This is a genomic window from Devosia yakushimensis, from assembly GCF_030159855.1.
In the GTDB taxonomy this organism is placed as follows: Bacteria; Pseudomonadota; Alphaproteobacteria; order Rhizobiales; family Devosiaceae; genus Devosia; species Devosia yakushimensis.
Genome location: NZ_BSNG01000001.1, coordinates 3,191,890 through 3,247,483, shown reverse-complemented (window position 1 = coordinate 3,247,483; position 55,594 = coordinate 3,191,890). Strand labels below are relative to the sequence as shown.

The 55,594-nt window shown below is 62.7% G+C and carries 58 protein-coding genes and 1 tRNA gene (2 of these 59 running past the window's edge); 29 read left to right on the top strand and 30 right to left on the bottom strand.

Translation table 11 applies throughout. The features are described 5' to 3' along the window. Positions 1–620, bottom strand: partial view of a potassium channel beta subunit family protein gene (locus tag QQL79_RS15720; RefSeq protein WP_284392491.1) — the 5' portion only. Its footprint begins 370 nt before the window's first position; only the first 620 of its 990 coding nucleotides appear in the window; the start codon lies at positions 618–620; its stop codon lies off the left edge, out of view. A gap of 133 nt (positions 621–753) precedes the next feature. Between QQL79_RS15720 and QQL79_RS15715 the strand changes: the two genes are divergently transcribed. Continuing rightward, positions 754–1,122: a VOC family protein gene (locus tag QQL79_RS15715; RefSeq protein WP_284392489.1), complete on the top strand. Its 369-nt coding sequence runs from the start codon at positions 754–756 to the stop codon at positions 1,120–1,122. Positions 1,123–1,136: 14 nt separating this feature from the next. Here QQL79_RS15715 and QQL79_RS15710 read toward each other — a convergent pair whose 3' ends face one another. From QQL79_RS15710 to ilvA, 3 genes are all read right to left on the bottom strand, one after another. Then, positions 1,137–1,838: a pyrimidine 5'-nucleotidase gene (locus QQL79_RS15710; protein ID WP_284392488.1), complete on the bottom strand. Its 702-nt coding sequence runs from the start codon at positions 1,836–1,838 to the stop codon at positions 1,137–1,139. A gap of 81 nt (positions 1,839–1,919) precedes the next feature. After that, positions 1,920–3,140 carry an aq_1923 C-terminal domain gene (locus QQL79_RS15705; protein ID WP_284392487.1) on the bottom strand — a complete coding sequence of 407 codons (1,221 nt, stop codon included), beginning with the start codon at positions 3,138–3,140 and terminating at the stop codon, positions 1,920–1,922. Between the two features lie 184 nt (positions 3,141–3,324). Continuing rightward, a complete protein-coding gene (ilvA, locus tag QQL79_RS15700; protein ID WP_284392486.1) occupies positions 3,325–4,848 on the bottom strand; it encodes a threonine ammonia-lyase, biosynthetic in 1,524 nt (507 codons plus the stop codon). Between the two features lie 195 nt (positions 4,849–5,043). Here ilvA and QQL79_RS15695 point away from each other — a divergent pair, with 195 nt between their 5' ends. Beyond that, positions 5,044–5,460: a hypothetical protein gene (locus tag QQL79_RS15695; protein ID WP_284392484.1), complete on the top strand. Its 417-nt coding sequence runs from the start codon at positions 5,044–5,046 to the stop codon at positions 5,458–5,460. 54 nt (positions 5,461–5,514) lie between these two features. Here QQL79_RS15695 and QQL79_RS15690 read toward each other — a convergent pair whose 3' ends face one another. The 3 genes from QQL79_RS15690 to QQL79_RS15680 form a co-directional block, all read right to left on the bottom strand. Then, positions 5,515–5,916 carry a YbaN family protein gene (locus tag QQL79_RS15690; RefSeq protein ID WP_284392482.1) on the bottom strand — a complete coding sequence of 134 codons (402 nt, stop codon included), beginning with the start codon at positions 5,914–5,916 and terminating at the stop codon, positions 5,515–5,517. A gap of 102 nt (positions 5,917–6,018) precedes the next feature. Then, positions 6,019–6,186 (bottom strand): hypothetical protein, encoded by a 168-nt coding sequence (locus QQL79_RS15685; RefSeq protein WP_284392480.1) that lies wholly within the window; start codon positions 6,184–6,186, stop codon positions 6,019–6,021. 92 nt (positions 6,187–6,278) lie between these two features. Then, positions 6,279–6,734, bottom strand: coding sequence for a hypothetical protein (locus QQL79_RS15680; protein ID WP_284392478.1), 456 nt, complete (start codon positions 6,732–6,734; stop codon positions 6,279–6,281). Positions 6,735–7,035: 301 nt separating this feature from the next. On the opposite strand from QQL79_RS15680, the gene QQL79_RS15675 reads away from it, so the two are divergent. Both QQL79_RS15675 and QQL79_RS15670 read left to right on the top strand, forming a co-directional pair. After that, positions 7,036–7,653: a TetR/AcrR family transcriptional regulator gene (locus tag QQL79_RS15675; protein ID WP_284392476.1), complete on the top strand. Its 618-nt coding sequence runs from the start codon at positions 7,036–7,038 to the stop codon at positions 7,651–7,653. Positions 7,654–7,655: 2 nt separating this feature from the next. After that, on the top strand, positions 7,656–9,143 hold the full coding sequence (locus tag QQL79_RS15670) for a DHA2 family efflux MFS transporter permease subunit (protein WP_284392474.1): 1,488 nt from the start codon (positions 7,656–7,658) through the stop codon (positions 9,141–9,143). A gap of 52 nt (positions 9,144–9,195) precedes the next feature. Here the strand turns inward: QQL79_RS15670 and argB are convergent, their stop codons facing one another. Together argB and QQL79_RS15660 are read right to left on the bottom strand one after the other, a co-directional pair. After that, positions 9,196–10,098, bottom strand: a complete 903-nt coding sequence (gene argB, locus QQL79_RS15665; RefSeq protein ID WP_284392472.1) for an acetylglutamate kinase — start codon at positions 10,096–10,098, stop codon at positions 9,196–9,198. A gap of 50 nt (positions 10,099–10,148) precedes the next feature. Further along, positions 10,149–10,298: a hypothetical protein gene (locus QQL79_RS15660; protein ID WP_284392470.1), complete on the bottom strand. Its 150-nt coding sequence runs from the start codon at positions 10,296–10,298 to the stop codon at positions 10,149–10,151. Between QQL79_RS15660 and QQL79_RS15655 the strand changes: the two genes are divergently transcribed. From QQL79_RS15655 to QQL79_RS15635, 5 genes are all read left to right on the top strand, one after another. Beyond that, positions 10,291–10,842 carry a sigma-70 family RNA polymerase sigma factor gene (locus tag QQL79_RS15655; RefSeq protein ID WP_284392468.1) on the top strand — a complete coding sequence of 184 codons (552 nt, stop codon included), beginning with the start codon at positions 10,291–10,293 and terminating at the stop codon, positions 10,840–10,842. The genes QQL79_RS15660 and QQL79_RS15655 overlap by 8 nt on opposite strands. After that, a complete protein-coding gene (locus QQL79_RS15650) occupies positions 10,839–11,555 on the top strand; it encodes an anti-sigma factor (RefSeq protein WP_284392466.1) in 717 nt (238 codons plus the stop codon). Before QQL79_RS15655 ends, QQL79_RS15650 begins: the two co-directional genes overlap by 4 nt. A 110-nt stretch (positions 11,556–11,665) precedes the next feature. After that, positions 11,666–12,232: a fasciclin domain-containing protein gene (locus QQL79_RS15645; protein WP_284392465.1), complete on the top strand. Its 567-nt coding sequence runs from the start codon at positions 11,666–11,668 to the stop codon at positions 12,230–12,232. Positions 12,233–12,389: 157 nt separating this feature from the next. Further along, positions 12,390–12,890 carry a peptide-methionine (R)-S-oxide reductase MsrB gene (msrB, locus tag QQL79_RS15640; RefSeq protein WP_284392464.1) on the top strand — a complete coding sequence of 167 codons (501 nt, stop codon included), beginning with the start codon at positions 12,390–12,392 and terminating at the stop codon, positions 12,888–12,890. Positions 12,891–13,041: 151 nt separating this feature from the next. Next, positions 13,042–13,749, top strand: a complete 708-nt coding sequence (locus QQL79_RS15635) for a glutamine amidotransferase-related protein (protein ID WP_284392463.1) — start codon at positions 13,042–13,044, stop codon at positions 13,747–13,749. A 107-nt stretch (positions 13,750–13,856) separates the two neighbouring features. Here QQL79_RS15635 and yihA read toward each other — a convergent pair whose 3' ends face one another. The 4 genes from yihA to rpmH all read right to left on the bottom strand — a co-directional run bounded on the left by yihA (position 13,857) and on the right by rpmH (position 16,967). Next, positions 13,857–14,501 (bottom strand): ribosome biogenesis GTP-binding protein YihA/YsxC, encoded by a 645-nt coding sequence (gene yihA / locus QQL79_RS15630; RefSeq protein WP_284392462.1) that lies wholly within the window; start codon positions 14,499–14,501, stop codon positions 13,857–13,859. 74 nt (positions 14,502–14,575) lie between these two features. Next, positions 14,576–16,414: a membrane protein insertase YidC gene (gene yidC, locus QQL79_RS15625; protein WP_284392461.1), complete on the bottom strand. Its 1,839-nt coding sequence runs from the start codon at positions 16,412–16,414 to the stop codon at positions 14,576–14,578. Further along, on the bottom strand, positions 16,411–16,809 hold the full coding sequence (gene rnpA / locus QQL79_RS15620) for a ribonuclease P protein component (RefSeq protein WP_284392459.1): 399 nt from the start codon (positions 16,807–16,809) through the stop codon (positions 16,411–16,413). Before rnpA ends, yidC begins: the two co-directional genes overlap by 4 nt. A 23-nt stretch (positions 16,810–16,832) precedes the next feature. Continuing rightward, positions 16,833–16,967, bottom strand: coding sequence for a 50S ribosomal protein L34 (gene rpmH / locus QQL79_RS15615; protein WP_056228810.1), 135 nt, complete (start codon positions 16,965–16,967; stop codon positions 16,833–16,835). Positions 16,968–17,223: 256 nt separating this feature from the next. On the opposite strand from rpmH, the gene QQL79_RS15610 reads away from it, so the two are divergent. From QQL79_RS15610 to QQL79_RS15570, 9 genes are all read left to right on the top strand, one after another. Continuing rightward, entirely contained in the window at positions 17,224–18,654 is a 1,431-nt protein-coding gene (locus QQL79_RS15610) for an FAD-dependent oxidoreductase (RefSeq protein WP_284392452.1), read from the top strand. Positions 18,655–18,707: 53 nt separating this feature from the next. Beyond that, positions 18,708–20,135: a sensor histidine kinase gene (locus tag QQL79_RS15605; RefSeq protein WP_284392449.1), complete on the top strand. Its 1,428-nt coding sequence runs from the start codon at positions 18,708–18,710 to the stop codon at positions 20,133–20,135. Positions 20,136–20,271: 136 nt separating this feature from the next. Further along, positions 20,272–20,348 (top strand) — tRNA-Arg (locus QQL79_RS15600). Positions 20,349–20,482: 134 nt separating this feature from the next. Beyond that, positions 20,483–20,875, top strand: a complete 393-nt coding sequence (locus QQL79_RS15595) for a GFA family protein (RefSeq protein ID WP_284392447.1) — start codon at positions 20,483–20,485, stop codon at positions 20,873–20,875. A gap of 70 nt (positions 20,876–20,945) precedes the next feature. Then, positions 20,946–21,542 (top strand): TetR/AcrR family transcriptional regulator, encoded by a 597-nt coding sequence (locus QQL79_RS15590; RefSeq protein ID WP_284392445.1) that lies wholly within the window; start codon positions 20,946–20,948, stop codon positions 21,540–21,542. Next, complete coding sequence (locus QQL79_RS15585; protein WP_284392444.1) at positions 21,539–22,627, top strand: efflux RND transporter periplasmic adaptor subunit; 1,089 nt, start codon at positions 21,539–21,541, stop codon at positions 22,625–22,627. The genes QQL79_RS15590 and QQL79_RS15585 overlap by 4 nt, the downstream gene beginning before the upstream one ends. Then, positions 22,624–23,712, top strand: coding sequence for an efflux RND transporter periplasmic adaptor subunit (locus tag QQL79_RS15580; RefSeq protein ID WP_284392442.1), 1,089 nt, complete (start codon positions 22,624–22,626; stop codon positions 23,710–23,712). Before QQL79_RS15585 ends, QQL79_RS15580 begins: the two co-directional genes overlap by 4 nt. Continuing rightward, the gene (locus tag QQL79_RS15575) at positions 23,709–26,786 is read left to right on the top strand and encodes an efflux RND transporter permease subunit (protein ID WP_284392440.1); all 3,078 of its coding nucleotides are present in this window, start codon (positions 23,709–23,711) and stop codon (positions 26,784–26,786) included. Before QQL79_RS15580 ends, QQL79_RS15575 begins: the two co-directional genes overlap by 4 nt. A 71-nt stretch (positions 26,787–26,857) precedes the next feature. After that, entirely contained in the window at positions 26,858–27,889 is a 1,032-nt protein-coding gene (locus QQL79_RS15570; RefSeq protein ID WP_284392436.1) for a MerR family transcriptional regulator, read from the top strand. A 41-nt stretch (positions 27,890–27,930) separates the two neighbouring features. Here the strand turns inward: QQL79_RS15570 and QQL79_RS15565 are convergent, their stop codons facing one another. The 8 genes from QQL79_RS15565 to QQL79_RS15530 form a co-directional block, all read right to left on the bottom strand. After that, positions 27,931–28,452, bottom strand: a complete 522-nt coding sequence (locus QQL79_RS15565; RefSeq protein WP_284392434.1) for a DUF3597 domain-containing protein — start codon at positions 28,450–28,452, stop codon at positions 27,931–27,933. A gap of 158 nt (positions 28,453–28,610) precedes the next feature. Then, positions 28,611–29,579: an acetylxylan esterase gene (locus QQL79_RS15560; protein WP_284392433.1), complete on the bottom strand. Its 969-nt coding sequence runs from the start codon at positions 29,577–29,579 to the stop codon at positions 28,611–28,613. 43 nt (positions 29,580–29,622) lie between these two features. Then, the gene (locus QQL79_RS15555; protein WP_284392431.1) at positions 29,623–30,666 is read right to left on the bottom strand and encodes an ABC transporter ATP-binding protein; all 1,044 of its coding nucleotides are present in this window, start codon (positions 30,664–30,666) and stop codon (positions 29,623–29,625) included. A gap of 15 nt (positions 30,667–30,681) precedes the next feature. Further along, on the bottom strand, positions 30,682–31,524 hold the full coding sequence (locus QQL79_RS15550) for a carbohydrate ABC transporter permease (RefSeq protein ID WP_284392429.1): 843 nt from the start codon (positions 31,522–31,524) through the stop codon (positions 30,682–30,684). After that, a complete protein-coding gene (locus tag QQL79_RS15545; RefSeq protein ID WP_284392427.1) occupies positions 31,514–32,440 on the bottom strand; it encodes a carbohydrate ABC transporter permease in 927 nt (308 codons plus the stop codon). Before QQL79_RS15545 ends, QQL79_RS15550 begins: the two co-directional genes overlap by 11 nt. Positions 32,441–32,495: 55 nt before the next feature. Further along, positions 32,496–33,755, bottom strand: a complete 1,260-nt coding sequence (locus QQL79_RS15540) for an ABC transporter substrate-binding protein (protein WP_284392425.1) — start codon at positions 33,753–33,755, stop codon at positions 32,496–32,498. A gap of 29 nt (positions 33,756–33,784) precedes the next feature. Next, positions 33,785–35,395 carry an FAD-dependent oxidoreductase gene (locus QQL79_RS15535; RefSeq protein ID WP_284392422.1) on the bottom strand — a complete coding sequence of 537 codons (1,611 nt, stop codon included), beginning with the start codon at positions 35,393–35,395 and terminating at the stop codon, positions 33,785–33,787. After that, on the bottom strand, positions 35,392–36,447 hold the full coding sequence (locus tag QQL79_RS15530) for a LacI family DNA-binding transcriptional regulator (RefSeq protein WP_284392420.1): 1,056 nt from the start codon (positions 36,445–36,447) through the stop codon (positions 35,392–35,394). The genes QQL79_RS15535 and QQL79_RS15530 overlap by 4 nt, the downstream gene beginning before the upstream one ends. A gap of 272 nt (positions 36,448–36,719) precedes the next feature. Here QQL79_RS15530 and QQL79_RS15525 point away from each other — a divergent pair, with 272 nt between their 5' ends. Continuing rightward, positions 36,720–37,727: an XdhC family protein gene (locus QQL79_RS15525; RefSeq protein WP_284392417.1), complete on the top strand. Its 1,008-nt coding sequence runs from the start codon at positions 36,720–36,722 to the stop codon at positions 37,725–37,727. Further along, positions 37,720–38,301 (top strand): nucleotidyltransferase family protein, encoded by a 582-nt coding sequence (locus QQL79_RS15520; RefSeq protein ID WP_284392414.1) that lies wholly within the window; start codon positions 37,720–37,722, stop codon positions 38,299–38,301. The genes QQL79_RS15525 and QQL79_RS15520 overlap by 8 nt, the downstream gene beginning before the upstream one ends. Here the strand turns inward: QQL79_RS15520 and soxA are convergent. Genes soxA through QQL79_RS15490 form a run of 6 tightly spaced genes read right to left on the bottom strand, consistent with a single transcriptional unit; the run spans position 38,291 to position 41,972 of the window. Beyond that, positions 38,291–39,070: a sulfur oxidation c-type cytochrome SoxA gene (soxA, locus tag QQL79_RS15515; RefSeq protein ID WP_284392412.1), complete on the bottom strand. Its 780-nt coding sequence runs from the start codon at positions 39,068–39,070 to the stop codon at positions 38,291–38,293. The genes QQL79_RS15520 and soxA overlap by 11 nt on opposite strands. Beyond that, positions 39,067–39,387 carry a thiosulfate oxidation carrier complex protein SoxZ gene (soxZ, locus tag QQL79_RS15510; RefSeq protein WP_284392410.1) on the bottom strand — a complete coding sequence of 107 codons (321 nt, stop codon included), beginning with the start codon at positions 39,385–39,387 and terminating at the stop codon, positions 39,067–39,069. Before soxZ ends, soxA begins: the two co-directional genes overlap by 4 nt. A 9-nt stretch (positions 39,388–39,396) precedes the next feature. Further along, on the bottom strand, positions 39,397–39,879 hold the full coding sequence (locus tag QQL79_RS15505; RefSeq protein ID WP_284392408.1) for a thiosulfate oxidation carrier protein SoxY: 483 nt from the start codon (positions 39,877–39,879) through the stop codon (positions 39,397–39,399). A gap of 7 nt (positions 39,880–39,886) precedes the next feature. Continuing rightward, positions 39,887–40,255 carry a sulfur oxidation c-type cytochrome SoxX gene (gene soxX / locus QQL79_RS15500; protein WP_284392405.1) on the bottom strand — a complete coding sequence of 123 codons (369 nt, stop codon included), beginning with the start codon at positions 40,253–40,255 and terminating at the stop codon, positions 39,887–39,889. Between the two features lie 35 nt (positions 40,256–40,290). Beyond that, a complete protein-coding gene (locus QQL79_RS15495; RefSeq protein WP_284392402.1) occupies positions 40,291–41,562 on the bottom strand; it encodes an NAD(P)/FAD-dependent oxidoreductase in 1,272 nt (423 codons plus the stop codon). Next, positions 41,559–41,972, bottom strand: a complete 414-nt coding sequence (locus tag QQL79_RS15490) for a c-type cytochrome (RefSeq protein ID WP_284392399.1) — start codon at positions 41,970–41,972, stop codon at positions 41,559–41,561. Before QQL79_RS15490 ends, QQL79_RS15495 begins: the two co-directional genes overlap by 4 nt. 137 nt (positions 41,973–42,109) lie before the next feature. Between QQL79_RS15490 and QQL79_RS15485 the strand changes: the two genes are divergently transcribed. From QQL79_RS15485 to QQL79_RS15475, 3 genes are all read left to right on the top strand, one after another. Next, positions 42,110–42,568, top strand: a complete 459-nt coding sequence (locus tag QQL79_RS15485; protein ID WP_284392397.1) for a (2Fe-2S)-binding protein — start codon at positions 42,110–42,112, stop codon at positions 42,566–42,568. A gap of 10 nt (positions 42,569–42,578) precedes the next feature. Beyond that, positions 42,579–44,837 (top strand): xanthine dehydrogenase family protein molybdopterin-binding subunit, encoded by a 2,259-nt coding sequence (locus QQL79_RS15480; RefSeq protein ID WP_284392393.1) that lies wholly within the window; start codon positions 42,579–42,581, stop codon positions 44,835–44,837. Positions 44,838–44,914: 77 nt separating this feature from the next. Continuing rightward, the gene (locus QQL79_RS15475; protein WP_284392390.1) at positions 44,915–46,258 is read left to right on the top strand and encodes a c-type cytochrome; all 1,344 of its coding nucleotides are present in this window, start codon (positions 44,915–44,917) and stop codon (positions 46,256–46,258) included. A 128-nt stretch (positions 46,259–46,386) separates the two neighbouring features. Here the strand turns inward: QQL79_RS15475 and QQL79_RS15470 are convergent, their stop codons facing one another. Together QQL79_RS15470 and motA are read right to left on the bottom strand one after the other, a co-directional pair. Beyond that, a complete protein-coding gene (locus QQL79_RS15470) occupies positions 46,387–47,313 on the bottom strand; it encodes a flagellar motor protein MotB (RefSeq protein ID WP_284392388.1) in 927 nt (308 codons plus the stop codon). Positions 47,314–47,326: 13 nt separating this feature from the next. Continuing rightward, positions 47,327–48,190 carry a flagellar motor stator protein MotA gene (motA, locus tag QQL79_RS15465; protein WP_284392386.1) on the bottom strand — a complete coding sequence of 288 codons (864 nt, stop codon included), beginning with the start codon at positions 48,188–48,190 and terminating at the stop codon, positions 47,327–47,329. A 489-nt stretch (positions 48,191–48,679) separates the two neighbouring features. Here motA and QQL79_RS15460 point away from each other — a divergent pair, with 489 nt between their 5' ends. The 6 genes from QQL79_RS15460 to mnhG are packed head-to-tail and all read left to right on the top strand — an operon-like array spanning position 48,680 to position 54,707. Next, entirely contained in the window at positions 48,680–51,619 is a 2,940-nt protein-coding gene (locus QQL79_RS15460; protein WP_284392384.1) for a monovalent cation/H+ antiporter subunit A, read from the top strand. After that, positions 51,619–51,954 (top strand): Na+/H+ antiporter subunit C, encoded by a 336-nt coding sequence (locus QQL79_RS15455; protein ID WP_284392382.1) that lies wholly within the window; start codon positions 51,619–51,621, stop codon positions 51,952–51,954. The genes QQL79_RS15460 and QQL79_RS15455 overlap by 1 nt, the downstream gene beginning before the upstream one ends. Continuing rightward, positions 51,954–53,588 (top strand): monovalent cation/H+ antiporter subunit D, encoded by a 1,635-nt coding sequence (locus QQL79_RS15450; RefSeq protein WP_284392380.1) that lies wholly within the window; start codon positions 51,954–51,956, stop codon positions 53,586–53,588. The genes QQL79_RS15455 and QQL79_RS15450 overlap by 1 nt, the downstream gene beginning before the upstream one ends. Continuing rightward, positions 53,585–54,073, top strand: coding sequence for a Na+/H+ antiporter subunit E (locus tag QQL79_RS15445; RefSeq protein WP_284392378.1), 489 nt, complete (start codon positions 53,585–53,587; stop codon positions 54,071–54,073). The genes QQL79_RS15450 and QQL79_RS15445 overlap by 4 nt, the downstream gene beginning before the upstream one ends. Continuing rightward, a complete protein-coding gene (locus tag QQL79_RS15440; protein WP_284392376.1) occupies positions 54,070–54,351 on the top strand; it encodes a K+/H+ antiporter subunit F in 282 nt (93 codons plus the stop codon). Before QQL79_RS15445 ends, QQL79_RS15440 begins: the two co-directional genes overlap by 4 nt. Beyond that, entirely contained in the window at positions 54,348–54,707 is a 360-nt protein-coding gene (gene mnhG / locus QQL79_RS15435) for a monovalent cation/H(+) antiporter subunit G (RefSeq protein WP_284392374.1), read from the top strand. The genes QQL79_RS15440 and mnhG overlap by 4 nt, the downstream gene beginning before the upstream one ends. Before the next feature lie 60 nt (positions 54,708–54,767). Here mnhG and QQL79_RS15430 read toward each other — a convergent pair whose 3' ends face one another. Next, a protein-coding gene (locus QQL79_RS15430) for an efflux RND transporter permease subunit (RefSeq protein ID WP_284392372.1) crosses the window boundary here: on the bottom strand, positions 54,768–55,594 show its 3' portion. Its footprint extends 2,302 nt past the window's final position; only the last 827 of its 3,129 coding nucleotides appear in the window; its start codon lies beyond the right edge, outside the window; the stop codon is at positions 54,768–54,770.

Sequence of the window (55,594 nt, the reverse complement as noted above, 5' to 3'; positions counted from 1 at the left end):
CAGATCGTGGTGCCCAGGCCCATCAGGTCATAGAGAGGGAGATAATCGCCCTCCACCTTCTGGCGGGTGAAGAGATTGTATTGCGGCTGCTCCATCACCGGCGGGGTGATCCGGAGATCCTTGGCCACGGCCCAGGCTTCGGTGAGCTGCTGGGCGCTCCATTCCGAAGTGCCCCAATAGAGCACCTTGCCCTGGGTGATGAGGTTATGCATGGCCCAGACCGTTTCCTCGATCGGGGTATCGATATCGGGGCGATGGCAGAAATAGAGGTCGAGATAATCCACCCGCAGGCGTTTGAGCGCAGCGTGGCAGGCCTCGGTCACATGCTTGCGCGAAAGACCTTTCTGGGTAGGCTTGCTGCCGCCCCAGAAGACTTTGGAGGAAACGGCATAGCTGTCGCGGCTCCAGCCCAGCTTTTCCAGCGCCGCGCCCATCAGGGCTTCCGATTCCCCCGCCTCATAGCCCTCGGCATTGTCGAAGAAATTGATGCCGGCATCATAGGCCAGCCCCATCAGCGCCATGGCCTCCTTCTCATCGACCTGCTTGCCGAAGGTGACCCAGCTGCCCAGCGAGACTTCGCTGACCTTGAGGCCCGATTTTCCAAGACGGCGATATTCCATGCTGCAGCTCCTCTGCGCGCCGCAACGCCGCGGCCGCGCCCTTCTCCGAATGTATCACTGGCTGATGCGCCGGGATTGAACCCAAGACCGGGCGGCGCGTTGGGTGAGCATAGCCAATCAAGGAGAGTTCGTCATGCTCAAGGATTTCGACTCTGCCGCGATCGTTGCGGTGACCGATATGGCCCGGGCCCGGCACTTCTACGAGCATGTGCTGGGACTGACCCTGATCCAGTCCGACGACATGGTCATGGAATTCAAGACCGGCCGCACCGGGTTGGTCGTCTACAAATCCGACTTTGCCGGCACCAATAAAGCCAATGCCGTGGTCTGGGGCGTGGGCGGGGAAATCGACTCCATCGTCGAATATCTCAGAAGCCGCGGCGTCACCTTCGAGCATTATGAAGGCATGGACCTGCGCGGCGATATCCACGTTGCCGGTGATTTCAAGATGGTCTGGTTCAAGGACCCCGACGGCAATATTCTGCATTTGAACAGCATGTAGGACGGGTCGTCCTTCTAAGGCCGCTCGCGCAGGAACCGGGCCAGATCATCGGTGATGTGGTGGACATGGGCGCTGCTGCCGCGGCCCAGTTCCCATTCGTCCACCTGCTCATGGGCGAAATCGGGGCCGGCCACCACCTGCACCGTGGCCATGCCCATTTCGTGCGGCACGACCAGGTTCTTTTCGAGATCGTCGAACATCACCGCCCGGGTCGGATCGACGCCATGGGTGGCGAAGAACCCGGCATAGGCCTCGCGATGCGGCTTGGGCACATAGGTCATGGCGCGGATGTCATAGACATGCTCGAACAAATCATCGCCACCCAGCCGGGCCAGCACCGAACGGGCATGGCCCACATCGCCATTGGTGAGGATGAATTTGCGCCCGGGCAATGCACCGATTGCCGCCACCAGGTCCGGATGCGCCTCAACCGGCGAATAGTCGATGGCATGGACACTGGAGAGGAAATGGTCGGGATCGACCTCATGCCGCTGCATGAGCCCGTTGAGCGTGGTGCCGAAATCCCGGTAATAGGTCTTCTGCAGCGCCCGTGCCGCCTCGAAATCGAGCTTGGTCAGGTCCATTACATAATGGGTGATGCGCACATCGATCTGCGCGAAGAGATTGCACTCCCGCGGATAAAGGGTGTTGTCGAGGTCGAACACCCAATCGGTAATGTGAGAGAGGCTGTGCAGGGGAGGCGTGAGATCGTTCATCGCCCCAATATAGTGCAAAACCGTGACGGTTTCACCTAACACTTCGGTGGGCGGCCCGCTCGGCGGACCGCCCGTTTGGTCTTACTGGTTGGCCGTAACGGCCAGGCCCAGCGCCGAGATCAGCCCGGCGGGATTGGCGGCGGCGGCCGTCAGCACCAGCAGGGTGGTCGGGTTTTCCGGCTTGACGGTGACTTCCAGGCTCTGCGGATCATCAAGGAAGGCCGAAACCGGCGGCACCACGACATCCTTGAGCGTGGGAATGCCGCTCTGGTCGAGCAGGGCGGGCAGCATGGACTTGAGACCTGCCGCAAAGGTCGCGCGATCGGCGCCGGACTGGCCGGCGAAGAAATCGAGCAGCTTGCCGGCCAGCGACGCATCGTCATAGCGCACCTTGGCCGAAACGATGGAAACCGCCTGCATCAGCTGCATGCCGGTCATCATCTGGGCCGATTGGGCCTCTTCGCTGGCGGCGTCGCCCGAGGCCATGGAAGCCTGCATCGCATAGATCTTGTCGAGCATTTCCGGGGTAACGCCGGTGACATCCAGATTGATATCGAGCGCGCCGACATCGGCGAAATCGAACAGGAACTGGTCCATCACCATATGCCCGTCGGCCATCGACCAGGTGAGGTTCTGCGTGATATCGCCCGAGACCGTATCAAGGCCCAGCTCATCGATGATCGCACCGGCGGCGGGATCTTCGTCCTTGACGCTGGTGAGATCGATCGTGATGCCGCTGACCGTCAGCTTGGAGGTGAGGTCGGTAATGGCCTCGCCCTGGGCCGGGGTAAAGGTCGAGCCGGCAACCACCGAATCGTAGGAGAGAACTTCCTTGCCGTCGCGCGTCAGCGAGAGCGGACCCGTGCTGATCGACTGCACCAATTGCAGCAAAGCGCCGGCCGGAACGGTCTCGCCGCCGGGCAGGTAGAGGCCTTCCATCTTGACGTCGGCAAGCGTGACATGGCCGCTCGGCTTCTTGGCGAATTCGGTATCGATGTCGGGAATGCTCACTTCGCGCACCATATAGCCGCCATCGGAGCGCTCGGTGACGCCCGAAAAGGTAATCTCGGTCGGGAAATCGAACGTATCGATGCCGGCAAGGCCAACCTTGACCCCATCGACAATGACGGTATCGCCCTCGACCCGGCCTTCGCCAAAGGCGAATTCATAGCCCATGGTCTTGTAGACCGTGGCCACCCGGTCCAGGAAAGCCTGGGCTTCCAGTGCCATGGAGGGCTGTACGACCCCGATCGTGGCGACGCTCGCCAGCAGCATCAGGCTTACTGTCTTGGTTATCCTCATCATTGTCTCCGGCTTGTTTGTCGATATTGTTGTATGGTTCCACAATGGAACGGCGGCCCCTGGGTTGCACATGGGTTCTAAGTGCTTCCATTGCAATCGATTATGGGCGGAAATGCGCCCGTAAATGCCGCTGCTGGTTTATCCGGGCATAATTGCAGCGACGCTTTCGTGACGAATTGGCCGATTATGCCCGTTCGTGATCGAGAAACTGCCGATAGGCCGGGTTGTCCGTTTCATCCCAATAGGGAAAGCCGATGGCATCGATATGGGCGATGAAATCGGTGCGCGTCTCGGCAGGAACCTGCACGCCCACCAGCACCCGGCCATAATCGGCGCCGTGATTGCGATAGTGGAAGAGCGAGATATTCCAGGCGTCGTGCAGCCCTTCGAGGAATTTGAGCAAGGCGCCGGGCCGCTCGGGAAACTGGAAACGAAAGACTGTCTCGTCCTCAAGGTCGTTGACCCGTCCGCCCACCATGTAGCGGACATGCAGCTTTGCCACCTCATTGTCGGTGAGGTCGATCACCTTGAGCCCGTGATTTTCCAGCAAGGTGATGATTTCGCGCTTTTCCGTGTCGCCCCGGCCGAGCTTGATGCCGACGAAAATCTTGGCCGTGCTGCCATGGGCGAAGCGATAGTTGAATTCGGTGATCGAGCGCTGGCCCAATAGGCGCATGAAGGCGCGATAGCTGCCGCGCTGCTCGGGAATTTCCACCGACAGCAGCGCCTCGGCCCGCTCGCCGATCTCGGCGCGTTCGGCCACATAGCGCAGCCGGTCGAAATTGACATTGGCGCCCGAATTGATGGCGATCAGCGCCCCGCGCGGCGCTTCGCCCCGCTCCACCTGCCGGCGCAGCCCGGCCAGCGCCAAAGCGCCCGCCGGCTCGGCAATGGCCCGCATATCGTCGAAAATATCCTTGATGGCGGCGCAGATTTCGTCGGCCGTGACGGTGACGATATCATCCAGCAGTTCCCGGCACAGCCGGAAGGTCTCCGTGCCCACCTGGCGCACGGCAACGCCATCGGCAAAGAGTCCGACCTGGTCGAGCGCCACCGGATGGCCCGCTTCTATGGCGGCCTTCATGCTGGCCGCTTCTTCCGGCTCGACGCCGATCACCTTGACCTCGGGGCGCAGGAATTTGACGAAGGCGGCGATGCCCCCGGCCAATCCCCCTCCGCCCACTGGCACATAGATGGCGCCCAGTTCGCCCGGATGCTGGCGCAGCAATTCCATGCCGATCGTGCCCTGGCCGGCAATCACATCGGGGTCGTCGAACGGGTGCACCACCACATAGCCATGCTGCTCGGCCAGTTCGGCCGCATGAGCCCGGGCCGCGTCGAACCCATCGCCGAACAGCACCACTTCCCCGCCCAGCCGGCGCACCGCCCCGATCTTGATCACCGGGGTTGTCGTCGGCATGACCACGATCGAGCGGATGCCCAGCCGTGTCGCCGAAAGGGCAACGCCCTGGGCATGATTGCCCGCCGAAGCGCAGATCACACCACGCGCCCGCTCGCTGGCGGTCAATTGCGCGATGCGATTATGCGCACCGCGAATCTTGAAGGAAAAAACCGGCTGCATGTCCTCGCGCTTGAGCAGCACTTCGGCGCCGAGGCGCGCCGACAAAAGCTGCATTTTCTCAAGCGGCGTTTCCTCGGCAACCTCATAAACGGACGAGGTGAGGATACGGCGGACATAGTCCTGCATGTGCGGCACTCCGATGGTCTGGCGGCAGCGAGAGGGGCTCCCAGATCATGCGCTTGTCAAGGCCGAGGCGCGTGGAAGCGTCAGCCGGTGCCGTCCTGCCGTCGAAATATTGGCGAGCGGGCTGAAGAAAGCGCCACAATGTGCCACTACTCTCGGTGCTGATATCAACGGCTATCTGCCAACAAGGACATTCCGATGCGCCTGCCGCTCACGCTTCTGCTTCTTGCCCTTCCCCAGATGGCTTTCGCGCAATCCTGCGGCGTGGATGTGCCGGCGGTTGAAAAGCGCATCGGCGAGTTGGAGTTATCCTATGACGATATCCTGTCCGATATCTCGTGCGATGCTCCCACCATTCCCGCCCATGTCCTGATGTGCGAGGCCGAATTCGGTCCTGCTCCCGAACTCTGGCGCATGGGGCGGCTCGACGACATTGCCTGGGTCTATGCGGTCGAGAATGCCACCGGGACCGAGACCGACCACACCAATCCGCCGCGCGACGAAAGCTTCATCGCTGCCCGCGATGCCTGCACCGACGAAGCCTGCCTCTGCGATCTGCTGATCGAGCACACCAATGGCAGCCTGGGCGGTGGCTCGCCCTATTACGAACAATAGGCAATGCGCGGGGCCCGATAAGGCCGGGTGAGGGGCCTAGCCAAGCTGGATGTCTCAGCCCTCTCCCTCCAGGGCGGGGATGGCGGCTCTAGGCTCCGGCCGGCTGAGGACAAAGAGGGCGCAGCAGAGCATTACGACCGCTACAAAAAGCCAGACCCAGATGCCGGGTCTCGCCGCGATCCAGAACAGCAGGAAGCCCACACTTATCCCCGCCACGGCCAGGCCCTTGTTCTTTCGGGAAATCGCGCCGTTTGCCCGCCAGTCTCGCACGGCTGGCCCGAGCCTATTATGGTTCAGCAGCCAGTCCTCGGCCCGTTTCGAAGATCGCGCAAAGCACCAGGCCGCCAGGATGAGGAAAATGGTGGTCGGCATGAGCGGCACGAAAATGCCGATAATGCCAAGCGCCAGCATCAGGGCGCCAAGGAGAAAAAAGAAGGGACGCAGAATTTCATTCACCGTTAGACATGCCAGGCCCTCGGCCTAGCACATATCCGGCGCGCGATCTTCAACCTGATTGGGCCGGCCGCTCCCCGGCACGGCTATGATTGCTGCCCGCGCCTAGTCGGGCGGCGGAAACAGGGACGACAGCAGGCCCTTGCGATCGGGCTCGGGCTGGCGTTCGGCTTCCGCTTCATTACGCTCCATCGTATCGGTCTTGTGCGGCTTGCCATCGGGGCCCCGCACGGTCATGGGCGCATCCGGCTTGATTGGCTTTCTGGTGACCATCTTTACCTCCCTGCTTCCCATAACGCCGGGCACGCAGGATTGTTCAATGGAAGGCCCGCGCGGCCATATTGCCGCGCAGGGACCGAAAGTGGCTAAGGCACGTTCTGGATGGTTTCGATCTTCACGTCAAAATCCTTGCACTCGTTATCTTTGCAGATGCCGGAAAGCCAAACCTGCCCGTCGCCGAACATGACGCCTTTGTAATTCACGAACAGGTCGGCGTATTTTTGCTCCGTGATCACCTTGGCGATGGCCGGCGTGATGATCCCTGCGTAATTCTCTTCGAACGTCTTTGCGCTTCGGATGTTGGTTTCCTTGCCATTGACCTCCACGCCAATAGGATAGTCCACCAGCTCGGCTACGCCCTTGGCATCTTGAGCCGCGACAGCTGTTTGGAGGGCCTCGATAGCGGCCTGGTATTTCGTGTGGTCGCCAAACATTTGATCCATCGTCTGGTTGACGACGGCATCATCGGCTGCGATCGGCGCCCCTCCTATGAGGACGAGTGCCAATGCCAGAAGTAAGTTTCGGACGCTCTTCATTTTCATTTCAGGATCATCCTTTGGTTATGCCACGTCGGTGCGGCAGCGAGTGGTTTGCACTCGCCGCCGGAACGCTATGCCAATGGTTCCCGGCGGGCAATGACGGCACCGAGCTGCACTTAACGACAAGTGCATTCACGGCGCCTCCGCTCTGCAGCACGCGCGCCCCTACGTCCGAAGTGTCGTTTTCGAGCCACCCGAAATGGCGCGCTACGGCTTCGCCCAGACAATTTCGGCGATTCTCAATCAATTGATTGATTGATACGAAAAACGGGTCTATAGGACCTGCGCCAGAATTGGAACACGCATGACCTTCGAACAGATCAACAGACGCGAAAGCGGCGAGGATCGCCGGCTCGCCATTGCGCAGGCAGCCCGGGCCATCATTGTCGAAAAGGGGCTCGAGGGCCTGCGCACCCGCGATATTGCGGCCCGTGTCGGTATCAATGTCGCCACGCTGCACTATCACGTGCCGTCCAAGGAAGCGCTGATTGCCCTCGTCGCCGAGACCATGCGCGACGACTTCAAGGCGCAATCCGCCCGCCGGCCCCGCGCCGGAAAATCGGCGCTTGAACGGTTGCGGCTCGAATTCGGGGATGCCATCGAGCTCGTCGAAGACATGCCCGAGCTGGTCTATCTCATGACCGAGCTGTCCGACCGTACCCGGCGCGATCCCGTCATCGGCGCGATCGTCAAGCCGCTCTATATCTTCTGGCGCGACCAGTTCGTTGAAATCTTCACCACCGGCCTCGCCGAAGGCGCCTTCCGGCCCGATCTCGATCCGGTCGCAGCCGCCGCTATCGTCACCGGCACCTTTGCCGATTCCTGGCGCAGTCAGGCGGATTCACCTGTTCCCTTGCAACAGGTCATTGCCGAACTGGAGCGTGCCTTTCTGCTCAATCCCGTTTCCTCCCAAGGACGCTAATCATGTCTACGCCCGCCGAACATCCCGCTCACGCCGCACCAGATCCGCGCCGCTGGCTTGCCCTGTTCATCCTGCTCATCGCCAATTTCATGAACCTGATCGATGTGACCATCGTCAATGTCGCCCTGCCTTCCATGCGTGAAGGGCTGGGCGCCACCGATAGCCAGATCGAATGGGTCATCGCCGCCTATGTGCTGGCCTTTGCCCTGGGCCTGCTGCCCTTCGGCCGGCTCGGCGATATTGTCGGCCGCACCCGCATGTTCCTCTGGGGCGTCACCGGCTTCACCGCGGCCTCCGCGCTTTGCGGCCTGTCGCCCAATATCGAATTCCTCATCGTCGCACGGGTGATCCAGGGGCTGGCCGGCGCTATGATGACGCCCCAGGTGCTGGCCATTGCCACCGTCACCTTCCCGTCCCATGAGCGCGGCCAGGCCTTTTCCCTGTTCGGTCTTTCGGCCGGCCTTGCCTCGGTCTGCGGCCCCATTCTGGGCGGCGTGCTGATCTCGGCCCAACTGTTCGGCATGGATTGGCAGCCGATCTTCCTGGTCAATATCCCGGTCGGCATTGCCGCCGTCATTGCCGGCTATTTCCTCATCCCGCGCCTGCCCGGCCATGCCGCGCTCAAGAACGATTATGTGGGTATCCTGCTCTTCGGCCTCGGCATGGTCGCGGTGGTGTTCCCCATTATCGAGGGTCGCGCCTATGGCTGGCCGCTCTGGGCCTTTGCCATGATCGCCGCCGGCCTCGTCCTGCTCGTGGCCTTCGTCTTCTGGCAGCGCGCCCGCTCCAGGGCCGGCCTGCCGCAATTGCTCAATTTCGACCTCATCGCCAATCGCGATTTCATGTTCGGCGCCTTTGTCATCACCGTCTTCTCCTCGGGTATTCCGGGCATGTTCATGGTGATTTCGATCCTGCTGCAATCGGGCTTCGGCTTTACCCCACTCGAATCGGGCCTCACCAATACGCCCTTCTCGATTGGCGTCTTGATCGCCTCGCTGATCGCCGGCCGCTTCGGCTCGCATTATCTGCGGGGGCGTCTGGCGGCAGCCGGAGCCTTCCTTGCCGGGGGCATCGGGGCCCTGCACTTCATCATCGCCGCCGCCGGCGACACCATCGATCACTGGACCTTCCTGCCCCCCCTGCTCATTGCCGGCATCGGCCTTGGGCTGGGCTTTTCCTCGCTCTTCCAGCTCGTGCTGGCCAATGTGCCCCATCGCGATGCCGGGGCCGGTTCGGGGGCTTTGCAGGCCTTCCAGCAGGTGGGTGGCGCCCTGGGCGTGGCGCTGGTGGGTGAAATGTTCTTCGGTTCGCTCGCCGCCGGTTTTGCCGCCGGCAACGCCCAGCATGCGGTCTTCGCCGATGCCGCCAGCTTTGCCCTCTGGTACCAGGTGGCGAGCTTCCTGCTGGTCCTCTTGCTGGTGCCCTTCTTCAAGAAGGGCGGCGGCCAGGGACAGGGCGCTCCTGCCCGGCACGTGCCCATCGAGGCATAAAAGCAAAGGCCGCCCACTGGGCGGCCTTTTCATTCCGGCCGGGCGTGGCCCTCTAGCGTACGATCAGCGTACCGGCACCGAACTCGGTGAACAGCTCCACCAGCACCACATGCGGCATCTTGCCATTGAGGATCACGACGCCCTCCACGCCATTGTCGAGCGCTTCGAGGCACGTTTCCACCTTGGGGATCATGCCGCCCGAAATCGTGCCATCGGCAATCAATTCCTTGGCTTCGCGCACCGACAGTTCGGGAATGAGCTTGCCATCCTTGTCGAGCACGCCGGGCACGTCGGTCAGGAACAAGAGGCGCTTGGCGCCGAGCGAGCCGGCAATGGCACCGGCAAAGGTATCGGCATTGATATTATAGGTATTGCCGTCGCGGCCTGGCGCCACCGGGGCAATAACCGGGATCATTTCCGAGCGCGCCAGCAGGTCCAGCAGCGTCCGGTCGACCTCGACCGGCTCGCCCACAAAGCCCAGATCCAGCACCCGCTCGATATTGGAGCCGGGGTCCTTGATCTTCTTTTCGGCCTTTTTGGCAAAGACCATATTGCCGTCCTTGCCGCAAAGGCCGATGGCCCATTCCCCTTCGGCGTTGATCAGCGCCACGATTTCCTTGTTGATCGAGCCGGCCAGCACCATTTCGACGATTTCCATCGTGCGCGCATCGGTGACGCGCAACCCGCCCTCGAACTTGGATTCGATGCCGAGGTTTTTCAGCATGGAGGCAATCTGCGGCCCTCCGCCATGCACGACGATGGGATTGACCTTGGACTGCTTGAGCAGCGCGATATCGCGCGCAAAGGCCTGGCCAAGCTGCGCATCGCCCATGGCGTGGCCGCCATATTTCACCACGACCGTCTTGCCCTCATAGCGCTGCATATAGGGCAGTGCCTGGGCCAGAATGCCAGCATCGTGGGAGAACCGGTCGGTGGAAGGCGTATCCTGTGTCATGGGTGGACCCAATCCCCTCTCAAGGCGGCATAAGATAGACGTCGACGGGTCTAGAACATGCCGATGCAAAGGAAAAGACGCTTGTGGCCGCAAAGAGGCATTGATCCATTTTTCAATTTGATGCGTTGTGCAGAGGCTGCACCTGTCAACTGCGCCAAGATGGTGCGGGCAGGGCGGAGGAGGCGGTAATCGATGGCCATGCAGGCCCCCAGCCAGGAGGTCGCCGACCTGATTGCGCGTTGCGCCCTGCGTGACCGTGCGGCCTTTCGCGCGCTCTATGACCGCACCAGCGCGAAACTCTTCGGCGTCACGCTGCGTATTTTGAAAGACCGCGCAGAAGCGGAGGAAGCCCTTCAGGAAGTCTATGTCAAAATCTGGCAGCGTGCCGACCGCTATGTCGCCGGCCAGACGAGCCCGATCAGTTGGCTCGTGGCCGTGGCGCGCAATCATGCGCTGGATATTCTCCGTGCCCGCCGTCCGCTGGCCGCCGATATCGATGTGGCGCTGGACATTCCCGATGCCGGCCCTTCGCCTGAGCGGGCAACCGCCGATGGCGAAGAGCGCGGGCGGATCGAGCAGTGCCTTGAAACGCTGGAGCCCGGCCGGGCCGAGGCGGTGCGCGGCGCCTATCTCGATGGTTATAGTTATGATGAGCTGGCCCAGCGCCACGGCGTGCCGCTCAATACGATGCGAACCTGGCTCCGCCGGAGCCTTTTGAAGTTGAGAGAGTGTCTGACGGCATGAGCACGAGCGATGACATGGATGGCGGCGATAGCAAGCGCAATGCGCTGGTCGCCGAATACGTGCTCGGCCTGCTCCCGCCCGCCGAGCATGACCGCGTGCAGCGCTTGATCGAGAACGACACCGGGCTCCAGCAAGAGCGCGATTTCTGGATCTCCCGCTTCGCTGCCCTCAATGAGGGCTATGCCGAAACCCCCGTGCCCGACCGGCTCTGGGCTGGAATCGAGGCCCGGGCCTTTGGCGATGCCGGCACCCCGGCCAAAACCGGCTGGTGGGAAAGCCTTCTGGTCTGGCGGACCATTGCCGCCGGCGCCTTGGCAATCGCGGTGGCCGCCATTGGCTTCAACCTCTTCCAGCCCCGTCCGGACGTTGCCAGCCTCACCACCCAATTGGTGGCTGCGCTCGAAGAGGATGGCAGCAATGTCAAATTCGTCGCGCTCTATGACGGCACCGGCCAGGTACGCCTCACCGCGCTTTCGGGCGATGCGGCGCCCGACAAGGATTTCGAGCTCTGGGCCATCCAGGGCGGCAATAACCCGGTCTCGATGGGCGTGATCCCCGCCAATCAACGCAGCACCGTCGCCATTTCGCCCGAGCTTCTGGCCGGCTGGGGCGAAGGTTCGGTGTTGGCCATCACGCTCGAACCCAAGGGCGGCTCGCCCAGCGGCGCCCCCACAGGGCCCATCGTCGCCAAGGGTGCCGTGCAGCAGATCTAGGCTGCCGGTCCCCTGGTCGTCCTGCGCTGAAACTTATTTTCCCTGAGCTCCGTACTTCCTCCTGTCCCAGCCGACCAAGGGAACGAAAAACAAGGAAGGACCAAGCCCAAATGAAACTCACTCTGCGCGCTCTTTCGCTTGCCGCCATGCTGTCCACAGGTGCTCTTGCCGGCTCTGCCGCCTTTGCCCAGGACAATCCCATGGTTGGCGGCGCCGCCATGTTTGCCGACAAGAACATTGTCGAAAATGCCGTGAACTCGGCCGATCACACCACCCTGGTCGCCGCTGTCCAGGCCGCGGGCCTGGTCGAAACCCTGTCGGGCCCCGGCCCCTTCACCGTGCTCGCGCCCACCAACGAGGCCTTCGAAGCCTTGCCCGCCGGCACTGTGGAAAATCTGCTCAAGCCCGAAAACAAGGACATGCTGACCAAGGTGCTGACCTGTCACGTGATCCCGGCCAAGGCTCTCTCCACCGACATCGTCTCGATGGTGGAGGCCGATGGCGGCAAGCATGTCGTTGATACCGTTGGCGGCTGCAAGCTGACGCTGGAAGCCAAGGATGGCAAGGTCACCGTCACCGATGAAAACGGCACTGTCGCCAATGTCACCATTGCCGATGTCATCCAGTCCAATGGCGTCATCCACGTCATCGACAAGGTGCTGACACCCAAGATGTAACCTTGGCGGACGCCAGGACGAATGGCGTTTTAGAAAGCTGCGGCTCGCGCAGCTTTCACCAAACCTTGACGTGTCATTGACCCCTCCCAGGCTCTACAATGGCCGTCACCAGTCCCGCGCTGAACAGGCGCGGGACGCCCAATCAGGGATCAGAAACATGGCTGTCGATCGTCGCAATCTCTTGCTCGGCGGCGGCGCAATTGCCGCTCTCTCCGCCATCGCGCTGTTCCGCCCCATGGAAACCTCCGTGGCCGCCGAAGCCGATTTCCCCTTCAAGCTCAGCGATGAGGAATGGAAGGCCAGGCTCTCGCCCGAAGCCTATGATGTGCTGCGCCACGAAGGGACCGAGCGCCCCTTTACCTCCCCCCTCAATGACGAGCACCGCGCCGGAACCTTCGCCTGCGCCGGGTGCGATCAGGCCCTTTTCGCCTCGGAAACCAAATTCGACAGCGGCACCGGCTGGCCCAGCTTTTATACCTTCATCACCGGCGCCATCGGTTCGGTCACCGACAACAGCTTCGGCATGAGCCGCACCGCGGTGTTCTGCACCAATTGCGGCGGTCACCAGGGCCATGTCTTCGACGACGGTCCCGCGCCAACGGGCCTGCGCTATTGCATCAATGGCGTGGCGTTGAAATTTGAGCCCAAGGCGGCGTGACCCTGCTTCGGCATCCAACCGCCGAAGCGCGGACCTTTGTCCGGAGATAGATTGAAGCTCCGCGCGGGCGGCTGGGTTGCGCCGAACGCTGTTGCGATCCCGCGCCATTTTCCGCTATGCGGGTGCAAACCTCTCCGGCTAGAAAAATCCCATGAAGCTCACCATCCTCCAGACCGGCGACGTGCCTGCGCCGCTGCGTGGCCAGTTCGGACCCTATGCCAAAATGTTCGAGCGCATGTTCGATGGCACCGGGCAGGGGTTCACCAACGAGGTGGTGGTGGTGTCCGATGGCGCGCCATTCCCCGAGCTGGGGCAGGTGGAAGGCATTGTCATTACCGGTTCGGCGGCCGGGGTCTATGACGACTTTGCCTGGCTCGATCCGCTGCGCGATTTCATCCGCCGCGCCTATGCCGCCCGCACCCCCATGCTCGGCGTCTGTTTCGGCCACCAGATCATGGCCGATGCGCTGGGCGGGGATGTCAGGAAATCCGAAAAGGGCTGGGGCCTTGGCCGGCATACCTATGGCGTGACCGGCCGGCCCGGCTTCATGCGCGCGGCCCCCACGGCCTTGTCGGTGGCCTGCTCGCACCAGGATCAGGTCATCACCCCGCCCAAGGAGGCCGAGGTGATCCTGGCGTCCGATTTCACACCCAATGCAGGCCTCGCCTATCGCAATGGCGCGGCGCTGAGCTTCCAGCCCCATCCCGAATTCCTGGATGATTACACCATCGCCCTGGCCGAACTGCGCCGCGGCAAGGCTCCCGATGCCGTGGTGGACAAGGCCGTAGCCTCGGTCGCGACCCCCTCTGACAGCCGGGACGTCGCCGGTTATATCGGGCAATTTTTTGTGGGGCGGTAAGTCTTACCAATTCATCGGGGCTTCCATCACCCCTCCCTTCCCTCCCCATCAAGGGGAGGGTGAAATCGAGTTTTTGGCAGCGTGTTGCCAAGGGCCTCCGCTGCCTCTCAGCTCCCCAGCAACATCGCAATCTCGGTCCGTAGCTCCCGCAGGCCCTCGCCCTTGACGCTCGAGGTCAGGATGACATGGGGATGGGCCGCCGGGCGCTTGGCGATGGCCGCCTTGGTGGCGGCGATGACCTTTTCCAGCTCCGCCTTGAGGGGCTTATCGGCCTTGGTCAGCACCACCTGATAGCTGACTGCAGCGCCATCCAGCTCGTTCATGACAGTCAGGTCATTGTCCTTGGGGCCATGGCGGCCATCGACCAGCACATAGACCCGGCGCAGCGTCGCCCGGCCGGTCAAATATTGGTGGATCAGCTTGGTCCAGGCCCGCACCTTGTCCTCGGGCGCCTTGGCATAGCCATAGCCGGGCATGTCAACGATGCGCAGGTTCTCGCTCTGGCTCTCGAAGATATTGAGCTCCTGCGTGCGTCCGGGCGTATTGGAGGTGCGCGCCAGGCTCGATGTGCCGCACAGCGCATTGATCAGGCTCGACTTGCCCACATTGGAGCGCCCGGCAAAGGCGATTTCGACCCGGTCCATCGGCGGCAGGTCGGCAATGCGCACGCAGCCCTTGGTGAACAGGAAGGGCCGCGCAAACATCAGCCGTCCGCGTTCGATCATATCGGGCGAATAGTCGATTTCGCTCATTTCGGTCTCACTCAAAAACACTGCCCGCCGGAAGGCTTCCGGCGGGCAGTAGCATGGTTTAGTGCTGCTGACGATCAGGACTTGGTCGTCTCGGCCGCCTTGGGCTTGCGCTTGAAGCTGTCGATGATGTTGCCGAACAGGTTCACTTCGGCGCCATGGCGCTTCATGATGAACCACTGCTGGGTGACCGACAGGGTATTGTTCCAGGCCCAGTAGATGACGAGACCCGCCGGGAACGTGCCCAGCATGAAGGTGAAGATCACCGGCATCCAGTTGAAGATCATCGCCTGGGTCGGATCGGGCGGCGGCGGATTGAGCTTCATCTGCACCCACATGGTAATGCCCATGATGACGGGCCAGATGCCCAGATGCAGGAAGCTGCCGATGATGGGCAGGGCTGTCGGCGTCCACGGGATCAGGCCGAACAGGGTGAAGATATTGGTCGGATCGGGCGCCGCCAGATCCTGAATCCAGCCGAAGAACGGCGCATGGCGCATGTCGAGGCTGATGAAGATCACGGTATAAAGCGCGAAGAACACCGGGATCTGGATCAGGATCGGCCAGCAGCCGGAAAGCGGATTGATCTTTTCCTTGCGGTAAAGCTCCATCATCGCCTGCTGCTGGGCGGCACGATCGTCCTTGAGCCGCTCTTGGATCGACTTCATCTCCGGCTGCACGCGGCGCATCGCGGCCATCGAGGCGTAAGACCGGTTAGCCAACGGGAAGAAAATGGCCTTGACGATGACGGTCACCGCCAGCACGGCGAGGCCAAAATTGCCCAGAATGCCGTAGAGGAAGGTCAGCAGATAGTACATCGGCTTGGTGATGAAGCCCAGCCAGCCCCAGTCGATCAGCAGGTCGATACGGTCGAAACCATACTGGTTCTGGTAGGCGCTGATAACCGCCTCTTCCTTGGCACCGGCGAACAGATAGCTCTCACGCGTGGCGGTAGCACCGGCCGCGATCACGACGGGTGCGGTTTCCACATAGCTGGTCTGGTAGTCGTCATAGCCTGCGGCATTGGACCAGTTGAACCGGGCATTGAGCGCCGTGCCGGCCGGCGGCATGACGGCCGTGGCCCAGTATTTGTCCGAAAAGCCCAGCCAGCCGGCGGTGTTTTCGAAGGTCAGCTGGCGGTCGTTCTGCAGGTCCGAATATTTCTTGGAGATGAGATTGTTCGAACCCAGCACGCCATGCGGGCCTTCATGCTGGATGAAGAAATTCTGCACATGGGGCGTGTTGTGGCGGATGACGCGGGCATAGGGGTAAAGTGCGACATCGCCTTGGGTCTGGTTCTCGATGGTCTGGCTGACCGTGAACAGATAATGCTCGTCGATCGAAATGGTGCGGCGGAAGATGAGGCCCGCGCCATTGTCCCAGGAGAGCGTCACCGGGGTTGTCGCCGTCAGCGTGCTATTGTCGCCATCAACCGTCCAGACGGTCTGCGCGGTCGGCACGGCAATATTGGTGCCGGCCACCGGCACCCAGCCCTCTTCGGCAAAATAGGCATTGGGCACGCCCGACGGCGTCAGCAGCGTGATGATCGGCGATTGCGGATCGACCGTCTCGCGATATTGCTTGAGGCGCAGATCGTCGATGCGCGCGCCGGTGAGGTTGATCGAGCCCTCGAGGTCTTCCGTGCTGATGGCAACGCGCTGGCTGGCGGCCACGGCCTCTTCGCGCGAAGCAAAGGTCTGTGTGCCCGTGGCGGCCGGGGTGGCGGCTGCTGCTCCCGGCGTTGCTGGTGTCGCGGGCGTCGCCAATGCGGCATCGGCGGCGGCCTGCTGTTCGGCGGCGATCTGGGCCTGCTGCTGGGCCCGTTCCATCTGCGGGCCGGCAACGAAGAATTGCCAGCCGAACAGCACGACCATGCTGAGCACGATGGCTAGGATAATGTTGCGATTGTCAGTCATTGTCTCGGTTTCCGTGGGCCGCCGCGGCCGGGAGAATGGCGCTGTTCGCTCGATCTGGGTTCGTGCACACGCACGATCAATGTACCCAGATCGGCAACCAGCTTGGCAAAGGGTTCGCTCAGCGCTTCGCGCCGTCCGAGCAGCACATAGTCGTGGCCGGGCACAAAGTCACGCGCGCATGCTGTCACAGCCGCGCGAAGACGTCGTTTTATGCGATTTCGCTGGGGAGAATTGCCCGTCTTCTTGGTGACGGTGAACCCGACACCCGCCTCGGGCGCGCCGGTCTCGGCAACCTGCAGCCCAAACGCAGAACGCCCGGCGCGATTGCCCCGGGCGGCCCGTTGAAACTGGCTTCGCTTGGTCAGCCGGCGCAAGGCGCCTGTCGGCTGCTCCATGGCCGTCATCCGGCCAGAGCGCCTTAGGCCGAAAGCTTCTTGCGGCCGGCGTTGCGGCGGCGGTTCAGAATGATGCGGCCGTCCTTGGTAGCCATGCGGGCACGGAAACCGTGACGGCGGGCACGCACGAGCTTGGAAGGCTGGTATGTACGCTTCATAACATCAGACCGCGCGGGGCACGGTTCCTCTTATTGGTCGTTGCTTTCGCAAGAATATCTAAGACACGCGTTCGAGCGCCCAGGCGCCCACGGTGCGGGTTGGTGGGGTCTATATGGAAAAGCACGCCTCAAGTCAACGCGCCAAGTAAGCGTCGGGGGTGATACTCCCAGCGCTTTCTTGGCTCCTGTTGCCCGGTTGTCTTCGCCGCCGGATCGCCGCATAAGTCTGCAACAAAATTCTTTTGCCCGGCAGTCCATGGCAGACCTCCAAAATCCTGACCTCTGCATCATCGGTGCGGGCGCGCTTGGCATCGGCCTGGCGCTGCGCGCCCGGCGCCTGGGCGCCAATGTCATGCTGGTTGATCGCGGCGCCGAAGAACCCGGCGACCCCGCCCAGGGTAGGCTGGTCGCCACGGCTTTCGCCACCAGCGCTTCCCGCGCCCAGCTTATGCATGATGCACGGCCCTTTGGCCTCGCCCCGGCCGAACCCAAGCCCAGCTTCAAGGCCATTGGCGAGCGTGCCAGAGCCCTTGCCGCCAGCACGGCGCCGCGCGATGCCGCCAGCCGGCTCACCGCCCTGGGCATCGATTGCCGCGCCGGCCAGCCCATATTCACCGGCCGCCAGACATTCAAACTTGGCGAAACCACCATTCGCGCCGGCCATATCATTCTGGCCACCGGCGCCCGGCCCGTCATCCCCACCATTCCCGGACTCGATGAAGCCACCTATTTCACGCCTGACACCATTGCCGCCAACTCCCGCAAGCTCACCCACCTGGTGGTGATCGGCTCCGACGCATCAGCCATCGAACTGGCCCAGGCCCATCGTCGGCTGGGGGCGGCCGTGACCCTCGTGCCGCAAGGCGACATCCTGCCCGGCTTCGACCGCGAACAGGTCGCTATCCTGCTGCGTCAATTGACCCAGGAAGGCCTTGAGATCGCCGAGGGCGCCAGTGTCACCCGCATCGTACCGCGCCGTCAGGGCACCGGCGTCGATCTCACCCATGCCGATGGCAGCGATCATAGCCTGGATGCCTCCCATCTTCTGATTTCCATGGGTCGGATACCCGATTTCGATGGGCTGGTGCTCGACCGCGCCAAGGTTCGTTTCGACAAGGCGAGGCCCGGCTTTCTCCAGCTCAATACCGATGGCCGGACCAGCAACAGCCGCATCCATGCGGTGGGTGGCGCCGCCGGGCAGGGCCAGTCCCATGCCTCGGCCCGCTATGGTGCCGCCATTGTCGACCGCCTGTTCGGCAATGGGTCCTCCCGTCCCGATCCTGCCCTTATCCCCCTCCTGCTACAGACCGAGCCGGGTCTGGCCACCATCGGCCTGGTTGAGGGCGAGCGCCCCCTGCCGGCCGGGACGCTGGTGCTGCGCGCCAGCTTTGCCGAAAACGACATGGCCCGTGCCCTGGGCCAGACGCATGGCGCCGCCAAGCTTATTGCCGGCGGCAAGGGGCAGATTCTGGGTGCCTCCATTATCGGCCCCGGCGCCGGCGAAGCGATTGCCATGCTGGCTTTGGCGATGGACCGGGCCATGCCCGCCCAAGGCCTGGCCGATCTGGTCCTGCCTCATCCAAGCTTTGCCGCCATTCTTTCCCAATTGGGCGAGGCATTCCTCGCCGCGCGCCAGCCCGGCGCCTGGCAAAAACGCAGCCAGGCCCTGCGCAAACTGCTGGGTTGAGCTGCCCCCGCTGGGGGTTACAGCTCATCCGTCCTTGCCTATAATGGTTTGCAATGACAGCCGAACGCAGTCTTAAGCCCCGCCGGTTCTCCGGCCTCTCGATCAAGCTCATCGCCACCATCATCGTGGTGATCCTGGCGGTCGAGGTGGTTGTCTATCTGCCCTCGCTGGCCAACTTCCGCGCCAGCTGGCTCGATGATCGCCTGCGCGTCGGCGTCGTCGCCGCCCGCGTGCTCGATGCCGTGCCCGATGTCATGGCCTTGCCGCGCGGCCTGACCGATCGGCTCCTCACCTCGGCCGGCGCCAATGCCATTGTCTATCGCCGCCAGGGCCAGAGCCAGCTCATCGAACTCGCTAACCCCGTTACCCCCGACGTCGTCGCCACCGCCGATATGCGCCAACGCGATATCATGACGCTGACCATGGGCGCGCTCGACACACTCTTTGCCGGTCCCGGCCGCACCCTGCGCATCGTGGGGGAGGGCGATCTCGACGAAAGTCTGGTCGAATTGCTGATGCCCGAGCGTCCCCTGCGGCAGGACATGCTCGAATATTCCCGCAATATCGTGCTGCTCTCGCTGATCATCGCCGCCATCACCGCGGTAACGCTCTATGTGCTGGTGAGCCGGCTGTTCATCGATCCGGTCCTGCGCCTGGCAGACAATATGCTAGCCTATCGGCAGGCCCCCGAAAATGCCAGCCTCATCATCGCCCCTTCGGCGCGGCGCGATGAGATCGGCGTGGTCGAGCGCGAACTGGCGGCCATGGAAAGCGATATCTTCTCCATGCTGCGCCAGCGCCGCCATCTGGCCGATCTCGGCCTGGCGGTCGCCAAGATCAATCATGACCTGCGCAATACGCTGACCTCGGCGCAGTTGCTGTCCGATCAGGTGGCAACGCTCGACGATCCCAAGGTGCAGCGGCTGGCGCCGCGCCTCGTCACCACGCTCGACAAGGCCATCGGCTTTGCCCAGTCGGTGCTCGATTACGGACGCGAAATGGCCTCTCCACCGGTCATGGCCCCGGCCACGATCAAGGCGCTGGTCGAGGAAGCCGCCTTCGATGCGCGCCTGGTGGGGCACCCCCATATTACCTTCGTCAACAACGTGCCCGACGATCTGGTGCTCACGGTCGATGCCGGCCAGCTCGGCCGCGTTCTGCTCAACCTGCTCAAGAACGCCCGCGAGGCGCTGGAAGCGGCCAATGCGAGCATTGTCGCGCCCCAGGTCACGGTGGCAGTCGAGGAGGGCGCCGACGACATTACCATCTCGGTTGCCGATAACGGCCCAGGCCTGCCGCCCCGGGCGCGCGACAATCTCTTTGTTGCCTTCGAAGGCTCCGCCCGCTCCGGCGGCACGGGGCTCGGCCTAGCCATTGCGCGCGAAATCACCGAGGCCCATGGCGGCCGGCTGCTGCTGGCCGATCAGCCTCAGGGCACCCGCTTTGATATCGTGCTGCCGGCCACATTGCGTGTCATCTGATTTCCACATTTCGTAAGAAATTCTGCCGCCCGCCCGCTTGCCAATGCCGGAACACCCATGTATGGGTTCGCTCGCTTCAGCAGCAAGCCGCCTCCGGGCCGCTTCACTGACAGTCGCCGTTAACAAAACGGTCTGCGCGCCCGTAGCTCAGCTGGATAGAGCACCAGACTACGAATCTGGGGGTCAGGAGTTCGAATCTCTTCGGGCGCGCCATTTCAATCCCTCACGACCCCGCCAAACGCTGGTTGAATCCCGTGGCCTCCCTTTGAGCGAGGGTCCAGCCGGCATGGAATTGAACATCGATTGGCTCTAGCCTTCGTCCCAGGACGCGGTGTGGAGGCTCTCTCATGGATCGGTTTCCCGGTGGCTGCTTATGCGGCAATGTGCGGTTTGTGGCCATGGGGCGACCATACCGGGTTGGCCTCTGCCATTGCCTCGACTGCCGCAAACATCATGGCGCCCTGTTTCACGCCTCGGCGATATTCCCCCAGGATGCGGTGGACATCGAGGGCGAAACGCAAAGCTATGCCGGGCGGCATTTCTGCCCGCGCTGTGGCTCCTCGGTTTTTTCGCGCAGTGGTGATGAAATCGAGATCAATCTGGGCGCGCTCGATGCCCCCGATCAATTCACGCCGACTTATGAATTATGGACCATCCGTCGCGAGTCCTGGTTACCGCCATTTCCACTGCCGCGGCACTATGAACGCGACCGGCAGGCAACAGGCCGTTTTGAGGATTAAGATTGCATCGGAAAATCTAATTTACATTTGTAAAATAGAAGTCTATTGAACCTCCGCATTGGAGGCAGACGTGCAGAAATCCACCGATCCCCGTTCCGCCCGCTCGCGCGAGGCCCTTGTCGAAGCCATGATCCGGCTCCTGGATGAGCAAGAACTGGCTGCGATCACCATTACCGATCTGGTGGGCCGCGCCGAAATCACCCGGCCGACCTTCTACCAGCATTTCCGCGATCTGCCGGCCCTGGCGCGCGCTGCCGCCTTGATCCGGCTGGAGGCCATGTTCCCTCCTGAGTCATTTGATGGCAGCGGATTGACCCCGGCCGAGGAATTCGCCCACACCGAGGCGACGGTTTGCGCCATTCTTGCGCAATTGCAGCACCATGCTGTCTTCTATCGCCGGGTTATCCATGGCGCGGGCGCTTTCGAGCTTTACGACGATTTCGTCGCCTTACTGGAAACACGCATTCTCTCCGACTCTCCCTTTGGCGCCCGCATTCGCGGCTCGCTGCTGCTCGATCCGGCAGATCGAGTCACCATTCTTTCGGGCGGGCTCACCTGGCTGATCATGCGTTGGCTCGATACCGACTTTTCTGGTGACAACGCAGTTGACCCAATGGCGCGCAGAATTGCCAATGCCATGATCGCCCTGTCGGGAGGTTTGCCATGAATATCCAGACGATCCGTGCCGCCATTGGCCTTTGCGCCGCCAGCCTTGTGCTGGCTGGCTGTTCCGGGCCCGAAGCGCCCGCCGCCGCTATCCCGCCCCGCACCGTCTCGGTTGTCGCCGCCGCCAGCAGCGATACCGTCACCCGGGCGTCCCTGACCGGCGAGGTCAAGGCGCAGGTGCAGCAGGATCTGGCCTTCCGCACGGCGGGTCGCGTGCTCGATGTGCTGGTCGAAACCGGCGATCACGTCGTGGCCGGGCAGCCGCTGGCCCGGCTTGATGCCGCCGACCAGCAGGCCAGCCTGTTGCTGGCCAATGCCGCAGTCAGCTCCGCCCAGGCGCAACTGGCCCAGGCACAACGCGATTTCGATCGTCTCGATGCCCTCTTCAAGGCCGGAAATGCCACCCGCGCCCAGTTCGAACAGGCACAGGCGGCACTGGATAGCGCCAAGGCCGCCCAGGGTGCTGCCCAGTCCCAGCAATCATCGGCCGCCGAAGTGCTGAGCTATGTCGACCTCAAGGCCAGTGCCGATGGCATCGTGCTGTTGCGCGCCATGGAACCGGGGCAGGTGGTCGGCGCCGGCCAGACAGTGCTGAGCCTGGCGCAGGATGGACCGCGCGATGCGGTGTTCAACGTCTACGAGGCGGCGCTGAGCGGGGTACCCCATAATGTGCCGGTCGATCTGACACTGGTCGCCGATCCCTCGATCACCGCGACCGGGGCGGTGCGGGAAGTGTCGCCAACGGTCAATACGGCCACTGGCACCGTGCGGATCGAAGTCGGGTTCGACGACCCCAAGGGGGCGTTGCCGCTCGGTGCGGCGATTGCCGGCAGCATAGCCCTGCCGCCGGTTTCCGGCTTTGCCCTGCCCTGGGGCGCCTTGTTCCGCGACAAGGATGGACCGGCCGTCTGGGTGGTCGATCCATCGGCCGGAACGGTCAGCCTCAAGCCGGTGATTGTCGATCGCTATCTGGCCGACAAGGTCATTCTCGCCTCGGGCCTGGACGCCGGCGATCTGGTCGTCACCAGCGGCACGCAGATGCTCCATCCCGGCGAGGCCGTTACCGCCATGGAGGTCACGCCATGAAACGCACTTTCCGTATCGGCCTTTCCGCCATGCTCCTGGCCGGCCTGCTCGCCGCCTGCGACCGCGCTCCGGAAGCGCCCGCCGCCGAGCCGTTGCGCCCGGTGCTGACCACCACCGTCACCCTGATCTCCAGCGAGGCCATCGGCCCCTTTGTCGGCAGTGTCGAGCCACGCCACCAGACCGCGCTCAGCTTTCAATCGGCCGGCCGCGTGCTGACGCGCGATGTCGGCCTGGGCGATAGCGTCACCAAGGGCCAGGTGCTGGCCACGCTCGATGCCAGCGTGCAGGCCTTTCAGCTCGAAACGGCCCAGGCCAACCTCGCCAGCGCCCAGGCCCAGTTCAACAATCTCTCCGCGTCCGAGGCGCGCGTGCGCCAGCTGGTCTCCAGCAATACCGCGGCGCAGGCGCAGCTCGACGCCGCCACCACAGCCCGCCAGACGGCCGAGGCCCAGCTCGATCAGGCCAAGGCCAATGTGACCCGCGCGCAGGACCAGCTCGGCTATACCCAGATCCTGGCCGATGCCGATGGCATCGTAGTCTCGACCTCAGCCGAAGTGGGGCAGGTGGTGAGCGCCGGTCAGACCATCCTTACGGTCGCCCAGCCCGAGCAACGCGACGCGGTGTTCGACCTGCCGGAAGGCCTGGCCTCCACTTTGGCGATCGGTGATGCGGTCACGATTACCACGACTGACATGACCGGCAGCCAGGCGACAGCTCTGGTTCGCGAAATTGCGCCCTCGGCCTCCGCCACTGCACGCCTGCGCCGTGTCCGGCTCACGCTGGATGCACCGGGCGAGGCCTTCCGCCTCGGGACCACGGTTGAAGCCGTGGTTACCCGGCCGCTCGGCCAGCCCCTGGTGCAGCTCCCGGCCAGCGCCGTACTGGGCGATGGGGAAACCGCCAGCGTCTGGGTGCTCGATCCCGCCGGCACCGTTGCCGCGCGGTCCGTCAGCGTGGTGTCCCGCACCGCAACTCTCGTGTCGATCGGCCAGGGGCTTGCGGAGGGCGACCGTGTCGTCACCGCCGGCATCAATAGCCTCAGCCCGGGGCAGCAGGTGCTCGTCAGTGAAGGGGGCCAGCCATGAAGTTCAACCTTTCCGAATGGGCGCTCGAACATAAGAGCTTCATCTGGTTCCTCATGGTCATCGCCGTCGTAGCCGGGGTGCTGTCCTATCAGAAGCTGGGCCGCGAGGAAGATCCGGCCTTTGCCATCAAGACCATGGTTGTCCAGGCCTATTGGCCCGGCGCTTCCATTGACGACACCAAGAGCCAGGTGACCGAGCGGATCGAGCGGGCGCTGGAAAGTCTCGATAAACTCGATTTCACCCGCTCCTATTCGACAGCCGGGCAATCGACCGTCTTCGTCAATCTCAAGGAGACCCTGCGCGGCCAGGCCGTTACCGATTCCTGGTACCAGGTGCGCAAGAAGATCAACGATATCCGCGCCCAGTTCCCCAGCGGCCTGGTCGGCCCCTTCTTCAACGACGAGTTCGGCTCGGTTTACGGCAATATCTATGCATTCACCGCTGACGGCCTGACCTATCGCCAACTGCGCGACTATGTCGAAACCGTGCGCAATGACGTGCTGGCCATTCCCGATATCGGCAAGGTCGAACTGATCGGCACGCAGGACGAAGTCATTTCCATCGACTTCTCCACCCAGCAATTGGCGACCCTGGGCATTTCGGCCCAGGATGTCATTTCCCAATTGCAGGCGCAGAACGCGGTCACCCCTTCAGGAACGATTCAAAGTGACGGCGAAAAGGTGTTGGTGCGAGTCGGCGGCCAGTTCACCTCCGAGGCCGACATCGCCAGAATCAACCTGCAGCAGGGCGACATTTTCTTCCGCCTGGCTGATGTCGCCACCATCAGCCGCGGCTATCAGGAGCCCCCCGATCCGCTCTTCCGCTACGATGGCAAGACCGCTCTCGGCCTCGCCATTTCCATGGCCCCCAGCGGCAATATTCTTGAGTTCGGCGAAGCCCTTAAGGAGCGTATGGCCGAAATCGAAACCCGCCTGCCCATCGGTGTTGGTGTCGCCCAGGTCTCCGATCAGCCCCATGTGGTCGAGGAAGCCGTCGGCGGCTTCACCAAATCCCTGCTCGAAGCGGTTGTCATCGTTCTGGTGGTAAGCTTCCTCAGCCTCGGCCTGCGCGCCGGCCTCGTCGTCGCCATCTCTATTCCCATCGTCCTGGCGCTGGTCTTCGTCTTCATGGAATTCATGGGCATTTCCCTGCAGCGTGTCTCGCTGGGCGCGCTGATCATCGCGCTCGGCCTATTGGTCGATGACGCCATGATCACTGTCGAGATGATGGTCTCGCGCCTTGAAGCCGGCGATAGCCTGCATAAGGCCGCGATCTTCGCCTATACCTCGACGGCTTTCCCCATGCTGACCGGCACACTGGTCACGGTCGCCGGGTTCCTGCCCATCCTGCTCAATACCTCGACGGCGGGCGAATATATCCAGACCCTGTTCTATGTGATCGCGGCGGCGCTGACGATTTCCTGGGTCGTGGCGGTACTCTTCGCCCCGCTGATCGGGGTGGCCCTGCTCCCCAAGACCATGAAGGGCCATGCCGACAAAAAGCCGAGCCGCTTTGCCGGCTGGTTCCGCCGCTCGCTGGCCTTTGCCATGCAGTTTCGCTGGGCGACGATTGCCTTCACCGTGGCCCTGTTCGCCGTCTCGCTGTTCGGGCTGACCAAGGTGCAGCAGCAATTCTTCCCGTCATCCGACCGGCCCGAAATCCTCGTCGATTTCACCCTGCCGCAGAATGCCACGATCCGCCAGACAGAGGCGGTGATGGACCGCTTCGAGGCCTCGCTGGTCGGCGACGAAGATATCGACCACTGGAGCTCCTATGTCGGGCAGGGCGCGGTGCGCTTCTACCTGCCCATGGATAGCCAATTGGCCAATTCCTTCTTCGGTCAGGCTGTTATCGTCACCAAGGATCTGGAAGCCCGCGGCCGCGTCCGCGCCAGGATTGACGATCTGCTCGCCAAAGACTTCGCCGACATAAACACCTTTGCCCAGTTCCTTGAGCTGGGGCCGCCGGTCGGCCGGCCCATTCAATACCGCCTCAGCGGCCCCGATGTGCAGACCGTGCGCAGCCTTGCGCTCGACCTGGCTGGCGTGGTGAGCACGAGCCCGCATGTCCGGGACATCAGCTTCGATTGGAACGAACCGGGCAAGTCCTTGCTGGTCGATGTCGATCAGGATAAGGCGCGCCGCCTCGGCGTTACCTCCGAAAGCGTGGCACAGGTGCTCAACACCATCATCAATGGCACCACGATTACCCAGGTGCGCGACTCCATCTATCTCGTCGATGTCGTCGTGCGCGCCGAGGAAGACCAGCGCAATTCGATCGAGACCTTGCAGAACCTGCAGGTGCCCACCTCGAGCGGCGTGGCCGTGCCGCTGGGCGCCTTCGCCAGCATCCAATATGGCCTCGAACAGCCCATCATCTGGCAGCGGGATCGCGTGCCCACCATCACCGTGCGTGCCTCGGTGGCGGGTGATATGCTGCCGGCGGCGGTCAACAAGGAACTCGCGCCGGCTATTGCCAATTTCGCCACCCAATTGCCGGCCGAATATCATGTGGTGACCGGCGGCGCCGCGGAATCGAGTGCCAATTCCCAGTCGGCACTGGTGGCCACGCTACCCGCCATGCTGCTGGCCATTGCCTTCATCCTCATGGTGCAATTGCAGAGCGTCTCCAAACTGGTTCTGGTCGTGAGCGTTGCGCCCCTGGGTCTGATCGGCGTGGTCGCGGCCCTCCTGCCCACCGGCACGCCGCTAGGCTTTGTGGCGCTTCTGGGCGTCTTGGCGCTGGCCGGCATCATCATCCGCAATGCGGTGATCCTGATCGGCCAGATCAACGACAATATCCGCGATGGCCATGATCAATGGGAGGCAGTGCTCTACGCCACCGAACACCGTATGCGGCCCATCCTGCTCACCGCCGCCGCGGCCAGCCTTGGCATGATCCCCATTGCCAGCGAAGTGTTCTGGGGGCCCATGGCCTATGCCATGATTGGCGGCATCATCGCGGCAACAGCGCTGACGCTCTATTTCCTGCCGGCGCTCTACGTCACCTGGTATCGCGTCAAGCCGCCGCAAAGCGCTGCGGAAGACGAAAAAGCGGAAGCGCCGTCAGCTTGAATAAAGTCCGTTGACCTGGCCCCTGGGACAGGTCTCACAAGAAGAGCGGTCAGTGAACAACGAGGTGAGTCGTGAGCTCTTCCGCCCAACATATCAATGCCAAGGCCGCCGCCCGGCGTCTCGGCGTTTCTGCCAAGGCGCTTCGCCTTTATGAGGAACGTGGCCTCATCGCGCCCATCCGCACCGCTGCGGGATGGCGTACCTATGGCCCCGCCGAAATGGCGCGGGCCGCCGAGATCGTCGCACTGCGCGCGCTCGGCCTTAGCCTGGCTCAGGTGACGCAGGTGCTCGACGGCGAGCCTTCCTGCCTCGAACCGGCGCTCGCCACGCACCAGACCGTGCTTGAGCAGCGCCTGCGCCAGCTTGCCGGCGCCGTCGAAAAAGTCCGCGCGCTGCGCGCCGGCCTGGTGCGCGGTGAGGTGCCGGCCATCGGGGAATTGCCACGCCTTCTCGGCCCGGCAGGTGAGCCCAGCCTTGCTCTCGATCTCCCCTGGCCCTGGGGTGGCGAGCGGTTCGAACTGAGCGCGATCAGGCCGCTCACCTATATTACCGGCCCGCTTGGCTGCGGCAAAACGCGTCTGGCCCAGGCCATCGCCGCCGCCATGCCGGGCGCCGCCTTTTTCGGGCTGGATCGCATGCTGGCAGGGGAGGCCATGGAAAGCTACCTGGCCAAGGACGCCGGCCTTAAAACTCGGGTCGACCGGAGGCTGGCCTGGCTCGAGGAGGAGGGGGCCAGCTCATCGGCCGCGCTTGTTGCCCTCATCACCGGCCTTGAGATCGAGGGACCGGCCGCGTTGATCGTCGATATGATCGAGCAGGGGCTGGACCATGCCACTCAGGAAGCCCTGATCGCCCATCTGCGCCATCATGCTTTCGATGCGCGCCCGCTGTTCATGCTCACCAGATCCTCGGCCATTCTCGATCTCGATGCCGTGGGTTCCGATGAGGCGATCATTCTGTGTCCGGCCAATCATAGCCCGCCGACTCTGGTCGTGCCCTTTCCCGGTGCTGTCGGATACGAAGCCCTGACCACGTGCCTTGCGACGCCCGAGGTGCGGGCCCGCACGGAAGGCGTCATCGCCTGGCGACCACAAGTGGCCTGAAAAATCGAAGGCCCCGTCCGATGGGCGGGGCCTTTTGAAGCCTAGTCCAGCAGATCGGCCGGAACCGTACCGCCATTGGCGGCCAGCTTTTGCAGCACCTGCTTGTGCAGCCAGATATTCATGCTGGCGGAATCGCTCTTGTCGCCGGAATAGCCCAGCTCCGTTGCCAGCTCCTTGCGGGCCGAGAGGCTGCTGTCGAGGCCAAGGGCCTTCATCAAATCGACGATCGATTTGCGCCAGTCGAGTTTTTGACCCGCCTTGGCGACTGCGGCATCGAGGATGGCAGCGACATCGACATCATTGGCGGCAGCGGGCGCGGTCGGGGCTGCTGTTGGCGTGGCCGCCGCCTTGGGTGCAGGAGCAGCAGCCTGGGCGACGAGGGTGTCGGCTGCCGATGGCGTGGCCGCCGGCTTGGCTGCGGCGCCGGTGACGGAGGCGCCGACCCGGTTGGCGGCGGCAAGGCCGATCGATTTGGCCATTTCCGTCGCTGCTGTCGTATCCACCGGCGCGGCGGGTTTGGGGGCGCCAAAGATCTTGGCCTTGATATCGTCGAACAGTCCCATGGTCGTTTCCTCTCCTGGTGTGCGATATGCCGCACGACTATGCCGTGGCCGGAGTGAAAAAGACAAGGCACCCGGACGGTTAAGCGCCCCGCCGCACAGCCGCAAAATGCTGGTGGCGGGATCGCTCTCCCAACTGACCGGCGCCGATAAGGTTCCGCTCAGACCTTGAGGGCCTCCTGGAACCAGGCCAATTGCCGCAATTGCTGGTAGGGGCCGCCCCCTTCATGGTCGTTGAATTCGTAATCCACCATGGTCTTGGGGCCGCTATAGGCGGCATGAGCGGCATAGACCGTCGAGGGCGGGCAGACATTGTCCATCAGCGCCGCCGAGAACAATGCCGGTGCCTGAGCCCTGCTGGCAAAGCAGACGCCGTCAAAATATCGCAGCGTCTCGAACACAGCCTCGCGCTTGTCGCGGTGGGTCGCCAGGAACCGCGCGATTTCCCCATAAGGGTCGCGCGCGGCAATGCGTACGGCGCGGGGGAAATCACATAGGAACGGCACATCGGTCGAGAGCGCCTTGACCCGGGAATCGAGCCCCGCCACGGCCAGGGCAATGCCGCCGCCCTGGCTGCCGCCGGTCACCCCGACGCGCTCTTCGTCGATGAAGGAGAGCTGCAGGAGCGCATCGAGTGCGCGAACGCCGTCGGTGAAGAGGCGCCGGTAGTAATAATCCGCCGGGTTGAGAATGCCCTTGGTCATCACGCCCGGAATTTGCGGCGTGCTGCCTACGGGATCGGCGGTTTCGCCGGGGCTCCAACTGCTGCCTTGCCCGCGCGTATCCATGCGGAAATAGGCAAATCCTGCGGCGGCATAATGCAGCAATTCATGGGCAAAGCCGCGCCCGCCGCCATAGCCGACATATTGCACGATCAGAGGCAGCGGGTCCCGCCGCTTGGTCGGCAGCAGCAGCCAGCCCCGGATGGGATGGCCACCAAAGCCGGGAAAGACCACGTCATAGGCCTCGATCAGCCGCAGGGGCGAATCGAGCCGGGCCAGCACGGCTTCTCCGCCAAAGCCGCGCGCCTCCTTGAGCGTTGCTGCCCAGAAGGCATCGAAATCGGCAGGCACTTGCACTTCGCTGCGATAGGCATCGAGCGCGGGATGGGTAAGGTCGTTAAATGGCATGTCGTATCCTGTTCGGTCCCCCTCGGACGACCAGACTTATAGCCTAGTTCAACCGCTTGCCGCTGGCAGCGTCGAAAAGATGCACAGCGTTGAGTTGTGGCGCCACATGAATGGTCGAGCCGGGCTGGGCCTGCAGTCTTTCGCGGAACACCCCGATAATCTGCTGCTCGCCGATCATCATGGTGACCTGCGTTTCCGACCCCATGGGCTCGACCAGCAGTACCGTCGCGGCAAGGCCAGCGCTAGCCAACTCGAAATGCTCCGGGCGGATGCCATAGATGGCCTCGCCCGAAATCGGGCCCGGCGGAAGGGGCAGTGTCGCGCCCTTGGTAACGAAACCTTGTGGGGTGAGCTGGCCTTCGATGAAATTCATCGACGGCGAACCGATAAAGCCGGCAACGAAGGGATTGGCCGGCCGGTCATAGAGATCAAGCGGCGCGCCGAATTGCTCGACCCGGCCGGCATTCATCACCACGATCTTGTCGGCCATGGTCATGGCCTCGACCTGGTCATGGGTGACATAGATAGTGGTAACGCCCAGCCGCTGATGCAGCCCCTTGATCTCGCCGCGCATGACGACGCGCAGCTTGGCATCGAGATTGCTCAGCGGTTCGTCGAACAGGAACACCTGCGGATTGCGCACAATGGCGCGGCCCATGGCGACGCGCTGCCGCTGCCCGCCCGACAACTGGCGCGGGAAGCGTTCCAGCAGCGGCTTGAGCCCCAGAATGTCGGCCGCCCAATTCACCCGCTCGGCAATCTCAGCCTTGCTGCCGCCGCGATGCTCCAGCGAGAAGGCCATGTTCTTGGCCACAGTCATATGCGGATAAAGCGCATAATTCTGGAACACCATGGCTATGTCGCGGTCCTTGGGCTCCAGCTCATTGACCACGCGGCCGCCGATCGAAATTTCGCCATCGGTGATGGTCTCCAGCCCCGCAATCATGCGCAGCAGGGTGGATTTACCGCAGCCGGAGGGGCCGACCAGCACGACGAATTCGCCATCGGCAATGTCGATATCAACGCCATGAATGGTGGCGGCTTCGCCATAGCTTTTCTTGACGGATGAAAGGGTAACGGGTGCCATTTGGTTTGCCTTTGACTAGCCTTTGAGCCCGGTATGGGCCAGGCCCTCGACGAACTGCTTCTGGGCGACGATGAACACGATGAGGACCGGAATGGCCGTCATGGTCGCGGCGGCGAGCTGGATATTCCACATCGGTCCGCCATAGGCGTCGGTGAATTGGGTCAGCGCCTGGGGCAGGGTGAATTTGTCGGAGCTTGAGATGAAGACGATGGGTTCGAGATAAAGGTTCCAGCTGCCGAGGAACGTGAAGATGGCGACGGCGGCCAAAGCCGGGCGAGCCAGCGGCAGGGCAATGGTCCAGAAAATCTTGAACCGGCCCAGCCCATCGACGCGGGCGGCTTCTTCGAGTTCCACCGGCAGCGAAATGAAGAACTGCCGCATGATGAAAGTGGCAAACACTGCCGGGGCACCGAAGATCGGCACCAGGATCAGCGGCCAATGGGTATTGATCATGCCCCACTTCAAGAACAGCTGGAACAGCGGCACCAGCGTTACTTCCGAGGGGATCAGCAGCCCCACCAGCACCACCATGAAAATGGCATTGGCGAAGGGGAACTTGATGCGCGCAAAGGCATAGCCCGCCATCGACGCCACCGCCATCGTGCCGACCGTCACGATCGCAGCGATATAGGCCGAGTTCCAATATTGCAGCGCAAAGGGCTGGATTTTGAACACGTCCGAATAGGACGAAAAATCAAAGGCGCGCGGCCAGATATCGGGCGGAAAGGCAAAGATCTGGCTCACCGGCTTGACCGATGAGGTGACCATCCACCAGGTCGGAAAGACAAAGGGGATGAGCAGTACGCAAAGCGTCAAATAGGCCAGCGTCTGGGCGCGGGGGCTGAGCTCAGTTTTCATAGAACACGAACTTTCTGCGCAACTGCCACTGAATGAAGGTGAGCGCGCCGACAATGACGAGCAGGACGATGGACAGCGTCGAGCCATAGCCGAACAGGTAAAACTGGAAGGCCTGCTGATAGAGGTAATAGACCAGAACCGTGGTCGAGAAGCCCGGGCCCCCCTGGGTCAGGATCATGATCTGCGCAAACACCTGCAACGCACCCACAATGGTCACGATGGACGCCAGCAGGATGGTCGGGCTGATCATGGGCAGGGTGATGCGATAAAATTGCTTGAAGCGCGGCACACCATCGACGCGCGCAGCCTCGAACAATTCGCGCGGCACGCCCTGGAGCGCCGCGAGAAACAGGATCATGTTGAGGCCGACATTCTTGAGCGCCTGCACCACAATCACCGAGATCATCGCAGTGGTCGGATTGCGCAGCCAATTGGGGCCTTCGACGCCGATCATCTGCAGCAAGCCATTAATGCCGCCATTGCTCTGCAGCAGGAAGCTCCAGACGATGGTCCAGGCCACCAGCGACACCACGACCGGCGAAAAGAACAGCGTGCGGAACACGGTCATGAACCGCAGCTTCTGATTAAGCAGCAGCGCCAGCCCCAGCGCCATGCTCATATTGAGCGCGGCTAGGCCCGCCGAGAATACCGCGGTGACGCTCATCACCTCGCCAATCGCCGGATCGCTCAGCAGCTTCTCGTAATTGGCCGCGCCGGTAAAGCGGAACGAACCCGCCAGCACATTCCATTCATGCAGCGAATACCAGAACACCAGTCCCAGCGGGATCAGCACGAAGATGATGATGCCGATCAGCTGCGGCGCGATGAACAGATATCCGGTGGCCGCATCGCGCCGGGCCATGGTCCAGAAACCACGTTTGGGCCGCGCCTGCGCTGTATCAAGGGCAATGGTCATTGGCGTTCCTTCTCCCTCCCCACAAGGGGGAGGGATAGTCGACTGGGAGCTTAGCTTAGTTTGCCGCCAGCAGCGGATTAAGGCGATCGCAAAGGCTGTTCAGCACGCCCGAAATATCGGCCTGCGGCTGCCACAAGCCATCAAGACCGGCACGAACCGTCTGCTGCAACTGCGCAAAATTCTGCACCTGTTGCGTCGACTGGCCGGTGGCGACACCGCGAATAACCACGGCCTCGATCTGCTCTTTGGTCAGCAGCGGATTGGCCGCCGAAAGCACGTCAGCAGTCAGCAGGCTCTGGCGCGCCGGCGGGAAGAAACGGGCCAGCTTTGCCACATTGGCCTTGGACGAGAAGAACGCGAGGAATTCGGCCGCAAGTTCGGGGTTCTTGGCATTGGCCATCACGCCAATCCCGGCGCGGCCAACCCAGGCATAGTCGCCAACCGGGCCAGAGGGCAGCGGCACCAGGTCCCAATCAAACGCCTTGTCGTCCTTGGGCAGCAAGGAGGCGCGGCTGATCTGGGTCGTGGTCATGGCTGCGTCGCCAGCGAAAAAGTCTGCCGCAACGCCGGGGCCGGGCAGGGCCTTCTTCACGAAGATCGCGTCATGGATGAAGGTCATGGCGTCAACCATTTCCTTGCTGTTGAACGCGCAGGATTTGGTGTCTTCCGACCAGGGATGGGCGCCCCAGCCGGCATAGATTTCGGCCAGGTTTTCCCAGATCTTGAAGTCGAAATCGCGCACCACCAGGCCCTGCTTGCCGGTGGCGGCAACGGTGGCCGCCGTGGCAATGGCATTATCCCAGGTCCATTCGCCGGCCGCGATCAGCTCGGCCGGTGTCTTGGCGCCTGCCGCCTTGATCATGTCATTGTTGACGAACACGCCAAAGGGCGAGGTCGAGAACGGATAGAGATATTGCACGCCATCGCGCGACCAGGCGGTGAGCGTGGCGGCCGGAAAGTCGGCAATGTCATAGCCTTCGGTCTTGGCGAAGGTGTCGGTCAGCGGATAGAGCGCGCCGGCCGCCATGAAATCGGGGGCGGTGGTGTCGAACAGCCAGGCCAGATCGGGCGGATTGCCGCCGGCGATCTGGGTGGTCAGCGTTGTCACATAGCCTTCGAATGCCAGTGAATCATAAGTGACCGTAACGCCAGGATGGCTGGCTTCGAACTCGGCGCCGATCTCGTTGAACAGAGCCAGATGGGCCTCGTTGGCACTCCAGATCGCCATCCGCAATTCCTGCGAGAAAGCCGGGGCAACCAGCCCCGTCGTCACCGCCAGAGCGGCCAGTGTGGTTTTCAGCATAGTCCTGCGCATAAAAGATCCTCCCTGATTATGCGTATTAGCTAATAGCCAGAAATATCGGGCCAACGGCGTTCCACGCCCTGGTGCTCGATATGGCTTTGGAATTCGGCCAGCCGCTTGTCGTCTGCATGCACGCCATGCGGGGTCTGGCCGGTGGCAAGGCAATGGGCGGCGAGCATGCCGGCCACTTCGCCAATGTTCCATTCGACCGGATGCAGCCGGTAGCAGCCATTGGTGATGTGGGTGGTGCCGATATTCTTGGACGCCGCCAACAGGTTGCTCTTGCCGCGCGGAATGAGCGCGCCCAGCGGAATTTCGAAGGGGCAGGCGCCCACATCGATATAATTGTCGCCGCCGGTCGAGGGATGCAGATCGATGCGATACATGCCCACCCCGATCGAGTCGCGGTAATTGACCGCCCCACGATTGCCGCGCACATCCAGCGACAAATCCTGCTCGAGCACAGTGGTCAGCGCGCGAATGCGGCGGCTTTCGCGGATATAGGGGGCCATGGCCAGGCCGTGTTCGGTGCCGGTAATGTCGCCACGCAGGCGCAGGCCGGGAAAGCCCTGGCCGCCATCGGGACGGGGCGCCTCGGTCTGCATCCAATAGAACATGGAATAGGACAGGCTCGCCGCATCAGCCAGCCGCTGGGCATATTGCTCGGGCGTCACGTCGATGATCGGGGCCTCGAAATAGTCGATCATCGGCCAGTTCACGAGGCATATATCGCTGGCATAGGCGCCGGGCCGGAAATTGTGGCGCGCCGCAATCCGGCGGAAAATCCACAGACTCATATCGCCCGCGCTGTGGCGCTGGTCGGCGACTTCGCGGGTGGCATTGTCGACCGGATTGGGATCGAAAAACCGGCGGCTGCGCTCCAGCGTACGCGGATTGGGCGAGTCCCAGCTCAAGAGCGGTCCACCCCAGAATGCGGGCGCCACCTGACGCCAGTGATCGTAACGCGCCGGCTTGTCGATGACGTGATTGCCATCGACGTGATCGACCGCAAAGCAGATCGAAACGGCCTGCTGATTATGCGGCTGTGCTTCGGCGGGCGCGCTGGGCTCGCCGGTTTCGGACTGAGCCTCAAAGCCGGTGACATATTCGGTCGATGTCAGCGGCAGCAGATCGCCCAATTCAGTGGCGTCGATCACATAGCGGGCCGAACAGGTCACCGTGCGGCCAGTGTCGCGATGGCGCAGAGTAACCGCGCGGACGACATCGCCGTCAACATCGGCCGCAATCGGCACATAGGGCTTGAGGATGGTCAGCTTGCCGCCGGCCGCATAGGGCGCCAGCAGGGCTTCCATCACCGCGAGCGACACCCGCGGCTCATGGCACAAGCGCGACACATTGCCGTCGCCCGGATTGAGCGTCAGATCAGCCCGCGCGCTTTCGCTCAGCGGGTAATGGTCGCGATAATATTGCCGCACGCCGGTGCGCAGCGCGCGATAGCTGGCGGTAATGCCGAATTGCTCGACCCAGGTATGCTCATCGGGTGGCACGGCCTGGCTGGTCAGCTGGCCGCCGATCCAGTCGAATTCTTCGCTGAGGATGACGCTGCGCCCATTGCGCAAAGCGCCCAAAGCTGCCGCGACCCCACCAAGCCCGCCGCCGACAACCAGGATATCCGCGTTGTATTCTGTCACTTCAAACTGTCTTTCGTTGGATTGGGGGGAGCGAGCGTTTCGCCCGCCACGATTTCGCATTGCAGCATCTCCTGCTGCACCAGACTCGGGTCAGCCAGGGTTTCCACCAGCATGGCGGCGGCCCGCTTGCCCATTTCTTCGCGGGGAATGGCGTAGCAAGTGAAGGCGCGGTGCAGCCGCAGCGTATGGGTGCGTGTGCCGCTGCCCAGCACGACAATCGATAGATCGCCCGGCACGCTGATCCCCTGCGCCCGCGCCAGATTGTCGAAGGCTACGGCCTCCAGCACTTCGGCAAAGAACACGACGCTGGCGCCACTGGCACGAACCTCGGCCACCTGCCGAGCGGGGTCGCCATTCTCGACGTCATCGACATGCACCAGTTCGCCCTTGCCCTTGAGCGCGCTCTGAAAGCCCCGCCAACGGTCGGCAATGGATTCGGCCGGCCCCGTCGTGCCGATAAAGGCAAAGTTGCGATGCCCCTTGGCCAGCGCCTGATCGACCAGGGTCGTCGTTGCGGTGATATAATCGGCGCCGACATAGCGCACCGGCCCGCCGGCATCGTCGCGGCGGCCCACGGCGACATAGGGATAGTCGCCGGCCACCAGCTGCGCCAGCTCATCCCGGTCAAACTGGCTGCCCAGGATCAGGCAGCCATCGGCCAGGCGCAGCCGCCCGGTTTCGCCAAAAATGCGCTTGCGGCCACTATCGTCGCGTGCCGAGGCGGTCATCAGCAGCAGGTCATAGCCCAGCGCTTCGGCGGCTTCTTCAATGCCCATCAGAAAGGGGGTGTAGAAGTCGGCCTGCGCGATCGGGAAGGCGGGCTGATAGGTGAAGACGCCCAGAATGCGATTGGCGCCCTTGACCATGCTGCGTGCGATCGGGTCGGCAACATAACCCGTATCGCGGATAGCCTTGAGCACCCGTTCGCGGGTTTCGGGCGGAATGCGGCCCTCGGCAGACTTGGCCTCGTTGAGCACGAGCGACACCGTCGCCTGGCTGACGCCGGCCAATTGGGCAATGTCTCTCTGGGTCAACCGCCGCGATGCGGACAATTCTGCCTCCACGTAATCGCTAATTCGTATTAGCTGTTAGTGTTACGCATTAGCAGCTTTGATTTTGCGATGTCAAGAGCGCCCGATTTTCCCAGATCCGCGCTTTCAGTTTGTCCAAAGCAGCCCGTAGTGACCAAGAGGCGCAGCGCGGCTCGCGAGCTCCATACGCATCCGAAAATTGGCTAGCCTCAGGCACTTGTGCTCGCTTCGCTTGCGGCCCAATAATGGTGACAATGTCGAAAGACCTGCGGCGATGACCGCGCGGAGGAGAGATGACCAAGCTTGCCGATCCGTCGCCGGCCGATCTTCAAGCCATCGTGCCTTGTGATACCGGGCTCGACCCCGATGCGGCCGATAGCGTCTTTCGCCTGCTGGCGCTCGGCCATGCCCAAGGCCTGGCCGGTGCGCTGCTGACCATCACCAATATCGTCGGCGGGGCACCCCGGGCGCTGGGCGCGCAAATGGCCGTGCTGGCCGATGGCCGCTATTGCGGCTACGTCTCGGGCGGCTGTGTCGAGGCGGCCGTTGCCGGCGAGGCAATGAAGGCCATCGCCGTGGGGGTCGACAAGACATTGCGCTTCGGCACCGGCTCGCCCTTCCTCGATATCGAACTGCCCTGCGGCGGTGGCATCGATATTCATATCCATGTGCGGCCCGACCCCGCCATGATCGAGATGGCCCTTGACCATATCGCCGCGCGCGAGCCCTTTGCCATCGCTCTGGCGGTGGGGCAGGGCAAGGCGCGGCTGACGCCGCATTCCGAGCCCCGCGAGCGCAATGGCTGGCTGCATGGCAGCTTTATCCGTCACTATCACCCCCAGACCCAATTGGTGTTGATCGGGGAGGGTTACGAGCTGGTGGGGCTTGCCCGGCTCGGGCATTCCTGCGGATTGCCGGTCCAGGCCTATCTCACGGCCGAGGCGGGGGCGCACGCCCTGGACGATTGTGGCGCGGCGGTTGCAGTGCTCCAGGGCGCGCAACTGCCCGTGCTGCTGGTCGATCCCTTCACCGCCATTGTCTTCATGCTGCATGACAGGTTCAAGGAAAGCCGCCTTTTGGAAAGTGCGCTGGACTACAGCCCCTTCTATATTGGCGCTCTCGGCAGCCGCCGCACTCATGCCAGCCGCCTCGATCGGCTCGATGCCGCGGGCATCGGCCCGGACCGCCTGGCGAGCCTGCATGGCCCCGTCGGTCTTTTTGGGCCAACGCGCACGGCCACTGCCCTGGCTATTTCCGTATTGGCGGAAATCACCGAGGCCCGCGCGCAGCTCGATGGTTGAAACCACCGCCATAATCGTCCTGGCTGCTGGCCTTTCCACCCGGTTTAGCGCCGGCAACAAGCTGCTCGCCGACTTCCGTGGCCGCCCATTGGCCGATCATATCGCCGGCATAATCGAGCCCATGCCATTTGCCGCCAAATTCGCTGTTTGCCCGGCCGATGTTCCGGCCCTGGGCAAACTGTTCGAGCGGCGGGGCTTCGCAATCCTGGCCAATCCCGACAATGCCGCGGGTCAGGCGACTTCGCTGAGGCTTGGCGTCGATGCGGCAAACAGGGCCGGCGCCGGGGCTGTTCTGATTTGCCTTGCCGACATGCCCTTCGTGACGCGCGATCACCTGCAGGCGCTGCTGACGCGCATGGGCCGCGGCACGGCGAACCACGTCGCATCCATTGCCCACCAGGGGGCACCGATGCCGCCGGCCATCTTCGGACGCGACCACTTTCCGGCATTGCTGCAGAGTGCCGGCGATCGTGGCGCGCGCGATCTGCTGCGCAGCGCCGAGCGGCTCGTGGTTCCGGCCCGGCAACTGGCTGATTGTGACACGCCCGAGGATTTCGCCGCTTTCAGCGCCTGACAGCAGGCGTTTCGATAGTGAGGCCCTGGCTACGCCAGCGCTCATAGAGTTCGAGATCGACATAGTCCTGCGATCCGGCGGCATAGGACTCGGCGCGCACGGCTTCATTGCACCAGGCAAACATGCGATGGGTCGAGCCCATGGTCTGCCACAAGGCACGGTAGATGGGGAAGCCGTTCGTCTGGCCCTGGCTGATTGGCTCGGCGCGCAAATGGCTGCCCACATTGTCCTCGTGGCAATTGGCGCAGGACAGGTTGAGCTGGCCGCGCCGCTCGTAGAAGAACGCCCGGCCCCGCTCCAACGACTCTGCGATTGGCCCGGTGACGGCGACCGAAATCGGCATGCCCTTGGACTGGTTGGAAATAAAAGACGTCAGTCCCAGCAGGTCCTCCGATTCATAGGGCAAGGCTTCTGCCCCTTGCTGGGCCGTGCGGCATTGGTTGATCTGTTGCTCAAGATTGATGACGCGGCCCAATTCATCCGAATAGGCCGGGTAACGCGCTGCCACTCCACGCATGGATTGGGCGGCATCACCATGGCAATCGGCGCAGGATTGGCCACTGCTGCCGGATGCCTCATCCCACAATGCCGCACCTTGTTCGACCCACAACATGCCCGGATTGGCGAAATCGTCGTCCTGCAACTGCTGCAGTTCCGGCGTCAGGAACGAATAACCCGAACGCGGCTCTTCCGGCCTCGGCCCATCGAATTGCGTTATTCCCGCTGCCAAGAGACCCAGCAGCACAAGCGCCGGGGGCAGGTGGGTCATGTCACTTCCAGCTCTTCGCTGGCCTCGGTTACTTCCCCATGCTGATCCTGCCAGCGGAAGGTGACCGGACCCGACTTCGTCGCCTTGAGGTAGAAAGAGAAATAAGGATTGGCTGAAAGCCCCGGCTCCAACCGCACGCGGAACACGTCGAGCCCATCATAGCTGCAGATGAAATCGGTGACGATATCGACCGGGATCGGCGTGCCCTGCGATGTGGTGCGATAGCCGTTCTCCATCGGATGCTGGATGATGGCGCGAATTTCGACGATGTCCCCGGCCTTGGCCGTCTTCGGAACGCGAATGCGGGTATTGGGCATTGGCTCCTCCTAATAGCGTATCTGCAGGGTATCGCAGGCGCCCACCGTGACGAGCACCCGCGATTGCGCCTGCCACAGCGAGCCATCGCTCATCTCGGCAATGGTGATCACGTCCTGCGTGCCGCTCAGCCGCATATTGGTGCTGAACTGTGCCCGCGGCGCGCCGGGGCCGAACTCCATGGTCGCCACCAGGGCGCGAGGATTGCGCGTCGCGAGAATGACGACGCGCTTGACCCGGTCGGTCTCGCTCATCGGGCTTTCGACACTGATCTGGATCGGTACGGTATTGCCCGACTCGGCCAGCGGCGGCAGCAGCATGGTGATCCGGCCATCCTGGCGCGGCGCATCGCCAAAGGTCTCGGCAATGGCTTGGGCAACCAGCTCATCATCGGCGCGAACGGGCACGGCGATGAGCGCGATGCTCGCTGCCAGCCCCGCCAGCACGAAGCGGCGGGTGCCATCAATATCGCTTGTGTATTCTGCCTCTGTCATCCCGGCCTCACTTCAAAGTCAGCAGATAGGCGATCAAATCTTCCACCTGCTGGGCCGACAGGATCGGCAGGCCGGCATATTGGCTCGCCACGCGCACCAGCCCGTCGGTCGTATGATAAGCGGGCATGATCGTTTCCGGTTCAATCTTGCGTGGATCAACAATACGTTGCCGCAGCTCGGCGGCGGTCAGGCGCAAACCCACGCCATCGAGCGATGGCCCGATATCGCCGGCAGCGCCCGGCGGCACTTCAGGCATGCTGATCTGATGGCAGATCAGGCAATTGCCCAGATCGGAATTGACCGCCACGGCCTTGCCGCGGGCAGCATCGCCCGGATTGCGCGTCAACGGCTCGGGCAGGGTCGGACCCTGCGCCATTCCGGGGCCGATCCAGCACGCGGCCAGCACGAGTGCTAGCCGAACATTTCCGCGGTGATGGTTTCGTACCATGAGTGTGTGTACTGCGCCTCCAGGGCGTGTGCCTCGGCATTTGCCTTGAGCGGGGTCGTCCGGTTGTCCTCGTAGGTCCCCTTTATCGTGCCATCGGCGATGGCATAGACATCGGCAATCGAGAAGCCATACTCGGCATTGGCGAGGCTGTAGCAGACATTGGTGAGCTTGGCGGGCGCGACGGCATTGCCCGCGATCTCAGCCAGGATCGCCGCGCCGCAGGCCTTGGCCTGGCTATTGGCGCTGAACCCCGATTTGGGCATGGCTCCGGCAATGGTCGCGTCGCCCAGCACATAAATGCCGGGATGGACCATGGACTCGAACGTCGCCGGGTCGATGGAGCAAAAGCCCTGACCGGCATCGAGCCCGGTTTTGATGGCGATCTGCCCGGCCCGCTGCGACGGAATGATATTGGCGACAGCGGGCTGGAAATCGTCGAAGCTGGTCGAGACCGTCATGGTCGATGGATCAACGCCCATCACCACGCCCGAATTCGAGCCCGGAACCCATTCGATCATGCCGGGATAAAGCGTCTCCCAGGCTTCGGAAAACAAAGCCTGCTTGGAAAAGCTCTCATTGGCGTCAAGGATCATCACCTTGGATTTCGGCTTTTCCCGGCTCAGGTAATTGGCGATCAGCGAGGCGCGTTCATAGGGACCGGGCGGGCAGCGGAAGGGCGGGGTAGGAACCCCGATAACCACCAGTCCACCATCCTCCATGGCTTCGAGCTGGGCCCGCAACAGGCTGGTCTGCGGCCCGGCCTGCCAGGCATGCGGCATGATCTCGGCGGTTTGGGCGTCATAGCCCTCGATAGCGTCCCAGACAAACTGGATGCCTGGTGAGACGGCGAGGAAATCATAGGTAAGCCGGTCGCCGCTCCCCAGCGTCACGCTCTTGCCCGCCGGATCGATCGCCGCTGCCGTGTCGTGGATCACCTCCACCCCTGCGGCCCGAACCCCGTCATAACCGAAGGTGATTGCCGACATGTCCCACAACCCGCCCAGCACGCCATTGCTGGAGGGGCAGGTGACGAACTGACTGTCCCGCTCGATCAGGGTAACCGAAAGCTCGGGGCTGTGCCGCTTGAGGTAGCGGGCAAGCGAGGTGCCGCCAAAGCCCCCGCCAATGATCACGACCCGGGCGGGCGAAGCTCCCCAGGCGGAGCCGATCAGCGCTGGGGCGGCAAGCCCCGCAGTTACGGCAACGATGAAGGAACGGCGGGTGATCGGGCTCATTTCGCCTCCAGTGTGCTGAAATAATCCGCCAGCGCCGCGATTTCGGCATCGCTATAGCCGCGCGCCAACCGGTTCATGATGGTGGCGGGTATGCTCTGGTCGCGAAAGCCGGCCATCTGCGCAATGAAGGCCTCGCGATCCATGCCTGATATCGGCGGAATGGCGCTGCCGCCTTCCCCCGCCAGGCCGTGGCAGGACGTGCAGCCGTCGGCCAATCGGGCCGCGTCGGTTTCCTGCGCCGAGGCGATACTCAAACTGCAGGTCGAAAGGGCAATAAATACAATAAGCTTGCGGCGCAAAAGCATGACGACCGTCCTCCCGGTCAAGAAAATATAGCGGCCCGCGAACAACAAGGATCGATCATCAGAATTCGATATGTTCATGTAAACATATCGACGTCGAGCGATCATGTTGTCGGTTCGTCGCCGAACCCTAAACCTCTGCTGCTCCCGAAAAAAGATCAACTATCAGTCTGGATCGGTTCTAAGAATAGTTCTAAGCTTCCATACATGAAAGCCTAAAAAGGCGCCTGTTGAGGAGGTTCATTATGGCTGTTTCCCTGAGCATTAATGGCGAAGTCAAAGAGGTCGATGCCGACCCGCAAACGCCCCTGCTATGGGTGCTGCGCGACTATCTGGGCATGACTGGCACCAAGTTCGGTTGCGGCATTGCCCAATGCGGCGCCTGTACCGTCCATATCGACGGGGCGGCGGTGCGCTCGTGCCAATATCCGCTGGAATCGGCGGCGGGCAGCGAAATTACCACCATTGAAGGCCTTAGCCCCGACAGCACCCATCCCTTGCAGAAATACTGGGTGGAAATGAACGTGCCGCAATGCGGTTATTGCCAGTCCGGCATGCTGATGGCCGCTGCCGCCCTGCTGCAGGAAATCCCCGAGCCGACCGACGAAGACATCGAGCAATATGTCAACAATATCTGCCGGTGCGGCACCTATACGCGCGTTCGCGCAGCCATCCACAAGGCTGCCGCGGACATGAAGGCTTGAGGAGGCAGCCATGAACGAGATCGTCAAGGTAAGTCGCCGCAAATTCCTGGTGTCATCGCTGGCGCTTGGTGGCGCCATGGTGGTGGGCACCCAGGCCCTGGCCGCAACCGTCGATGGCGCCCCCTGGGACAAGGCCAATGCGGCCGGCACCACTGAGTTCACCCCCTGGTTGACCATCAATGCCGACGGCACGGTCATCGTGCGGGCCACGGCCGTCGATATCGGCAATGGCACGCTGACCCAGCTCGCCGCCTATGTCTATGAAGAGCTCTCCCCGGTCTGGGAGAAGATCAAGCCCGAATACGCCTCGACCAATCGCGATTTCCTCGAGAACAATGTCTATTCCACCCCCGGCGGAGCTCTGGCCTATTTCAGCGGCCGCTCGACCGGCCCGGCCCGTATGGACACCTATATGCAGGTCGCCGCCAGTGCGCGCGAACGCCTCAAGGCCGCTGCTGCTACCCGCTGGAGCGTTCCGGCCACCGAGATCATGGTCAAGGACGGTGTGTTGACCCATGCCGGTTCGGGCAATTCGGCCGAGTTCGGCGAGCTGCTCGCCGATGCGGCCCAGATTCAGCTCGAACAGGAACCACCGATCAAGGACCGGTCCGAATGGACGTTCCTCGGCAAGAAGGCGCCGTTCAAGGTGCAGCTTCCCAAGATCGTCAATGGCAGCCTGATCTATGGCATCGATGTGCGCGAGCCCGGCATGGTCTATGCCGCTCTGCGCCAATCCCCGGTCATGGGTGGCAAGCTCAAAAGCGTCGACAAGGACGCGGTCATGTCCATGCCAGGCGTGCTGGCCGTGGTCACGGTCGATCCGGGCGAAAACGTCCCCACCGATCTGAAACCCCCGTTTCCGTTTGGTGTCTCCACCGCCCAGCATGCCGTGGCGGTGATCGCCGAGCATTATTGGCAGGCTCGCACGGCACTCGATGCCCTGCCGGTCGAATGGGATGACGGCCCGGGTGCGGACTGGAAAACCACCGAGCAGATGAACGAGGCCGCGACGGCTGCCATCCAGCAGGCAGGCGACAAGGTCGAGGCCAGCACCGGCGATGTCGAGGCCATGTTCGCCGAAGCGGGCGAAGACAATATCATCGAGGCTGATTACCTGACGCCCTATTGCGAACAGGCCCCGCTCGAGCCGCTCAACGGCACGGCCCTCGTCACCGAGGATCGCGTCGATTTCTGGCATCCGTCCCAGCATTCGCAAATGGCCTATATGGTGGCCGCCGACGAGACCGGCATGCCGCCCGAAAAGGTCTTCTTCCACCAGACCTTCGTGGGCGGCGGTTTCGGCCGCCGCGTCTTCTCCGACGATGCCCGCATGGTGGTGGCAGTGGCAAAGAAATTCCCCGGCCGGCCAGTCCAAGTCATCTGGTCGCGTGAGGAATCGACCCGTCAGGGCCGCTATCGCCCGCTCATGGCCGGCAAGCTCAAGGCGTCGCTGGGGGCCGATGGCCTGCCGACGGCGCTATTGGGCCGCATGGCCGGCGGTCCGGGCTTCTTTGCGGTGGGCATGGCCGATACGGCGCTCACCAATATTCTCAAGAACACCCAGATCGAATCCCAGACGGTGCCGTTCCATATCCTGACCGGCCCCTATCGTGGGCCGGGCTATAATTCGAACGCCTTCTTCATCGAGACCTTTGTCGATGAATGCGCCATCAAGGCCGGCATCGACCCGATGGAATATCGCCTCAAGCTCTATGCGCAATGGCCAGATATCGGCTGGGTCAAGACCCTCGAAGAGGTCAAGGCCAAGTCCGGTTGGGGCGAGACCTTGCCCAAGGGGCAGGGCCGTGGCGTTGCCGTGGCCAATTGGGGCATGGGCGGCAAGCCCGACGAGGGCACTACGGTCGCCACCGTTGCCAAGGTCGAAGTCAGCCAGGATGGCGTGCTCAAGATCCTGCAGCTCGATGTTGCTTTCGACACTGGCCGCATCGTCAATGAGGATGCGGTGCGCACCGAATTGGAAGGCGGCACCATGTTCGGGCTCAATATGAGTCTGAACGAAGGGCTCAACATCAAGGATGGCCGCATCGTCGAGGGCAATTTCGACGAATACCCGATCATCCGCATGGCCGACCTGCCACCCCAGATCAACGTGCATTTCGGCGGCCTGTCGGATAATCCACGCTTCTTCGAGATCGGCGAACCGCCGACCGGCGTGGTTGGCCCCGCTGTCGGCAATGCCATTTTCCAGGCCACCGGCAAGCGCATCCGCACTATGCCGTTCCGCCTGCACGATCTGAGCTGGAGCTGACACAGACGACCGATTGAGCGGCCGGCGGCAGGAGGGGCTGCCGGCGCATGCTTTCCGTCACGGCCAGGGGGATATCCGTGAAGATTTTGCGCATCATCGCTATCGTTGTCGTTGTGGGGGTAGTGGTTTTCGCTGGCCTCGCTTTGTGGCTCAACCGCACGCCGTCGAGCCCATTCGATGGCGAAGTGGCCGCCACCGCCGCCACGTTCCCGGTCGAGGAGACGAGCTATGTGGCCCGCCTCGCCGATTGCGTGGCCTGCCATTCCCTGCCCGGTCAGGCCCCGTTCGCCGGTGGCCTGCCCATGGGCAGCCCGGTTGGCATTATCTACGCCACCAACATTACGCCGGACAAAACTGCCGGCATCGGCAATTACACCCTGGCCGAGTTCGACAATGCCGTGCGCCGCGGCGTCGCCAAGGATGGGCACCGGCTCTATCCGGCCATGCCCTATCCCTCCTATGCCAAGATGAGCGACGAGGACATTCGCAAGCTCTACGACTACTTCATGTTCGAGGTCGAGCCGGTCGCCCAGCCTAATCCGCAAAGTGGCATTCCCTTCCCGCTCAACCAGCGCTGGCCACTGGCCTTCTGGAACGCGGTGTTCGCGCCGGGTGGGGTCTATCGCGAGAATCCGGAGCAAAGCGCGGAATGGAATCGCGGCGCCTATATCGTGCAAGGCGCCGCCCATTGCGGTAGCTGCCATACCGAACGCGGCCTCGCCTTCAATGAAGTGGCGCTCGACGAGAGCAGTTCCAGCTATCTGGCCGGGGCCTATCTCGATGGCTGGTATGCCTCCAACCTGCGCGGCAATCAACGTGCGGGCCTGGGTCGCTGGAGCGAGGACGATATCGTCCAATTGCTCAAGACCGGCCGCAACCAGCATGCCGGTGTTTTTGGCTCCATGCTCGAAGCCTTCAACAACAGCACGCAATTCTTCACCGATGAGGACCTGAGGGCCGTCGCCGTCTATCTCAAATCGCTGCCACCGACCGGCGAAGATCGCCCCTATCAATATGACGAAGCCACCAGCCTCGCCTTCGCCAATAACGATCTGTCAGCGCCTGGCGCCGCGCTCTATCTCCGCCAATGCTCCAACTGCCATGGCGTCGATGGCCGGGGCCGTGGTGTATTGCAGCCGCCGCTGGCCGGCACGCCCACCGTGCTCGAGGACAATCCGGCTTCCATCATCAACATCCTGCTCAATGGCGCAGGCCGCATGGTGGTCAACGGCGTGCCCGACAGCTACCGCATGACCCCCTTCCGCGTGCTGCTGCGCGACGACGAGATTGCCGACATCGCCACCTTCATTCGCGGCAGCTGGGGCAATGATGCCCCGCCCGTCACCGCTGCGGAAGTTGCGGCGATGCGCGAGCATACCGATCCATCGAGCGACGAAGTTATCGTTCTGCAGATGCGATAGGGGGTGGAACCACCACGGCGTCATTCCCGCGCAGGCGGGAATCCACTCTTCAGCGGCGGCGCGAAGGAGAATGGATTCCCGCCTGCGCGGGAATGACGTTGTGAAGAGTTCTTAGCGAGAGCCCCGATCTAAAACGCCATATCCGGCGGCACTGGCGGCGCATCGTAGAGCACCGTGATCTTCACCCGCTGATTGGCCGCCATATAGGGATCGTTCGGAAAGAACGGGTCCGACGTCGAACGGCCGGTCACAGCCTCGATGCGATCATCGGCAAGGCCGAATTCGCTGAGGATCGAGCGCACCACATTGGCCCGATCGCTGGACAGATCCCAGGGGCCGTAGCGCGGATTGCTGAAAACGCCCCCCGCCGCCGTGTGCCCAGAAATGCTGATCTGATTGGGCAATTGCTGCAGGATGGGAGCGATGGCGGCGATCGCCTTGCGCGTCGCATCGAACGGATATTTCGAGCCTTCCGGAAACATCGGTCGGCCTTCCTGATCCACGATCTGGATATTGAGCCCCTCCGGGGTCTCCTCGATCAGGAGGTTATCGGCCATTTCGGTAATGTCGGGCATGGCCTGCCAGGCCTGCCTTATGCTGGCGGCCGCGCTATGGAAGGCGCGGTCCTGGCTGGCCTTGAGATCGGCCTGGGCCGAGCGCTCGGCTTGGCTCTCGGCGCCGTCCACCGTCTGGTTGGCGCTACTGGCATTGTCCTGCGCGCCCGCCTGGCCACTGATCTGGGCGGCCGGAGTGGCCGCCTTGACCTCTTCGGACATGCTCCCGGCCATCTTGGCGCCGGTCGTATCCATGGCGGTGCCACCCATCACGCCGCCCGATCCACTGGTGCTCGGGCTGATATTGGGCGGGGCAAAATAGTCCGCCAGACCCTGCTTCTGTTCCGGCGTCGTCATGCTGATCAGCCAGAGCAGCAGGAAGAACGCCATCATCGCGGTCACGAAATCGGCATAGGCAATCTTCCAGGCCCCGCCATGATGGGCATGGGCGGCCTTCTTGACCTTTTTGATGATGATCGGGCGGTCGTTATAGCCAGCCATTGCAGTGCTCCGCCTAGATGGCCGCCGGCAGGGCTGCCGTCGCCGCGTCCACTTCGGCAAAGGTCGGCCGGTTTTCCGACATCAGCATCTTGCGGGCAAATTCGATGGCCATAACAGGCGGATTGCCCGCCACATGGGCGAGCAACCCCGTCTTGAGCGACAGGAAATACTTGTCCTCGGATTCGTAGATATTGCGCAGTGACTGCGCGAAGGGCGCGAAAAAGCCATAGGCGACGAACACGCCGAAGAATGTACCCACCAGGGCGCCGCCGATCATATGGCCCAGTACTTCGGGCGGCTCGCTGATCGCGCCCATCGTATGGATCACGCCCAGCACGGCGGCCACGATACCCAGGGCCGGGGTGCCGTCGGCCAGTGCCTGTACGGCGCCCACGACGCGATGGCGCTCCTGATGATGAGTTTCGAGTTCCTCATCCATCAGCGCTTCCATTTCATGCACATTGTTGGTGCCCAGGGTCACCATGCGCATATAGTCGCAGACAAATTCCACCGCGTGGTGATTGCCCGCAAAAGTTGGAAAGCGGTTGAAGAGCGTGGATTCCCGCGGGTTTTCGATATGCTGCTCGATGGCGAGCACGCCTTTGGCCTGGATCAGCTTGAACAGGGTGAACTGCATGCCCAGCAGCTCGACATAGGCCGCCTTGTTGTAGCGTGGCCCCTTGAACAGGGTGCCCAGCGAAGCCAGCGTCTGTTTGAGCACCGGCCCGGTATTGCCGATGATGAAAGCGCCGATTGCGGCGCCCAGGATGATCACAAATTCGTATGGCTGGAACAGCACAGCCATGTGTCCGCCAATGGCTGCATATCCACCCAGCACACTGGCGATGACGACGACGATGCCGATAATGAGGCGCATTCGATCAGAAACTCACTCTAGAGAGTTCACCCGAGGGTCTTGCGATACGCCATTGAGGTCATGATTTTGGCCGATGCCCCCGCAACGCGATTGTCAGCTAACCGTCAAATGAATTGCTTTTCCCCAAATCCCCGCGCGCAATTTTAGCAATCGCTGCGGGGCGATAGTCGCTCCCAGTCCGGAGTGCCATAAATTGTCACTGTCCCGGGCTGCATTGTTCAGTCGGGGCTTGGCCGGCCCCTGGGGGCACTATCGGCTGATTGGGCTTAACATCCCGTATATCGGCCTTTTTTGAAGAGGGCGCGCAAGGTCAGCGCAATGTTGGGACACTCTTATGGGCCCCATTCGCGGTCCGGCGCTCCGGCCTCCGCAAAAGAAAAATCGGCCGCGACAAATTTGGGAGTTGCGCAGCGGACGATTCATAGGCGAAACAAGAACATGCGGCTTCGGCTGTCCCATCCACCATCCATATGAGTGTGCCACGCGACAATGGCGTCTTCGACATTTCTGATCGCAATTGTTGCCGTACCTTTCATCGCCAGTCTCCTGGCGGCCATATTGCCGCAGTCTGCCCGCAATGCCGAAGCCTGGCTGTCGGGTGCCGTGGCCATATTTGGCCTGGCGGTCACCATCTGGCTCTATCCGCAGGTGACCGATGGTGGCGTGCTGCGCCAGGAAATCTCCTGGATTCCCGAGCTTGGCCTCAATCTGATTTTCCGCATCGACGGCTTTGCCTGGCTGTTCTGCCTGCTGATCACCGGCGTCGGGCTCTTGGTCGTGCTCTATGCGCGCTACTACATGTCGCCCAAGGATCCGGTGCCGCGCTTCTTCGCGTTTTTCCTCGCCTTCATGGGCTCCATGCTCGGCGTGGTCCTGTCGGGCAATATCGTGCAATTGGTGATCTTCTGGGAATTGACCAGCATCACCTCCTTCCTGCTCATCGGCTACTGGTTCCACCTCGCCCAGGCCCGCGACGGCGCCCGCATGGCGCTGACGGTCACTGGGCTCGGGGGCTTGGGCCTATTGCTGGGCATGCTGATCATCGGCCACATCGTGGGCAGCTACGATCTCGATGTGGTTCTGGCTTCGGGCGACCTCATCAAATCGCACCCGCTCTATGTTCCCGCCCTGCTGCTGGTCTTGCTGGGCGCATTGACCAAGAGCGCCCAGTTCCCCTTCCAGTTCTGGCTGCCGCACGCCATGGCGGCGCCGACCCCGGTCTCGGCTTATCTGCATTCGGCAACCATGGTGAAGGCAGGCGTATTCCTGCTCGTCCGTTTCTGGCCGGTCATGGCTGGCACCGATGCCTGGTTCTGGATCGTAACCTTTGCCGGCCTCACCACGCTGATGTTGGGCGCCTATATCGCCATCTTCCAGACCGATCTCAAAGGCCTGCTCGCCTATTCCACCATCAGCCATCTGGGCCTGATCACGACCCTTTTGGGCATGAGCAGCCCGCTGGCCGCCGTCGCCGCGATTTTCCACATCGCCAACCATGCCACCTTCAAGGCATCGCTGTTCATGGCCGCCGGCATCATCGACCATGAAACGGGCACGCGTGATATCAGAAAACTCAGTGGCCTCTTCCGCTTCATGCCGTTCACCGCGACCCTGGCCATGGTTGCCAGCGCGGCCATGGCCGGTGTGCCGCTGCTGAACGGGTTCCTGTCCAAGGAAATGTTCTTTACCGAAACGGCGCTGCGCGACGCCAATCCCTTCGTCAACCTGGCACTGCCGATTGGCGCCACGGTCGCCGGCATGTTCAGCGTGGTCTATTCGCTGCGCTTCGTGCATGGCGTGTTTTTCGGGCCCCCTCCCACCGAACTGGATCGCGTGCCGCACGAGCCGCCGGCGCTGATGCGCCGCCCCATCGAAATCCTGGTTCTGGTCTGCCTTCTGGTCGGCATCATTCCCGGCATTACCATCGCCCCGTTCCTGGCTGCGGCCGTGGTTTCGGTGGTGGGTCCCGACACACCCTATTACAGCCTCTCGGTCTGGCATGGGTTCAACATTCCCCTGGCCATGAGCGCCATCGCCCTGGTCGGCGGTGTGCTGCTCTATCTGGCGCTCTACAATTATCTGAACCGCGGCATCGAGGGCCCCCCGCTGATCCGCAATCTCAAGGGACAGCGCATTTTCGAGCGGGTTCTGGTCACCATTTCCTGGAAATGGGCCAAGGCCCTGGAAAAGTTATTGGGGACAAGACGACTGCAGCCCCAACTGGCGCTTCTGATGACCCTTGCCGTCATTGCCGCCTTCATTCCGCTGCTCGGCGGTGTCGGGCCGCTGGCTGGCTCCCCAACGCCCTTCGATCCGGCCTTTGCCCTGGTCTGGGCTGTGGGCATTGTCTGCGCCGTGGTCGCTACCTATCAGGCCAAGTTCCACCGCCTCGTGGCCCTGGTCCTGCTGGGCGGGGCAGGGCTGATGACCTGCATCACCTTTGTCTGGTTCTCCGCGCCCGATCTGGCCGTCACCCAATTGCTGGTCGAGATCGTGACCACCGTCCTGATCCTGCTCGGCCTGCGCTGGCTGCCCAAGCGTGTCGAATTCCACACCGAAGACGGCCTCTCCCGCAAAGCCCGCTTCCGGCGTGTTCGTGACCTGGCCCTTGCCATTATCGCCGGCTGTGGCATGGCGCTGATGTCCTATGCCATCATGACAAGACCAGCCGGGCAGGGCATTGGCGACTTCTTCCTCGAAAATTCCTACAAGCTTGGCGGTGGTACCAATGTGGTCAACGTCATGCTGGTCGATTTCCGCGGCTTCGACACGCTGGGTGAAATCACCGTGCTCGGCATTGTCGCGCTGACCGTCTTTGCCCTGCTGCGCCGCTTCCGCCCGGCCTCGGACTCAGTCGAAAAGCCCGAACAGCAGCGCATCCAAAATGCTTTCGACGATCAGCGTCCCGATCGCAATTCGGGCGACACCATCAACGAATATCTGATGATCCCCGCCGTGATCATGCAATGGCTGTTCCCGGTGATCATCGTGCTGGCGCTGCATATTTTCCTGCGCGGCCACGACCAGCCCGGCGGTGGCTTTGCCGCTGGCATCATCATGTCCATCGCCTTCATCCTGCAATATATGGCCGGCGGCACCCGCTGGGTGGAAGAACGGCTGCGCATCCTGCCGGTCATCTGGATCGGCTCGGGACTGCTCCTGGCCCTGCTGACGGGGCTCGGCTCCTGGCTCTTTGGCTATCCCTTCATGACCACGGCGTTCCAATATGCCGAAATCCCCTTTATCGGCCGGGTGCCCATGGCCACCGCGCTGCTGTTCGATCTTGGCGTGTTCAACCTCGTCGTGGGCGCCACCGTGCTCATCCTGATCGCCCTGGCGCACCAATCGGTCCGTGCCCCCCGCGTATCGCGGCGGCTACCGCCCGTGGTGCGCGAGGAAGCGGCGCCCAGTCCCGAGGAGGCACGCTGATGGAACTGATCCTGGCTGTCGCTATCGGCGTGCTGACCACTTGCGGCGTATGGCTGCTGCTGCGGCCACGCACCTTCCAGGTGATCGTGGGTCTGTCGCTGCTCTCCTATGCGGTCAACCTCTTCATCTTCGGCATGGGGCGTCTTCGTATCGACGCGGCGCCCGTCGTCGAGGGTGGCGTGATCGATCCCGCCAATTATACCGACCCGGTGCCGCAGGCCCTGGTGCTGACCGCCATCGTCATCGGCTTTGCCATGACGGCGCTGTTCCTCGTCGTGCTGCTCGCCGCGCGGGGCTTTACCGGCACCGACCATGTTGATGGGCGGGAACGCTGATGCATATCTTGTTCGATCATCTCGTCATCCTGCCCATCCTGTTGCCGCTGGCCACCGGTGCGATCCTGCTGTTCCTCGATGACCGGCTGCGACCGGTCAAGGCAGCCATCAACTTTGCATCCACCATACTTCTGGTGATCCTGGCTGCTCTATTGGTGCGCCATGCCGCCGAAGCCGGGCAGGCGGGCGCTGTCGGCAACGCCACCTATCCGCTGGGCAATTGGCCCGTACCCTTCGGCATCGTTCTGGTGGCCGATCGCCTGTCGGCCATGCTGGTGCTCTTGACGGCCATTCTGGGCCTTTGTGCGCTGGCTTTCTCGCTGGCCCGCTGGCATGCCGTCGGCCCCAGCTTTCATAGCTTGTTTCAATTCCTGCTGATGGGCCTGTGCGGCGCCTTTCTCACTGGCGATCTCTTCAATCTCTTCGTCTTCTTCGAAGTCCTGCTCGCCGCCTCCTATGGCCTGGCTCTGCATGGCTCGGGCTCCGCACGTGTCCGGGCGGGCCTGCATTATATCGCGATCAACCTTGCCGCCTCCTCGCTGTTCCTCATCGGCGCGGCCCTGATCTATGGCGTCGTCGGCACGCTGAACATGGCCGATATCGCCGCCCGCGTGGCCCATGTGGCCGATGCCGACCGTGGCCTGCTCGAAGCCGGCGCCGGCATTTTGGGCATTGCCTTTCTGGTCAAGGCCGGCATGTGGCCGCTCGGCTTCTGGCTGCCCAATACCTATGCCGCCGCCAGTGCGCCTGTTGCAGCGCTCTTTGCCATCATGACCAAGGTCGGCATCTATGCCGTGCTGCGCCTGTCCTTGCTGGTCTTCGGCGATGAGGCCGGCGCTTCGGCCGGCTTTGGCCACGCCTTCCTGCTCTATGGCGGCATGGCTACAATCGCCTATGGCGCTATCGGGGCCCTGGCCGCCCAATCCACCGCCCGCCTTTCGGGCAATCTGGTGCTGGTCTCCTCGGGCACGCTGCTGGCGGCCATCGGCTTCGGCAATGCCGGGGTGGTCAGTGGCGCGCTGTTTTACCTGGTCAGCTCGACGCTCGCCATCAGCGCGTTGTTCCTGCTGGTCGAACTGGTCGAACGCATTCGCATCGAAGGCGCCGACATTCTGGCCGTCACCATGGAAGCCTATGGCGACGATGAGGAAGAGGACGAGGAACAGGAGGTCGGCGTCATCATCCCCGGGGCGCTTGCCGTGCTGGGGATCAGCTTTGCCATCTGCGCCCTGGTGCTTTCCGGCCTGCCGCCGCTCTCCGGCTTCCTCGCCAAATTCGCGATGATTTCGCCCATGCTCAATCCCGAAGGGCTGGCGACCGTCAACGAAGTCTCCCCCTCGGCCTGGTGGCTGGCGGGCCTGCTGATTTTCTCGGGCTTCGCCGCGCTCATCGCTCTTACCCGCACCGGCATCAACACGTTCTGGGCGACCATTGCCGAGGGACCCGCCGCCGTACGGGTCATTGAAATCCTGCCGGTCGTCGTGCTGCTTGGCCTCTGCGTCACCATGGTGGTGCTGGCCGGACCGATCATGACCTATTTCGAGGCGGCTGCCACGGCCCTGCATGCCCCCGCCGGCTATATCTCCGATGTGCTGGCGGCGCCGGTCGTGGTGGATATGGGGGCTACGCCATGAAGCGCATCCTGCCCTATCCACTGCTCTTTGTCGGCCTGCTGCTGATGTGGCTATTGCTGCAGCAATCCCTCGGGCTGGGTCATATCCTGCTGGGCGGCCTTATCGCCCTGGGCGCCAGCCATGCCATGGCGGCCCTCCAGCCCGAGCAACCCACCATCCGCCGGCCCTTCAAGATTGCCAGGTTGATCGTGCTGGTGCTGGTCGATGTGGCTCGCTCCAATCTCGCCGTTGCCAGGATCATCCTTGCGGGCCGCCAACCGAGCCACAAGCCGGGCTTTCTGCTGCTGCCCCTTGACCTCAAGGACAAGAGCGGCCTCGCCGTTCTCTCCTGCATCGTGACTGCGACCCCCGGTAGTGCCTGGCTGGAATATGATCCGGTCGATAGCACCGTACTCATTCATGTTCTCGATCTTGTCGACGAGCAGGAATGGATCGACACCATCAAGCATCGCTACGAGGCCCGGCTGCTGGAGATTTTCCAATGAGCGCTGCCATCCTGTTTTGGACCTTGACCACCGCCCAAGTCCTGCTGGCCCTTGCCATGGTTGCCACCATCTACAGGGTTATCAAGGGCCCACGCGCGCAGGATCGGATCGTCAGCCTCGACGCACTGTACGTCAATGCCATGCTCTTGCTGATTGTCTTCGGCATCCGCTACGGCACCGCCATCTACTTCGAGGTGGCCCTGATCATCTCGCTGCTGGGCTTTGTCGGCACAGTGGCGCTCGCCAAATTCCTCATGCGCGGCGAGGTGATCGAGTGATCCCGGACGATCTGCCCCTCTGGCTGGCCGTGCTGGTCGGCCTCTGCGTCCTGCTCGGCGCGTTGCTGACCTTGCTCGGCAGCATCGGCCTGGCACGTTTTGCCAATTTCTATGAGCGCCTCCATGCCCCCACCCTGGGCTCCAGCCTGGGCGCCGGATTTATCCTGCTCGGCTCAGTGCTCTATTTCAGCATTACCGGCCAGCGGCTATCGGTGCATGAAGTGCTGATCTTCATCTTCGTCTCGGTCACCACGCCCGTAACGCTGATGCTGCTGGCCCGCGCCGCGCTCTATCGCGACCGCGAGGAAGGCAATGGCAACGTGCCGCCCTCCCGCTTTGGTCGTGAAGACAGCTAAAATCAAAAGGGCCCCACCGGATCGATGGAGCCCTTTTCTAGCGACTTGTGGCCGAACGCCCTATTCAGCCGGGGCGTGTTCCGCCTCCGTATCGTCAGGTGCTTTGGGCAGGAAGCGGCGGGTAAAGCGGCTGAAGCTGTCGATATAGGTCAGCATCACCGGCACCACGACCAGCGTCAGCGCCGTCGAGCTCAATAGCCCGCCGATCACCGCATGGGCCATGGGCGCGTTCTGCCCGCTGCCTTCATGCAGGCTCAGCGCCAGCGGCAACATGCCGAAGATCATGGCCAGCGTCGTCATGATGATCGGCCGGAAGCGCGTCGCGCCCGCTTCGACCAGCGCCTCATAGAGGTTCCAGCCTTCGCGCACATGCTGGTTGGCATTGTCCACCAGCAGGATGGCGTTCTTGACCACCAGGCCCATCAGCATGATGAAACCGATGGCCGAGAACATGTTGAGCGTCGATCCACCCACCAGCAGGCCCAGCATCACGCCGATCAATGCCAAGGGAAGCGAGGCCATGATGGCCACCGGCTGCAGGAAGCTGCCGAACTGGCTGGCGAGCACCAGATAAATGAAGATCACCGCCAGCAGCAGCGCCGAACCGGCCGCTCCGGCAGTCTCGTTGAGATCCTCGACGTCGCCACCCATCGACGAGCGGTAGCCGGTCGGCATGTCGAGACTGTCGACGGCCGCCTGCAGCGCGCCGGTCACCGAGCCCAGCTCGACACCCGACACATTGGCGGTGACGCTGACCTGCCGCGACAGGTCCTGCCGCAGGATTTCCCCCGGACCTTGCGATTGCACGATCTGCGCCACTTGGTCGAGCCGCACCATGGAATTGGAGCCGGTCGCCCCGCTCTGCGTGATCGGCAGGGAACCAAGCG

Coding starts and splice junctions, on each gene's coding strand:
- QQL79_RS15715 (WP_284392489.1), top strand. CDS start 754: ATGCTCAAGGATTTCGACTCTGCCGCGATCGTTGCGGTGACCGATATG.
- QQL79_RS15710 (WP_284392488.1), bottom strand. CDS start 1,838: ATGAACGATCTCACGCCTCCCCTGCACAGCCTCTCTCACATTACCGAT.
- QQL79_RS15705 (WP_284392487.1), bottom strand. CDS start 3,140: ATGAGGATAACCAAGACAGTAAGCCTGATGCTGCTGGCGAGCGTCGCC.
- ilvA (WP_284392486.1), bottom strand. CDS start 4,848: ATGCAGGACTATGTCCGCCGTATCCTCACCTCGTCCGTTTATGAGGTT.
- QQL79_RS15695 (WP_284392484.1), top strand. CDS start 5,044: ATGCGCCTGCCGCTCACGCTTCTGCTTCTTGCCCTTCCCCAGATGGCT.
- QQL79_RS15685 (WP_284392480.1), bottom strand. CDS start 6,186: ATGGTCACCAGAAAGCCAATCAAGCCGGATGCGCCCATGACCGTGCGG.
- QQL79_RS15680 (WP_284392478.1), bottom strand. CDS start 6,734: ATGAAAATGAAGAGCGTCCGAAACTTACTTCTGGCATTGGCACTCGTC.
- QQL79_RS15675 (WP_284392476.1), top strand. CDS start 7,036: ATGACCTTCGAACAGATCAACAGACGCGAAAGCGGCGAGGATCGCCGG.
- QQL79_RS15670 (WP_284392474.1), top strand. CDS start 7,656: ATGTCTACGCCCGCCGAACATCCCGCTCACGCCGCACCAGATCCGCGC.
- argB (WP_284392472.1), bottom strand. CDS start 10,098: ATGACACAGGATACGCCTTCCACCGACCGGTTCTCCCACGATGCTGGC.
- QQL79_RS15655 (WP_284392468.1), top strand. CDS start 10,291: ATGGCCATGCAGGCCCCCAGCCAGGAGGTCGCCGACCTGATTGCGCGT.
- QQL79_RS15660 (WP_284392470.1), bottom strand. CDS start 10,298: ATGGCCATCGATTACCGCCTCCTCCGCCCTGCCCGCACCATCTTGGCG.
- QQL79_RS15650 (WP_284392466.1), top strand. CDS start 10,839: ATGAGCACGAGCGATGACATGGATGGCGGCGATAGCAAGCGCAATGCG.
- QQL79_RS15645 (WP_284392465.1), top strand. CDS start 11,666: ATGAAACTCACTCTGCGCGCTCTTTCGCTTGCCGCCATGCTGTCCACA.
- msrB (WP_284392464.1), top strand. CDS start 12,390: ATGGCTGTCGATCGTCGCAATCTCTTGCTCGGCGGCGGCGCAATTGCC.
- QQL79_RS15635 (WP_284392463.1), top strand. CDS start 13,042: ATGAAGCTCACCATCCTCCAGACCGGCGACGTGCCTGCGCCGCTGCGT.
- yihA (WP_284392462.1), bottom strand. CDS start 14,501: ATGAGCGAAATCGACTATTCGCCCGATATGATCGAACGCGGACGGCTG.
- yidC (WP_284392461.1), bottom strand. CDS start 16,414: ATGACTGACAATCGCAACATTATCCTAGCCATCGTGCTCAGCATGGTC.
- rnpA (WP_284392459.1), bottom strand. CDS start 16,809: ATGGAGCAGCCGACAGGCGCCTTGCGCCGGCTGACCAAGCGAAGCCAG.
- rpmH (WP_056228810.1), bottom strand. CDS start 16,967: ATGAAGCGTACATACCAGCCTTCCAAGCTCGTGCGTGCCCGCCGTCAC.
- QQL79_RS15610 (WP_284392452.1), top strand. CDS start 17,224: ATGGCAGACCTCCAAAATCCTGACCTCTGCATCATCGGTGCGGGCGCG.
- QQL79_RS15605 (WP_284392449.1), top strand. CDS start 18,708: ATGACAGCCGAACGCAGTCTTAAGCCCCGCCGGTTCTCCGGCCTCTCG.
- QQL79_RS15595 (WP_284392447.1), top strand. CDS start 20,483: ATGGATCGGTTTCCCGGTGGCTGCTTATGCGGCAATGTGCGGTTTGTG.
- QQL79_RS15585 (WP_284392444.1), top strand. CDS start 21,539: ATGAATATCCAGACGATCCGTGCCGCCATTGGCCTTTGCGCCGCCAGC.
- QQL79_RS15580 (WP_284392442.1), top strand. CDS start 22,624: ATGAAACGCACTTTCCGTATCGGCCTTTCCGCCATGCTCCTGGCCGGC.
- QQL79_RS15575 (WP_284392440.1), top strand. CDS start 23,709: ATGAAGTTCAACCTTTCCGAATGGGCGCTCGAACATAAGAGCTTCATC.
- QQL79_RS15565 (WP_284392434.1), bottom strand. CDS start 28,452: ATGGGACTGTTCGACGATATCAAGGCCAAGATCTTTGGCGCCCCCAAA.
- QQL79_RS15560 (WP_284392433.1), bottom strand. CDS start 29,579: ATGCCATTTAACGACCTTACCCATCCCGCGCTCGATGCCTATCGCAGC.
- QQL79_RS15555 (WP_284392431.1), bottom strand. CDS start 30,666: ATGGCACCCGTTACCCTTTCATCCGTCAAGAAAAGCTATGGCGAAGCC.
- QQL79_RS15550 (WP_284392429.1), bottom strand. CDS start 31,524: ATGAAAACTGAGCTCAGCCCCCGCGCCCAGACGCTGGCCTATTTGACG.
- QQL79_RS15545 (WP_284392427.1), bottom strand. CDS start 32,440: ATGACCATTGCCCTTGATACAGCGCAGGCGCGGCCCAAACGTGGTTTC.
- QQL79_RS15540 (WP_284392425.1), bottom strand. CDS start 33,755: ATGCGCAGGACTATGCTGAAAACCACACTGGCCGCTCTGGCGGTGACG.
- QQL79_RS15525 (WP_284392417.1), top strand. CDS start 36,720: ATGACCAAGCTTGCCGATCCGTCGCCGGCCGATCTTCAAGCCATCGTG.
- QQL79_RS15520 (WP_284392414.1), top strand. CDS start 37,720: ATGGTTGAAACCACCGCCATAATCGTCCTGGCTGCTGGCCTTTCCACC.
- soxA (WP_284392412.1), bottom strand. CDS start 39,070: ATGACCCACCTGCCCCCGGCGCTTGTGCTGCTGGGTCTCTTGGCAGCG.
- soxZ (WP_284392410.1), bottom strand. CDS start 39,387: ATGCCCAATACCCGCATTCGCGTTCCGAAGACGGCCAAGGCCGGGGAC.
- QQL79_RS15505 (WP_284392408.1), bottom strand. CDS start 39,879: ATGACAGAGGCAGAATACACAAGCGATATTGATGGCACCCGCCGCTTC.
- soxX (WP_284392405.1), bottom strand. CDS start 40,255: ATGGCGCAGGGTCCGACCCTGCCCGAGCCGTTGACGCGCAATCCGGGC.
- QQL79_RS15495 (WP_284392402.1), bottom strand. CDS start 41,562: ATGAGCCCGATCACCCGCCGTTCCTTCATCGTTGCCGTAACTGCGGGG.
- QQL79_RS15490 (WP_284392399.1), bottom strand. CDS start 41,972: ATGATCGCTCGACGTCGATATGTTTACATGAACATATCGAATTCTGAT.
- QQL79_RS15485 (WP_284392397.1), top strand. CDS start 42,110: ATGGCTGTTTCCCTGAGCATTAATGGCGAAGTCAAAGAGGTCGATGCC.
- QQL79_RS15480 (WP_284392393.1), top strand. CDS start 42,579: ATGAACGAGATCGTCAAGGTAAGTCGCCGCAAATTCCTGGTGTCATCG.
- QQL79_RS15470 (WP_284392388.1), bottom strand. CDS start 47,313: ATGGCTGGCTATAACGACCGCCCGATCATCATCAAAAAGGTCAAGAAG.
- motA (WP_284392386.1), bottom strand. CDS start 48,190: ATGCGCCTCATTATCGGCATCGTCGTCGTCATCGCCAGTGTGCTGGGT.
- QQL79_RS15460 (WP_284392384.1), top strand. CDS start 48,680: ATGGCGTCTTCGACATTTCTGATCGCAATTGTTGCCGTACCTTTCATC.
- QQL79_RS15455 (WP_284392382.1), top strand. CDS start 51,619: ATGGAACTGATCCTGGCTGTCGCTATCGGCGTGCTGACCACTTGCGGC.
- QQL79_RS15450 (WP_284392380.1), top strand. CDS start 51,954: ATGCATATCTTGTTCGATCATCTCGTCATCCTGCCCATCCTGTTGCCG.
- QQL79_RS15445 (WP_284392378.1), top strand. CDS start 53,585: ATGAAGCGCATCCTGCCCTATCCACTGCTCTTTGTCGGCCTGCTGCTG.
- QQL79_RS15440 (WP_284392376.1), top strand. CDS start 54,070: ATGAGCGCTGCCATCCTGTTTTGGACCTTGACCACCGCCCAAGTCCTG.